General features: G+C 68.6%; 39 protein-coding genes. 12 read left to right on the top strand and 27 right to left on the bottom strand.

Annotated features, from left to right (window positions below; translation table 11 throughout):
* Nucleotides 1–437: 437 nt before the first annotated feature.
* Entirely contained in the window at nucleotides 438–1,025 is a 588-nt protein-coding gene (locus ABZU74_RS30645; RefSeq protein WP_355431169.1) for a TetR/AcrR family transcriptional regulator, read from the bottom strand.
* Nucleotides 1,026–1,119: 94 nt separating this feature from the next.
* On the opposite strand from ABZU74_RS30645, the gene ABZU74_RS30640 reads away from it, so the two are divergent.
* Together ABZU74_RS30640 and ABZU74_RS30635 are read left to right on the top strand one after the other, a co-directional pair.
* Nucleotides 1,120–2,511, top strand: a complete 1,392-nt coding sequence (locus ABZU74_RS30640) for an MFS transporter (protein ID WP_355431166.1) — start codon at nucleotides 1,120–1,122, stop codon at nucleotides 2,509–2,511.
* 331 nt (nucleotides 2,512–2,842) lie between these two features.
* On the top strand, nucleotides 2,843–3,052 hold the full coding sequence (locus tag ABZU74_RS30635) for a heavy metal-associated domain-containing protein (protein WP_355431163.1): 210 nt from the start codon (nucleotides 2,843–2,845) through the stop codon (nucleotides 3,050–3,052).
* A 617-nt stretch (nucleotides 3,053–3,669) separates the two neighbouring features.
* On the opposite strand, the gene ABZU74_RS30630 is transcribed toward ABZU74_RS30635, so the two are convergent.
* Nucleotides 3,670–4,233: a TetR/AcrR family transcriptional regulator gene (locus tag ABZU74_RS30630; protein WP_355431161.1), complete on the bottom strand. Its 564-nt coding sequence runs from the start codon at nucleotides 4,231–4,233 to the stop codon at nucleotides 3,670–3,672.
* A 442-nt stretch (nucleotides 4,234–4,675) separates the two neighbouring features.
* Between ABZU74_RS30630 and ABZU74_RS30625 the strand changes: the two genes are divergently transcribed.
* The 3 genes from ABZU74_RS30625 (at nucleotide 4,676) to ABZU74_RS30615 (ending at nucleotide 7,578) form a co-directional block, all read left to right on the top strand.
* Nucleotides 4,676–5,104 carry a DUF2269 domain-containing protein gene (locus tag ABZU74_RS30625; RefSeq protein WP_355431159.1) on the top strand — a complete coding sequence of 143 codons (429 nt, stop codon included), beginning with the start codon at nucleotides 4,676–4,678 and terminating at the stop codon, nucleotides 5,102–5,104.
* Between the two features lie 597 nt (nucleotides 5,105–5,701).
* Nucleotides 5,702–6,670, top strand: a complete 969-nt coding sequence (locus ABZU74_RS30620) for an NlpC/P60 family protein (RefSeq protein ID WP_355431156.1) — start codon at nucleotides 5,702–5,704, stop codon at nucleotides 6,668–6,670.
* A 341-nt stretch (nucleotides 6,671–7,011) separates the two neighbouring features.
* Nucleotides 7,012–7,578 carry a DUF305 domain-containing protein gene (locus tag ABZU74_RS30615; protein ID WP_355431154.1) on the top strand — a complete coding sequence of 189 codons (567 nt, stop codon included), beginning with the start codon at nucleotides 7,012–7,014 and terminating at the stop codon, nucleotides 7,576–7,578.
* Between the two features lie 293 nt (nucleotides 7,579–7,871).
* Here the strand turns inward: ABZU74_RS30615 and ABZU74_RS30610 are convergent, their stop codons facing one another.
* The 3 genes from ABZU74_RS30610 to ABZU74_RS30600 are packed head-to-tail and all read right to left on the bottom strand — an operon-like array spanning nucleotide 7,872 to nucleotide 11,359.
* Nucleotides 7,872–10,124 carry a heavy metal translocating P-type ATPase gene (locus tag ABZU74_RS30610; protein WP_355431151.1) on the bottom strand — a complete coding sequence of 751 codons (2,253 nt, stop codon included), beginning with the start codon at nucleotides 10,122–10,124 and terminating at the stop codon, nucleotides 7,872–7,874.
* 13 nt (nucleotides 10,125–10,137) lie between these two features.
* A complete protein-coding gene (locus ABZU74_RS30605) occupies nucleotides 10,138–11,109 on the bottom strand; it encodes a hypothetical protein (RefSeq protein WP_355431148.1) in 972 nt (323 codons plus the stop codon).
* Between the two features lie 40 nt (nucleotides 11,110–11,149).
* A complete protein-coding gene (locus tag ABZU74_RS30600) occupies nucleotides 11,150–11,359 on the bottom strand; it encodes a cation transporter (protein WP_355431145.1) in 210 nt (69 codons plus the stop codon).
* 149 nt (nucleotides 11,360–11,508) lie between these two features.
* Between ABZU74_RS30600 and ABZU74_RS30595 the strand changes: the two genes are divergently transcribed.
* Nucleotides 11,509–11,811: a metal-sensitive transcriptional regulator gene (locus ABZU74_RS30595; RefSeq protein WP_269683478.1), complete on the top strand. Its 303-nt coding sequence runs from the start codon at nucleotides 11,509–11,511 to the stop codon at nucleotides 11,809–11,811.
* 397 nt (nucleotides 11,812–12,208) lie between these two features.
* Here ABZU74_RS30595 and ABZU74_RS30590 read toward each other — a convergent pair whose 3' ends face one another.
* The 8 genes from ABZU74_RS30590 to ABZU74_RS30555 all read right to left on the bottom strand — a co-directional run bounded on the left by ABZU74_RS30590 (nucleotide 12,209) and on the right by ABZU74_RS30555 (nucleotide 20,426).
* The gene (locus ABZU74_RS30590) at nucleotides 12,209–13,636 is read right to left on the bottom strand and encodes an MFS transporter (RefSeq protein ID WP_355431142.1); all 1,428 of its coding nucleotides are present in this window, start codon (nucleotides 13,634–13,636) and stop codon (nucleotides 12,209–12,211) included.
* Nucleotides 13,637–14,317: 681 nt separating this feature from the next.
* Nucleotides 14,318–15,691, bottom strand: a complete 1,374-nt coding sequence (locus tag ABZU74_RS30585) for a C40 family peptidase (protein ID WP_355431139.1) — start codon at nucleotides 15,689–15,691, stop codon at nucleotides 14,318–14,320.
* Nucleotides 15,692–16,350: 659 nt separating this feature from the next.
* The gene (locus tag ABZU74_RS30580; protein WP_355431136.1) at nucleotides 16,351–17,271 is read right to left on the bottom strand and encodes a M56 family metallopeptidase; all 921 of its coding nucleotides are present in this window, start codon (nucleotides 17,269–17,271) and stop codon (nucleotides 16,351–16,353) included.
* Entirely contained in the window at nucleotides 17,268–17,627 is a 360-nt protein-coding gene (locus ABZU74_RS30575) for a BlaI/MecI/CopY family transcriptional regulator (RefSeq protein ID WP_355431177.1), read from the bottom strand. Before ABZU74_RS30575 ends, ABZU74_RS30580 begins: the two co-directional genes overlap by 4 nt.
* A gap of 146 nt (nucleotides 17,628–17,773) precedes the next feature.
* Entirely contained in the window at nucleotides 17,774–18,451 is a 678-nt protein-coding gene (locus tag ABZU74_RS30570; RefSeq protein WP_355431134.1) for a C39 family peptidase, read from the bottom strand.
* Between the two features lie 314 nt (nucleotides 18,452–18,765).
* A complete protein-coding gene (locus ABZU74_RS30565) occupies nucleotides 18,766–19,401 on the bottom strand; it encodes a DUF305 domain-containing protein (protein WP_355431131.1) in 636 nt (211 codons plus the stop codon).
* A gap of 75 nt (nucleotides 19,402–19,476) precedes the next feature.
* Entirely contained in the window at nucleotides 19,477–19,926 is a 450-nt protein-coding gene (locus tag ABZU74_RS30560; RefSeq protein ID WP_355431128.1) for a hypothetical protein, read from the bottom strand.
* Between the two features lie 104 nt (nucleotides 19,927–20,030).
* On the bottom strand, nucleotides 20,031–20,426 hold the full coding sequence (locus ABZU74_RS30555) for a DUF2752 domain-containing protein (protein ID WP_355431125.1): 396 nt from the start codon (nucleotides 20,424–20,426) through the stop codon (nucleotides 20,031–20,033).
* A gap of 263 nt (nucleotides 20,427–20,689) precedes the next feature.
* Between ABZU74_RS30555 and ABZU74_RS30550 the strand changes: the two genes are divergently transcribed.
* Nucleotides 20,690–21,538, top strand: a complete 849-nt coding sequence (locus ABZU74_RS30550; protein ID WP_355431122.1) for a F510_1955 family glycosylhydrolase — start codon at nucleotides 20,690–20,692, stop codon at nucleotides 21,536–21,538.
* 82 nt (nucleotides 21,539–21,620) lie between these two features.
* Here the strand turns inward: ABZU74_RS30550 and ABZU74_RS30545 are convergent, their stop codons facing one another.
* On the bottom strand, nucleotides 21,621–23,534 hold the full coding sequence (locus ABZU74_RS30545; protein WP_355431174.1) for a heavy metal translocating P-type ATPase: 1,914 nt from the start codon (nucleotides 23,532–23,534) through the stop codon (nucleotides 21,621–21,623).
* Nucleotides 23,535–24,301: 767 nt separating this feature from the next.
* Between ABZU74_RS30545 and ABZU74_RS30540 the strand changes: the two genes are divergently transcribed.
* Nucleotides 24,302–25,876, top strand: a complete 1,575-nt coding sequence (locus ABZU74_RS30540) for a multicopper oxidase family protein (protein ID WP_355431119.1) — start codon at nucleotides 24,302–24,304, stop codon at nucleotides 25,874–25,876.
* Between the two features lie 171 nt (nucleotides 25,877–26,047).
* On the opposite strand, the gene ABZU74_RS30535 is transcribed toward ABZU74_RS30540, so the two are convergent.
* The 8 genes from ABZU74_RS30535 to ABZU74_RS30500 are packed head-to-tail and all read right to left on the bottom strand — an operon-like array spanning nucleotide 26,048 to nucleotide 34,289.
* A complete protein-coding gene (locus ABZU74_RS30535; protein WP_355431115.1) occupies nucleotides 26,048–27,466 on the bottom strand; it encodes an NADH-quinone oxidoreductase subunit N in 1,419 nt (472 codons plus the stop codon).
* 3 nt (nucleotides 27,467–27,469) lie between these two features.
* Nucleotides 27,470–28,960, bottom strand: a complete 1,491-nt coding sequence (locus ABZU74_RS30530) for an NADH-quinone oxidoreductase subunit M (protein WP_355431112.1) — start codon at nucleotides 28,958–28,960, stop codon at nucleotides 27,470–27,472.
* A gap of 3 nt (nucleotides 28,961–28,963) precedes the next feature.
* Nucleotides 28,964–30,907, bottom strand: coding sequence for a proton-conducting transporter membrane subunit (locus ABZU74_RS30525; RefSeq protein ID WP_355431109.1), 1,944 nt, complete (start codon nucleotides 30,905–30,907; stop codon nucleotides 28,964–28,966).
* Entirely contained in the window at nucleotides 30,904–31,206 is a 303-nt protein-coding gene (locus tag ABZU74_RS30520) for an NADH-quinone oxidoreductase subunit K (RefSeq protein WP_355431106.1), read from the bottom strand. The genes ABZU74_RS30525 and ABZU74_RS30520 overlap by 4 nt, the downstream gene beginning before the upstream one ends.
* Nucleotides 31,203–31,766: an NADH-quinone oxidoreductase subunit J gene (locus tag ABZU74_RS30515; RefSeq protein WP_355431103.1), complete on the bottom strand. Its 564-nt coding sequence runs from the start codon at nucleotides 31,764–31,766 to the stop codon at nucleotides 31,203–31,205. Before ABZU74_RS30515 ends, ABZU74_RS30520 begins: the two co-directional genes overlap by 4 nt.
* Before the next feature lie 3 nt (nucleotides 31,767–31,769).
* Nucleotides 31,770–32,708: a complex I subunit 1 family protein gene (locus tag ABZU74_RS30510; RefSeq protein ID WP_355431100.1), complete on the bottom strand. Its 939-nt coding sequence runs from the start codon at nucleotides 32,706–32,708 to the stop codon at nucleotides 31,770–31,772.
* Nucleotides 32,701–33,975, bottom strand: coding sequence for a hypothetical protein (locus ABZU74_RS30505; RefSeq protein WP_355431098.1), 1,275 nt, complete (start codon nucleotides 33,973–33,975; stop codon nucleotides 32,701–32,703). The genes ABZU74_RS30510 and ABZU74_RS30505 overlap by 8 nt, the downstream gene beginning before the upstream one ends.
* The gene (locus ABZU74_RS30500; RefSeq protein WP_355431172.1) at nucleotides 33,966–34,289 is read right to left on the bottom strand and encodes an NADH-quinone oxidoreductase subunit A; all 324 of its coding nucleotides are present in this window, start codon (nucleotides 34,287–34,289) and stop codon (nucleotides 33,966–33,968) included. The genes ABZU74_RS30505 and ABZU74_RS30500 overlap by 10 nt, the downstream gene beginning before the upstream one ends.
* A 545-nt stretch (nucleotides 34,290–34,834) precedes the next feature.
* On the opposite strand from ABZU74_RS30500, the gene ABZU74_RS30495 reads away from it, so the two are divergent.
* The gene (locus ABZU74_RS30495) at nucleotides 34,835–36,217 is read left to right on the top strand and encodes a YibE/F family protein (RefSeq protein ID WP_355431095.1); all 1,383 of its coding nucleotides are present in this window, start codon (nucleotides 34,835–34,837) and stop codon (nucleotides 36,215–36,217) included.
* A gap of 62 nt (nucleotides 36,218–36,279) precedes the next feature.
* Nucleotides 36,280–37,299, top strand: coding sequence for a hypothetical protein (locus ABZU74_RS30490; protein WP_355431093.1), 1,020 nt, complete (start codon nucleotides 36,280–36,282; stop codon nucleotides 37,297–37,299).
* Nucleotides 37,300–37,926: 627 nt separating this feature from the next.
* On the opposite strand, the gene ABZU74_RS30485 is transcribed toward ABZU74_RS30490, so the two are convergent.
* Both ABZU74_RS30485 and ABZU74_RS30480 read right to left on the bottom strand, forming a co-directional pair.
* The gene (locus ABZU74_RS30485; protein ID WP_355431090.1) at nucleotides 37,927–38,811 is read right to left on the bottom strand and encodes a peptidase M23; all 885 of its coding nucleotides are present in this window, start codon (nucleotides 38,809–38,811) and stop codon (nucleotides 37,927–37,929) included.
* A 575-nt stretch (nucleotides 38,812–39,386) separates the two neighbouring features.
* A complete protein-coding gene (locus ABZU74_RS30480; protein ID WP_355431087.1) occupies nucleotides 39,387–39,779 on the bottom strand; it encodes a hypothetical protein in 393 nt (130 codons plus the stop codon).
* 111 nt (nucleotides 39,780–39,890) lie between these two features.
* Here ABZU74_RS30480 and ABZU74_RS30475 point away from each other — a divergent pair, with 111 nt between their 5' ends.
* Nucleotides 39,891–40,385: a hypothetical protein gene (locus ABZU74_RS30475; protein WP_355431084.1), complete on the top strand. Its 495-nt coding sequence runs from the start codon at nucleotides 39,891–39,893 to the stop codon at nucleotides 40,383–40,385.
* A 296-nt stretch (nucleotides 40,386–40,681) separates the two neighbouring features.
* On the opposite strand, the gene ABZU74_RS30470 is transcribed toward ABZU74_RS30475, so the two are convergent.
* Nucleotides 40,682–41,950, bottom strand: coding sequence for an Ig-like domain-containing protein (locus ABZU74_RS30470; protein WP_355431081.1), 1,269 nt, complete (start codon nucleotides 41,948–41,950; stop codon nucleotides 40,682–40,684).
* Between the two features lie 439 nt (nucleotides 41,951–42,389).
* Here ABZU74_RS30470 and ABZU74_RS30465 point away from each other — a divergent pair, with 439 nt between their 5' ends.
* Nucleotides 42,390–42,632: a hypothetical protein gene (locus ABZU74_RS30465; RefSeq protein ID WP_355431078.1), complete on the top strand. Its 243-nt coding sequence runs from the start codon at nucleotides 42,390–42,392 to the stop codon at nucleotides 42,630–42,632.
* A gap of 462 nt (nucleotides 42,633–43,094) precedes the next feature.
* Here ABZU74_RS30465 and ABZU74_RS30460 read toward each other — a convergent pair whose 3' ends face one another.
* Together ABZU74_RS30460 and ABZU74_RS30455 are read right to left on the bottom strand one after the other, a co-directional pair.
* Nucleotides 43,095–43,421 (bottom strand): AbrB/MazE/SpoVT family DNA-binding domain-containing protein, encoded by a 327-nt coding sequence (locus tag ABZU74_RS30460; RefSeq protein WP_355431076.1) that lies wholly within the window; start codon nucleotides 43,419–43,421, stop codon nucleotides 43,095–43,097.
* A 535-nt stretch (nucleotides 43,422–43,956) separates the two neighbouring features.
* Nucleotides 43,957–44,580, bottom strand: a complete 624-nt coding sequence (locus tag ABZU74_RS30455; protein WP_355431073.1) for a hypothetical protein — start codon at nucleotides 44,578–44,580, stop codon at nucleotides 43,957–43,959.
* Nucleotides 44,581–44,673: the final 93 nt, after the last annotated feature.

The following is a 44,673-nucleotide window of genomic DNA, read 5'->3' as shown; positions in this document are numbered from 1 at the left end:
GCATGCTCCGCCGCCTCGCCCGAGGCGAACCCGCCACCCGCCAACAACGCCTCACCTTCAACACACCCGACTGACAGGAATGTGAAACACGCTCTCAGTACCCCAGATGTTGTGAGACGGCTGATGTCCGACGTCTGCAGGTCGTTGTTCATCTTTGGGTTGTAGCAGGCGCAACAGGTGCCCATGACCACGATCTCGGGCCCGCGATCGAGCTTCAAAACGGTTGAACTCGTGGGTCACGACAGCGTGCTTCTGGGACTCGTTGTACGTGTCCATGTAGTGCTCTTCAGCTTGATGTCGCCACCGCCGGCGCTGCGTTCGAACGAACCAACCCGAACGGCTGTCGCTAGGACGTGTCCTCGAGAACAACCATTTCAGCGTACGTCGTCTTGGAGAAATGTGAGGGAAGCAAGGGCACCCCTGCTGGCGTAACCGCGCTATGTATCGGCGCGCGTGTAAGCGGCCAGGACGGTCTCGGAGATGAGGCGTGGCGCGTCTGCCTGCTCAAGAAGCCCGTTGGTCACGTCCAACGCCGCTCCCTTCAGCAGGTGGTGCAGGACGCTGGTCAGCCAGGTCGCCGGGAGGTCGTCTCGAAAGGCTCCTTCGGTTTGACCGCGACGGATCAACTCGTCGACGCGTTGAGCGGGTTCGGCGTGCAGTTGGTGTATCCGTCCGGGAGGAAGTGCCGTCTGCGCCGCTACAAGCACGGCGCTCGCCCGGGCGATCAGTAGCCAACTCGACTCGATCAGGACGCGCAATGCCCGCCGAGGGTCGCCTGCGAGATCCAGACTCGCCAGTACCGCCTCCCCCTCGGAGATGACTCGTACCAGCGCAGCCTCGATAAGGGCGTCCCGAGTCGGGAAGTGCCCGTAGAGCGTTACTCGACCCACTCCCGCGGCCTGGGCGATCTCGCTCACGCTCGCGTCGGCGTTTCGACTGAGGCAGGCGATCGCGGCGTCCAGGATCTTCTGCACGTTCTGCCGGGCGTCGGCTCTGCGGGCCTGGCTGGTTCCCGAGTGGGACATGCAACTCCTTCAACTCGAACAGTGCTGTATGAGTTATGGTAGCCGCCACAACTCAAACACCACTGTTCAACTTACATGAAGGAGGCGGATAGTCATGGCCGAAACCATGGCCCCGACGAGTCCGACCCGCGGTCCCAACCCGCACCGCTGGAAGATCCTGGGACTCGTCGGCGTCGCCCAATTGATGTTGATCCTGGATGTCACAGTCGTCGCGATCGCCCTTCCCCACGTTGGTGCGGACCTCAACCTCGAGCGGGAGACCCTCACCTGGGTGGTGAGCGGATACACCCTCGCCTTCGGTGGCCTCCTGCTCCTCGGGGGCCGCGCCGCCGACCTGTTCGGAGCCCGACGCCTTGTCATCGTGGGGCTCCTGCTGTTCACCGCCGCGTCCCTGCTCGCAGGACTGGCAACCACCGGCCCCATGCTGCTGGGCGGCCGCATCGCCCAAGGCGTTGCTGCGGCAATCCTGTCCCCCGCCGCGCTCTCTCTGGTCGTCACGATCTTCGAGGGCGACGAACGCAACAAGGCCCTCGGGATCTGGTCCGCGCTGGGCGGCAGCGGGGCCGCCCTGGGAGTCCTCCTCGGCGGCCTATTGACCGCCGGACCAGGCTGGCCGTGGGTATTCTTCATCAACGTCCCGGTGGGACTCGTCCTGCTGCTCATCCTGCGAGTACAACTCCCGCCGCAGCCGAGCACCGGCGCGCCAGGTCGGCTTGACATAGCGGGAGCGGCGCTGGTGACCGCTGCCACCGGAACCCTGATCTACGCCCTGATTAGGGCCGGAGACCAAGGCTGGGGCACTCCAACGACCGCGGCACTGCTCACAACGGCGGTGGTTCTCTACGGTGGTTTCGTCGTTCGTCAGCGCCTCGCGGCGAGCCCACTCATGGATCTGCGACTGCTGTTGCGCCGACCGGTGGCGACCGGGACTCTGCTGATCCTGGTGGCCACCGCCCTGATGATCACCGTCTTCTTCCTCGGGTCGTTCTACCTTCAGAACCATCGCGGGTACGGTGCCCTCCAGACCGGGTTGCTCTTTCTCCCGGTAGCGCTCGCGACCATGCTCGGGGCCAACGCAGCGGGCCGCGTCATTGGCCGTACAGGGCCGCGCACCCTCGCCGTGCTGGGACTTCTCCTCGCCGCGGTGGGCTTCGTAATCCCCGCGCTGTGGGGCGGGACCGCGGCGATGGTTTCCGGCGTCAGCCTTGCCGCCGCCGGCACCGGAGCTGTCTTCGCCGTCGCATCCGCCACTGCTCTAGCGCAGATCGATCCACGAGAGGCCGGGCTGGCGTCTGGAATTGTCAGCACGTTCCACGAGTTCGGGGCATCGCTCGGCGCCGCTGTCGTGTCGAGCATGGCAGCGGCGAGTATCGCCGGTACCAGCACTGATGGGTTCCCCCGTGGTTTCACTACCGGCGCCATCGTCGCCGCAGCCGCCGCTGGCCTGGCCTTCATCATCACGCCCAGGCCACGCTCCAGTAACTGACCCTTTGAGCGATCGCCGGTGGGGTGGGGCTCCACCGGCGACACATTCGGCAAGGGCGCGGGCGTCGGATGGCGCCGGCCGAGAGAGCAGCCTCCGCCGGACAAGGGAGATCGTCGCTTCATCCGACGCCTCCTGCGACAGGCCACCGTTGTGTGGGCCTGGAGGCTCTGAGGCACTCGAGCCAGGACCTGGCTGGGGTGCGTGGGCCGACGACGTATGCCGTGAAGGCGCGAATACCCCTAGGGGGTGGGGGTTGTTCGGTCCCACCCCCGTGACGTAGGGTCCGAGGAAGCCAATACCCTGTAGGGGTATCGAAGAAAGGGGGATGGTCGTGGGTGCCAAGACCTACAAGGTCAACGGAATGACCTGTAACGGCTGCGCGAACAAGGTGAAGGCAGGAGTCGGTGCGGTAGACGGCATCGCCAGCGTCGAGGCGGACTCTGCCACCGGTCAGGTGACGGTGACGTCAGACGGGAATATCGACGACGCCATCATCGTGAGGGCGATCCAGGGAGCCGGCTACGAGGCGGCCCCCGCCTGACGAAAGCGCGGTAGTCCAGGCCGGGCTCTCTGCGCCCCGCTGCCCCACCTCGGCAGCTCGGCCCGGCCTGGACTGGGGCCTCAACCTGTGGTCGCTACGCCGTTCGACAAGCCGGTCGTGCGCTACAAGGCCCCCCACCTCGCCGCTATCAACGAATAGCGGCAGCCGACTCCGGCAGAGACCCTAGCCGCAGCGCGGGCAATCGAGATCGGCTTCGCCGCGATCCTCCGGGTAGACGACCGTCGCACCGGTCTCCTCCGACAGTCGCCGGGTCAGCTTCCGGCCCTGGTCGATCCACTCCCGGTACTGCTTGTCGTGACCACTCGCCAACCGTCGTACTCGCCGTGCAGGTTCTTTCAGTCCGAACACGCCCGCAGCCCGGTGGCCAGGTCTGCCGGGAGGCCCAGCCCTTCGGGGAGTGCCATGCTCGCGACTCCGCGGCAGGAGCGGCCATGGCGAGCGGGGGATCGTGCCCCAAGCCCAGAAGGGAGACGCATCGGCGTCGACCTGACGTCCGAGCGTCGCACGCCAGGCGGGCGACCTCGCGGGCAGCGCTGGGCATGCCGCGAGACTCCCCATCCGCCAACGCCTCGGCTTCAGCCAACGTCGACACAGACCTAGGGGCGTAGCCCTGCAACGGTGACGGCGACAAGCCGGTTGACAGCGGCGCCCGTCGATAGCTCGGTCGCGGCGTCTAGGGCATGCAGGCAGTAGGCCGCTAGTTCGCTCGGGGCGATGTCGTCGCGGACGTGTCCGTCTGCCGCGGCCTCGAAGAGCATTTCGGCGAAGAAGTCGCGCAGGTGGCGACGTGCCTGGAGCAGGTGAGAGCCTCGATGCAGCAGCGACGCGAGCGGATGGCCGCGGTGCTCGTGCTGGATGGTCGCGTAGGCACTCAGCACGGCGTAGAGCCGTTGCTCCGGGCCGCCACCCTTCGATCCGATGGCGGCGAGCTGGTCGAGATGATGCCCGATTTGCCGTTCATGCCACGTGATCATGATGGCTTCGACGTCAGGGAAGTACTTGTAGAGCGTCGCCCGCCCGATCCCGGTGGCTTTCGCGATCTGCGACATCGTCACCGACGTCAGTCCGTGCCGCGCCACGAGGTCGGCGGTCGCCTCGAGGACGGCGGCCTGCACGGTCCGGCGGTGTTCCTCGATCGTGGTCGTCCAGAGCCTGGGCACGAAGAAATCATACGGGGTGGCCCCCTGGCGTCACCATGACTCAAGGTGCGACACTCTGTCTCGAAAAAACGATGCCGTTGAGAGGCGGATTCCCCGTGGATGATCAAACGGTGAACAGTGAGGGGCAGAGTCCGGCCACCCGTCCGGCGAAGGCCTCGGCCGATGCTCGCGCGACGGCGACTGGTCGGGCCCCGCGCTGGTTCAAGGTGTTAGCGGTGGTCGGGGCAGCGCTAGTGTTGCTGGTAATCGCGATGCTGCTCGCCGGTCACGGGCCGGGCCGGCACATGCACGGTGGGGCCGCTGCTGTCGGCGCCTCTCCGGTTGTGGCCTTGGGCGTGGACAGCGGGCGCGGGGCGTACCGGTCGTGCGCTTGAGTCCGCGTGGTCGCAAGGTCGCGTTGGTGATGCACATCGGGTGTTCAGTCGGCTGGCTAGGCGCGGTTGTGACGTCTCTGGTCCTCGCCATGGCGGGTTGGCTCGCTGGTGACGCTGCGATGACGCGTGCGGCCTACCTTGTTCTGGAGGTCGTCGGCTGGTACGCCCTCATCCCGTTGAGCCTCGCGTCCCTACTTACTGGCCTCGTCCAGTCCCTAGGCAGCAGGTGGGGGTTGTTCCGGCACTATTGGATCCTCACAAAGCTGGCGATGAACCTTGTCGCGGTCGGCGTGCTCGTGCTGTACATGCAGACACTGGGGTATCTGGCGACGCTGGCCCGCAACGCGACCAGCCCAGCAGATCTCAATCTCCTGCGCAGCCCCTCCCCCGTCCTGCATGCCGGCGCAGCGGTAGCGCTCCTGCTCACCGCGTTGGTCCTGTCCGTGGTCAAGCCCCGAGGGCTCACCAGCTACGGAAACCGCAAGGCGCATCCATGACCACCCTTGCGTCGGCGTCGCAGTGTCGCTTCAGCCTGCCGATCATCGTGTCGGCGGCGTACCGGTGGGCACTGCTTCCCACTCGCCGGCCATCCCATGGCAGGCGCCGTCCTTCCTGCGCGACTGGTGGCCGGCTGGTCACGACGACGATGTCGGTCGCGCCGCCATCCCCGCAGGAATCGACAACGCGAATGATGGCTGACGGCGTGCTGCATGCCTGGGTTGCACTCCGGACGATCAGAGGATGAGTGGCCGGCCTCGCGCGTGTCGTGTTGGCGCGCGGTCGGTGCGCGCCTCATTCAACGGGTAGCTGATCCGGGATCGAACTTGGGTGAGTTGGCCGCCGGTGTTCGACGGTCGATCACTGCCTCCCCGCTTTCGCGTCTCCGCTGACCCTCCGTGCGTGCCCGCTCCCGCCGACTACTAACAGCCGGTAGTAGACGGGTCGACGGTGCCTGTGTAACCTCCGGGGTGATCGGCCCTGCGCCGCACATGGGGCGTGGAGATGCCGCCGTGTGGGGATGGCCGCTCAACGTGCCAGACGACGTGTCAGACGAATCCGCTCGGCCGAGAGGGTGTGCAGTGGTGAGGTCACGCATGAACCGCCTGCTGGTCGGTGCGGTCATGGTCGCGTTGATCAGCGTCGCCGGCGGGGTGAGCGTCGCGGTGCCAGCGAGAGCCGAGCCGTCGGCTGCGGAGATCGAGCGGCAGCTCGATGCGGCGTGGGAAAAACTCGAACCGGTCATCGAGCAGTACAACAGGATCCACGCGGAGCTGCAGTCCAACAAGGCGAAGTCCGCGGCACTGCAGAAGAAGATCGCGCCCCTGCAACTACAAGTTGACCTGTCTCAAGGACAGGTGAGCGGGTTGGCGGCGCGGCAGTATCGGCTGGGCCCTGCCTCGTACATCAACGCCGTCCTGGCGACGGGCGATCCGCAGTCGATGTCGGATCGGTTGGCGATGCTCGACTACGTCGCGCGGTCCAACAACCGGGCAATCGCCGGGGTGGTGGCAGCGCGCGACGACCTGGTGCGTCAGCGCGCGAGCGTCGAAGCGCTGGTTGCGAAGCAGAAGCGGCTGGACGCCGAACTCGCGGGACGCCGCAAGGTGATCCAGGCCGAAGTCGACCGGCTTGAGAATTTGCGGACTCGGAGCGGCGGCGGATCAAGCGCGTCGACGGCATCGCTGCGGATTGGCTCCTGCCCAGCGGTCAACCCCGGCGGCGCCGCCGGGACAGCGGTGAAGGTGGCGTGCGCGCAGATCGGCAAGCCGTATGTGTGGGGTTCGGATGGGCCGGACTCCTTTGATTGCTCGGGGCTTACGCAGTACGCGTGGAAGGCGGCGGGAGTGTCGCTGACCCACTTCACCGGTGCCCAGTGGCGCGAGGGAACCCCTGTCTCCCGGGCCGACCTGCGCTCCGGCGACCTGGTTTTCTTCTACAGCGACCTGCATCACGTCGGCATGTATGTGGGCAATGGTCTTATCGTTCACGCTTCTCGTGCCGGGGTGCCGGTGAAGATGGCGCGTCTGGACACCATGCCGTACATGGGTGCGCGTCGACCCTGAGCGAAGGCGGGCATCGCAAGCCGGTCCACGCGGCGCCAACGGCGCGGTACGCGGGTGTGCATCAGGACGTCTGCTGGACGGCTCATGGTCACAGGTGTGGCGAGCACGGCGTCGCGAGCGCTTGATGCGTTTCCGGCGAGCGTCGCCAGGGCTTGTTCAGCTCCGGTGGAGACCCGCGGCCTAGGTTGCCCCCTGTTCCCCGCTGGCCGGCGGAGAGGTCGGAGTTAGTGCAGCGGCTGCAAGGGTATGCGCTGCCGCCCAGATTCCTCCGATGTGCGCGGCCACCGCTCGCGCTTTCGGATCCTCATCAAGGCCCTTCGGGGTCAGTGTGGAGGCACGACATGAGCAGACGACGTTTCCGGGTCATCGGGGCAGGCGCGTTGATCGCACTGGCCGTCGCCGTCGGCGGAAGTGGCAACGCGGCAGCCTTCGCGGCGCCGAGTCCGGCTAGCCCGTCGCCCTCAGGATCAACCCACGGGTCGGCCATGTTCGCCGCCATGATGATGTCCCACCACGAAGAAGGCATCGAACTCGCGCAGCTGGCGATAGATAAGGCATCCACTCCGGGAGTGAAGGCGGTCGCCGAACGCTCCCAGCGGAATCAGCAGGCCGAACTGCCCCAGCTTCGGCAGGTCGCCCAGGGTGCCAACATGAGCGCGCAGCCGCCGGAGCCGCCGCTGTCACGGTTCAATGAGCAGGAGATGAGCCAACTGCAGTCACTGTCCGGCCGCGAGTTCGACCTCGCGTGGCTGGACATGTTCAGCAGCCACCACATGTCGGCGATCATGATGGCGGACATGGAGTCGGCCACCGGTACCGGCGAGGCGGCGGAGCTGGCAAAGAAGATCCATGATGAGCAGCTGCAGGACGTCTCCGAGATGAACAATCTGCGCGATCAACTCCGGTAGAGGCCGCCGGAGCCCTGATCGGATGAGCTGAACAAAGATCGTCCTTCTCTGGCGCACACGGCGGGAAGGCCCGCTTCGAGTGGCGACCCACGGACATACCCAGGTACGGATACGGCCGATGTGGCGTGTTGCCACATCGGCCGTATGCGTGTTCCGGTCACCATTGGAGCGGGTTTGGGTCGTGGCTCCTGGGACGCCAGGATCGGTGGGGTCGACGCCGCCGTGGTCCTGGGGCAGCTCGACCTGCTGATCTCTGGGCACAGCGCCGGCAGCTGCGCATCGTGTGCGATGCGCTAGCTGACGGGTTGGAAGCGGCGCAGCCGGAGGCTATTGGCCACCACGAACACCGACGAGAAAGCCATTGCCGCGCCAGCGATCATCGGGTTGAGCAGACCGGCCGCGGCCAGCGGCAGAGCGGCCACGTTGTAGGCGAAGGCCCAGAATAGGTTGCTCTTGATGATGCGCAGGGTTCGGCGGGAGAGCCGGATGGCGTCCACGGCGGCCGTTAGGTCACCGCGGACCAGGGTCAGATCCGATGCCTCGATCGCCACGTCGGTGCCGGTGCCCATGGCCAGGCCCAGATCGGCCTGGGCCAGCGCGGCGGCGTCATTGACTCCGTCACCGACCATCGCCACAACCTTGCCGTCGGCTTGCAGCCGCTTGACCACGTCGACCTTGTCAGCCGGCATGACTTCAGCGATCACCTCATCGATGCCGACCTCCGTCGCGACGGTCCGGGCGACGGCGGTGTTGTCGCCGGTGAGCAGCACCGGGGTCAGCCCCAGTGACCGGAGCTGGCCGATTGCGGCTCGACTGGTCGGCCGGACCACATCGGCGACCACCAGCACCCCTCGGGCCCGGCCAGCCCAGCCTGCCAGAACCGCTGTGTGACCTGCCGTCTGCGCGTCGGCCGCGGCCTGCTCGACCTCGGGCGGTACGTCCAGGCCGCGCTCTCGTAGCAGCCCAAGCCGACCGACCAGTACCTTGCGGCCGTCAACGGTGCCGCTCACGCCAAGTCCTTCGGCGTTGGCGAAGCCAGCCACCGGCGCCAGCGCGCCGGCCTTGGCGGCGCCAGCGGCGACCGCCTGGGCGATCGGGTGCTCGCTGGCGGCCTCCAGTGCGCCAGCGAGGCGCAGCAGTTCGTCAGCGTCCTGCCCGTCGGCGGGGACCACGTCGACCAGGGTCATCTTCCCGGTGGTGACCGTGCCGGTCTTGTCCAGTACCACGGTGTTCACCCGCCGGGTCGATTCCAGCATCTCTGGTCCCTTGATAAGGATGCCGAGTTGGGCGCCGCGGCCCGTGCCGACGAGCAGCGCGGTCGGCGTGGCCAGGCCCAACGCACAAGGGCAGGCGATGATCAGTACCGCCACGGCGGCGGTGAACGCGGCGGTGACGCCACCGTCGTTGCCGATCCAGAAGCCGAGGGTGCCGACGGCGAGCGTGATGACGATCGGCACGAACACGCCGGAGATCCGGTCGGCGAGGCGCTGCACGGCTGCCTTGCCGGTTTGGGCCTGCTCGACGAGCTTGGCCATCTGGGCGAGCTGGGTGTCGCCGCCGATCCGGGTGGCGGTGACGACGAGTCGGCCGCCGGCGTTGACGGTGGCGCCCACCACGGTGTCGCCGGGGCCTACTTCGACCGGCACCGACTCGCCGGTGAGCATGCTGGCGTCGACGGCGGAGGTGCCCTCGTCGATCGTCCCGTCGGTGGCGATCTTCTCGCCGGGGCGGACCACGAACCGGTCGCCGACGGCGAGCTGGTCCACCGGGATGCGGGTTTCCACCCCGTCGCGGAGTACCGCCACGTCCTTGGCGCCGAGTTCGAGCAGGGCGCGCAGGGCGGCGCCGGCGGTGCGCTTGGATCGGGCCTCGAAGTAGCGACCGGCGAGGATGAACACGGTGACCCCGGCGGCCGCCTCCAGGTAGATGTTGCCGGCGCCGTCGGTGCGGGTGATGTCGAAGCGGAACGGGTGTGTCATCCCGGGCATGCCGGCGTCACCGAGGAAGAGCGCCCAGAGCGACCAGCCGAACGCGGCGAGGGTGCCGAGCGAGATCAGGGTGTCCATGGTGGCCGTGCCGTGTCGCAGGTTGGTCCAGGCGGCCCGGTGGAACGGCAGCGCGCCCCAGATCACCACGGGGGCGGCCAGGGTCAATGACAGCCACTGCCAGTAGTTGAACTGCCAGGCGGGGACCATGGCCAGCAGGATCACCGGCACGCTGAGCGCCACCGACACCCAGAGGCGGGTCCGCAGGCTGTGCAGCTCGTCTACTGGCTCGGCGGCGTCGGACGCCTTGGCGGAGGGCGGTGGGGGTAGGACTGCGGTGTAGCCGGTCTTTTCGACCGTCGCGATCAGGTCCTGCGGTGTGAGGGTGTCGTCGTAGCGGACGGTGGCCTTCTCCGTGGCGTAGTTGACGGTGGCGCTCACGCCCTCCAGGCGGTTGAGTTTTTTCTCGATGCGGGCGGCGCAGGAGGCGCAGGTCATCCCGCCGATAGCCAGTTCGATCTGGTTCGGCGCAACGCTCAGCGGCTTGGCGGGTGAGGTCATGACAAGCTCCGCTTCAGTTGTGGCCATGGCCGGGTTCGCCGTGCCCGGCGCTCTCTGACGGGGTTGGCGTGGCGGGCGCCGCGGGTGCGGCGGGTCCGGCCGCACCGGCGGCGTCGCCAGCGGTGAGGGTGAACGCCGCGGTATGGACGGTGCCCTGGTGCTGGAAGTCGAGGAACAGCCGGTATGTGCCGGCCGATGGGACCTCGGCGAAGAAGGTGACCTGCGGGCCCGGGGTGGTCCGCCCGTCGCCGGGCTCGCCGTCCGGGTGTACGTGCAGGTACGCCAGGTCGCCTTGACGCAGCGCGACGAGGTGCCCGTATGCCCCTAGGTAGGGCTGAAGGTCGGTCACGGCAGCGCCGTCGCGGTTGACGGTCAGGGTCAGTTTGGCGGTGCGGCCGGGCTGGAGGGCGCCGTCGATGGTGACGGTGTAGCCGTCGACGGTGCTGCTGGTCGCGGGGGCGGGCAGCGGGCGTGGGGTGAACGGGCCGGGGACGGGCACGTCCACACCGAGGGTCAACGGCTGGGCACCGCTGGGCGTGAAGTCGGCGAAGGCGCGCCACGTACCCGGCTCCCCGAGCGGCGAAGCGACCCGCCACGTGCCGTCCGGGGCCATCTCGGGGTGTACGTGCCGGAAGCCGGAGAGGTCACGCCGGGCGACGATCAGGTGCATCCGTTTGTCGTGCGCCTCGTCGAAGGCCGTGACGGCCCGCCCATCGGGGCCGGTGATCTGGAAGGCGAACTCGTTCGCCGGGGCGGTGATGGGGGCCAGGGTGTAGCCCCGGTCGGAGACCAGCAGCCCGCCGGGGATCTGCCTGGCGGCCTCGGAGCCGGTGTCGTCGTGGCTGGCGTCGTCGTGCCCGACGTTGTCGTGGCGGCTCTCGGCAGTCGGCGCGACGGGGTCGGCTACCTGGCCGACCCCGTACGCCGCGCCGAACACCACCGCGAGGCCGAGGGTGAAACCACTCAACTTTGTCGCCGTGTTCATGTGATTGGCACCTCGGTTCTGCGGGGGTGGGTGGGAGTTGTCAGGCGTTGACGAGGTCGTAGCCGGCCTCGTCGATGGCGGCCCGTACGGCCGCCGGGTCCAGGGGCGCCTCGCTGGTCACGGTGACCTGCCCACTGGCGAGGTCCACCGTGACGTCGCTGACGCCGGTGATGGCGCCGATCTCCGTGCTGACCGAATTGACGCAGTGCCCGCAGGTCATCCCCTGCACCTGGTACGCGGTGGTGATCATGCAATTCCCCTCTCGCACACGCTCACAATACCCCCGGGGGGTAGCTTCAGAAACGGACACTCCCCACCCTTGACGTTCTACATACCGGGAGGGGGTATCCGTCCCGACGACCGTAGCATACCCCCAAGGGGTACGCTATTCTTAACTGCATGACCACACCCACGCCGACCCCGACCCGGGGATATACCGCCAGCAAGGACCAGTTGCTCGCGCGGCTGCGCCGCGTCGAGGGCCAGGTCCGGGGCATTGAGAAAATGGTCGATGACGACCGTTACTGCATCGACGTGCTCACCCAGATCTCCGCGATCCAGGCCGCGCTGGACAAGGTGGCGCTGGGGCTGCTCGACGGGCACGCCCGGCACTGCATGCACGAGGGGGCGGCTGAGGGCCGCGCCGACGAGATGGCCAGTGAGATGATGGCCGCGGTCGGCCGGCTAATGAAGCGCGGCTGATCGAGCCGACCTCTAGCGTCACCTGCCGTGAACACTGACCGACCGCTGCGGCACCGACCGGGCGGCCTTGGTTGTGCAGGGAGGCGGACCAGCTCGGTGATCGACGCGAGTCTCGGTACGCGCCAGGAGATGCCCGGTGCGGGGCCGTCCAACGGGAGCTGTGACTTCGGTGCGCATATTGGGGCGCCGGCCGTAACGGCCGGCGCCCCAGCTGTGATCAGACGGCGGGGCGAGGGCGCCGCCGCCTTCCGGTCTCGTCACTCACGGCGAGGGTGCCGTTGACGGTTCCGGCGTTCATCGAGTGGTCGTAGGCGATCTGAATCTGGCCGAAGGTTGCACATGGCGGTCTCCTTCTTCGGGCTGGGTCGACGCGATGGGTGCCACAGTCGGGCGACTGTCAGTGGACCCGGGTGGTTTCGGCGGCGGCGGTGTTCTGCGGACGGGTCGCGGCGGTGCGTAGGGTGATCGCGGCGATGGCAGCACCGGCGGCGGCGATGGCGGCGGCGCCGAGGAAGGCGGCGGAGTAGCCGTCGGTCAGTGCCGTCAGATCGTCGAGCCGGTCGGCCCCGGAAGAGGCAGCGACCGCGGTCATGGCGGCCAGGCCGAGGGCGGAGCCGACCTGGTAGCTGGTGTTGACGATGCCGGAGGCCAGTCCGCCTTCTTCAGGGCGGGCGCTGGAGATCGCGGTGCCGAGGGATGGGATGAAGGCGAGCGACATGCCCAGCGCCGCGACAAGCGAGGCGGGCAGGACGTCGGCGAGGAACGTGCCGTCGGGACGGATCAGGGCGAGCCATCCGAGGCCGGCGGCGAGGACCGCGAGGCCGGTCACCACCAGGGGCTTGGGGCCGAACCGGTTGATGGCGCGTGGAGCCAGGCCGATCATTCCGACCATGATGAGGATGGTCATCGGCAGCAGCGCGGCGCCGCTGGGGAAGGCGCTGTAGCCGAGGACCTGCTGCAGGTACAGGTTGAGGTAGAACCACATCGGAATCCACGCCGCGCCGAGCAGCAACTGGGCGACGTTGGCGGCGGCGAGGTTCGGAGCGCGGAAGATGGATAGCCGCATCAGCGGCTCACGACGGGTCGCCTGGATGGCGAGGAACGCCGCCAGCGCGACGACGGCGCCGCCGAGGACCATCCACGTCTGGGCGGAGGCCCAGCTGACCTCCGGAGCGCGGACGATGGCGTAGACGGCGGCGCCGAGACCGGCGGTGACGGTGAGCGCCCCGGCGACGTCAAGGGAGCCTCGGCGGGCGCCGCCGGCCGGCATCAGCGCCGGGGTGGCGAGGACGGCGAGCAGGGCGATCGGGATGTTGATGTAGAACACCCAGGGCCAGCTCACATATTCGGTGATGACGCCGCCGAGGAAGACGCCGGCAGTGCCACCGGCGGGTGCGGCGGCCCCGTAGAGGGCCAGCGCTTTGGTGAGTTCACGCGGCTCGGCGCCGAAGAGCATCATCAGCAGGGTCAGCGCTGAGGGTGCGATGAGGGCCGCGCCGGCGCCCTGAATAGCGCGGGCGGTCAGCTCCACAGCGACGCTGTCAGCCAGGCCTGCCGCGACCGAGCCGACCAGGAGGATCACCCAGCCGGCGGTGAACACGCGACGGGCGCCGAACAGGTCGGACAGCCGGCCACCGAGCAGCAGAAGCCCGCCGAAGGCGACGACGTAGGCGTTGAATACCCAGGACAGGTTCTCCGGCGAGAAGCCGAGATCGGCCTGCATCTGAGGTAGTGCGACGCCGATGATCGAGGTGTCCATGATGACCATGAACTGGGCGAGCGCGATGAGGCCGAGCGCCCACCACCGCTTGGATCCGTATGACATCACAACCACTCCTTATTACCCCTAGGGGGTATGGGTAAGTGGTAGATGTATACCCCCCACGGGTATGTGATGTCAATGATCGACGTCTACGGCACCCGAACAGGCGCCTCCTCGCGGTGCATTCACCCCGGGATGCGGCCTTCGCCCATTGGGCAAGGCGGCCTGTGACGGGCACCGGCACTGGGCGGATCGGGCTGGAGACCACCGCAGCTCCGGCGGATCGAGGGACAGGTTCGCGGGTGGTTGAGGCTCGTCCGGCGGCTGCGCCGCGGCCGCCGACGAAGCCCAGGCTGCTGTGGCCCGAGGGTTAACCCCACCGATGAGGACCTGCGGAGTCACCTCACCCGGCGAGTCGCAGCTTCATTCAGCGACCGCGTCCATCGGCTGGCAGGAAATGCCTGATACGGCGGAAGTGGACGTCGGCGTCGTCGCGGCCGGGCCGGCCCCGTTTCGCGGAGTCTAGATCGCGATCCCTTTACGCCAATGGCTCAATTCGGCCCGCAATTGCAGACGTGGCCATCCCGGGCCCGGGATGAGCAGGACGGCGGCGCATCGCACTCGGCAGGCATGGGCCGTCAGAGCCCTTCAGTCACTGCTCCCGATGCTGGCGCAAGCTATGCCGTCGGGACGGTCAGAGGTGAGGACTCGCTGCAGGCCAGCCGAAGCTTCGACGAGCATGAATCACGTTGGGGACGGAGTCGCCGTGATGGAACCCCTGGTCTGCGTGGGGCTCGGCGTGCTGGTGGTGGTCGCACTCGGGGAGGTCGTGGGGCTGGGCGTCACCGTTGGACCGGGCTTGGTGTTCGTGGGAGTGGGAGTGGGAGTGGGCTTCGGCGTCATGCTCGAGGTCGGGCGTGGGGTGGGGGTGGGGGTGGGCCCTGGGGTTGGTGGCTTGGATTGCGTGGGCTTGGGAGTGGGCTTGACGGGGGGTGTGTTGGGGGCCGGCACCTCCTCGATGACCCTGGTTGCAGCGAAGAACCGTGACCACCAAACGGTAGAGACCTTGACGACGTCACCGGTGGTCGGCGCCTGAACCATCTTGCCGTTGCCGATGTACATGCCCATGTGGTGGATACTGCTCCAACTGGTACCGGAGGCGAAGAAGACCAGGTCACCGGGGAGCAGGGAGTTACGGTCGACGGTGCGGCTGCGAGTGGCGTTGTACTGGTCGCGTGACACCCGGGGCAGCTGGTCGTAGTCGGCGCCCTTGGAGCGGTAGGCGGCCCAGATCAGTCCGGAGCAGTCGTAACGATCCGGGCCTTCTGCGGCCCACTCGTAGGGCTTGCCAAGCTGGGCGAGGGCGAACCGCACGGCGGCCAGGGCCCGCGGGTGCGCCGCCTTCCCCGCGATGCTGCCACTTACGGTGACATCAGCGCCGAGGCGCTGCTCGGCGGCTTCGCGTTGCCGCTCGATCCCGGCCAGCTGATCAGCGTTGCGTCGTTTCAGCGCGAGCAACGCCGCTTCACGTTGCTTGTAGGTCGTCTCTAAGGAGGCGTATCGGCCGCGGGCCGCCTCCTCAGCCGCGGCTGCCACACCGTGACGGGCGTAGGCCACCTGTTCGACGGCCTGCGCTTGGCGTAGCTCGCGGGCGGCGTCGTCGATATCGCCGTCGTCCTGCTGTCCGCGGTAGGCGCGGGCCAGCTCGCCCAGCTCATGCAGGTCGGCGCCGACCGTGCCGGATGGCACCGCGGCGGCCCGCTTGAGGGCAGCGGCGGCAGCGGGCACAACGGTCTGCTGTGCCTGCTGGAGACCGTCGCGCGCCTCGCGTAGCTGCCGTTCGGAATCCTGCAGGGAGAGGCTCGCACGTGTCTGGTCCTGCCGCAGCAGAAGCAGTTGCTCGCCGAGGGCCGCTACCTCGGTTTCCAGGGCGAGGATCTGCCCTGCGAGAGGATTCGCTGGCGGCGAGGTGATCGGACCGCCGGGGGCCGGCGCTGTCGGCGCTTGGCCGCCGGGCAGTTGTAAGGACCCAGCGGATGATGGTCGCGTCCCTGTGTCGGGGATGACATTGGGCAGTGGCGGATCGGCGTGCACCGGGTTGGCGAACGCCACCGTCACCGCGGCGGCCAGTAGAGCGGACCATGCGACCGGACGTAGGACTGCCAAGCTCTCCTCATACCGCCTGGAGCGCCTAAATCCGTTACTCATCGATTTCGCTCCTCGCCCGGAGTACGCGCCGCATCAACTACCGCGGCGACATGTGTCCGGGACCCGTCGTCAAGCAGTAACGGAACGACAATAGCGGGTACCTACGATGCGGCGATAGTAGAAGAGGTCGGGCTGGAGCTTGTGGGCGCCGATCAGTGGGAGCATGTGTCCGCATCGGAGCGACGAGCGCTAGACCGGTCAGCAGGGCGCGGCGGGGATGAACATCGCCGCAACCGCTGGCTCATACGGTGACAGCCACCGCCGGGTGGCGACCGTCACCGGCTTAAGGATTCGTGGGAGATGGCCGGCAGGTGCCGCAGGCGAAGGGTCGTCCCGGTCGTCACGATGGCCAACGCGGGCGGTGGGGCCACCTCTCTAGGTCGGTCATCAGCGCCCGGCGCCCGGCGCCCGGGACACACTTGTCTGCACGGCACGTTTGGACGATCGGCGGCTCTGGGGCGCACCTGTCGCTCCGTCGTCGAGGGACGATCGCGTGGCGCCAGGGACGGCATCGGCGATGGACACCCTGCTCCTCTTTGACCACCGACGCGCTGGCCGCCTCGCCGGAGTCAGGCGCAGAAGACGACAGCGGTGACGGCGCCGATCAGTGCCGGCGCGATTGCCGCGACCACCGGAAGTACGACACGGGCCGCGATCCGCTGGTGCGGTGTGGCGGTCTGCAGGCGGTGCAACCGCGTCGGCACGTCGGCTCCGGCCATGGGCAGGGCGTGCGCGGGGTGCGCGGCACCGCTCAGGGCGATCAGCGCTCCGCGGACCGCAGGCACGCCGCACGTGCGGACGGCAGCCGCGTCGGCGCACAGCTCGACCAGTAGCCGCATGGCGCGCGGCGCGCGGCGGGTCAGTGGTACCCACGGTGCGGCCGCGGCGAGGACCTCCGCGATGGCGACGATCAGATGGTGCCGGCCGCGTAGGTGCGCCCGCTCGTGACACAGCACGGCCGCGCGTTGCGCCGGCGGTAGTCGCAGGACGCCAGCACTGACGACGAGCACTCCTCGGCGGCCACCGACGCTGTAGGCCAGCGGTGCGGGATGCGGAACCCGCAGTACCGGTTCCTGTTCTGGTGTAACGGTTTCGCCGAGCAGCGTCACTAGGTCATGGTGCGCTTGGCGAGACTCGCGCTGGGCACGCCAATGCCGAACCGCCGCGACCACTGATCGTGTGGCCAGCGCGCAGACCGCCATCGCGCCGGCCACGCCGAGGACTTCATCCTGGGCGGGCAGCTGGCCATGCCGGACCGCGAACCAACAGTGGTGCGCCACATGCTCCGCCCAGTCCCCCAGACGGTTGACCGGTGCGAGCAGCAAGGTGACGCCGGCGGCGAAGGTCAGCAGCACGGCGGCCAGAGTGCCCCACCAGGCGAGCAGCACCGCGATCGGATCACGGACCGGGCCGACGGCCCGTTCTAGCAGCGCTGGTGCGAGCCAGGCCACGGCGAGCGCCCCGACGATGAGGGCGAGGGCGGGGCTCACCGGGAGTCGGTCCGTTCGTCAAGTACCTGCCGCAGCACCGCCAGTTCCCGATCGGAGGCGGAGCGGGCAAAGTGCAGCAGCACCACATCCGGTTGGAGGCTTGTCTCCAGCATGCGCCGCAGGGTCCGGGCGACGAGTTCCTCCCGGCTGCCGGCGGGCCGGTAGTGATAGGCCTTGCCGGCCTTGTCACGCAGCACCCACTGTTTGCGGTGCAGGTTGTCCAGCACCGTCATGACGGTCGTGTAGGCCAGGGTGCGTCCAGTCAGTCGATCCAGCACCTCACGTACGCGCAGGGGCTCGTCCGCCTGCCACAGCACATCCATGACGGCGGCCTCCAGCTCACCCAGACCGTTCACCGACACAGCGCCTCCCACATTTCCGCCAGCCTACGCTGGCCCCGCGTCGCCGTGACGCAGTCTGCGGGTAGCGCGGCGTCAGGACGAACGCGGCGGTCCCTGATTTGGTGCTCCAGGGACCACCGCGTGTTGCTCTATTGCCGATGTCAGGCGGAGTAGCCGCGGGAAGCAGCCCACTCGGCCAGCTCGCCGACGGACATCCAGTAGGTGCCGTCGCCCACCGGCTGCCACGGGTCGGCAATCTTTACCTGGTCGCCGTCGTAGGCCACGACGGTCACGTAGTGCCCGACCGGGAAGTCGCGCGACAGCCCGTCGACGTCGGTGCCGGATCCGATGACGTTGACCACGGCAACGCGGTCGTTGTCAATCGCGGTGCTCAGGTCAGCCTTGAGGCGCTGCACCTCGTCCGCGGTGGCTGCGTCGTTGGGGATCTCGCCGGTCTTGTAGACGTCCTTGCCGAGTTCCTGGTTGAGGACCCGGGTGATGTCGAACGCCGAGGCCGTCCCGGCGACGGTGGTGCCTAGCTTGGCCGCCAGTTCGTCCTGACTTTGAATCTTGCCTTGGGCGCTGAGCGCGATGCGGGTTGACGCCGGGCCGCAGAAGTAGATGTTCGGCTGCTCCTGGAAGCGGTAGTCGACGCGCTTGTCTGACTGCTTTTCTAACATTTGCACCGCGGCGACGGAAGGTACCTGCGTCGGCGCGGCGAGCGCACTGGTCGCCGGTGCGGCGAGGCCGGCGGCGACGAGGGCCACTCCGGCCACTGCGCGAGCGCTCCTGCGCGCGACTGCGGTGCGAGCCTCGGTCCATTGCGTGGGCGTGTTCATCGTTGTCACCTTTCCTCGGGGTGACCAGACCGATGTCGGGCTGGCATCACGGGGATGCGCCATCTGGCCTCTAAGGGCCGGATATGGCGAGCGCCGGGGCGTGCTGCTCCGGCGTACACCGGCGCAACCGGCGACGGCACGCCCGCATTCCGCGTTGATGGCGGGGGGCGGCTGCGGCGACGTCCAGGGGCCGTACGGGATTGGGCAGTCGTCGCAGGCTGGCCAATACGGCCGGGTCGTTCCCGGCACCAGGTGTGGTGGGCCACACGGCGGCGGCCGGACCCTATGTGGGTCCGGCCGCCGTCCTTTCGTGGTTACAGGCGGTCGAGGATCTTCTGCAGGGTCTGCACCTCTGCGGCCTGGTCCGCTTCGATCTGCGTGGCGAGGGCCTTGGCCTCCGGATTGCTGCCGTTGGCCTGCTCGGTCTTGGCCATCTCGATGGCGCCGTTGTGGTGGGCGATCATCATCTGGGCGAACATCTTGTCGAACTCGCTGCCCTTGGCGGCCTTGAGTTCGTTCATCTGCCCGTCGTTGGCCATGCCCGCCATTGCGGACGTGCCGGACGAGCTCGTGCCGTGCATGTCGTGCCCCTCGGGCGCGGCGGTGGGCTTGCCCCACGCGGTCAGCCAGCCCGTCATCGTCATGATCTCCGGGTCCTGCGCGGCCTTGATCTTCGCCGCGAGGTCCTTCACCTCAGGATCGTTGGCGCGGGTCGGCGCCAGATCGGCCATTTCGACGGCCTGACGGTGGTGCGGGATCATCATCTGGGCGAACATGACGTCGGCGTCGTTGGCGGTGGCCTGCGCCGACGCTGAAGCGGTGACTGTTGGGCTGTTGCCGCTGCCGTGGTTCATGCCGCTCATATCGTCGCCACATGCCGCGGTGGTGGCGAGGAGAGCGGACAGGGTGACGCCGGTCAGCAGGGCGCGACGCATCACGATGGTGCGCATCATGGTGAAGGAATGCCTTTCAGGTTGTTGGTGTGCGAATAAGGGATCGACGGTCGGTGTGACCGCCGGTGTTTGCTATATCCGCAGCACCGACACCGCGGCGACGCGCAGGCCGAGCAACAGTGCGGGTGGGCTGCGCCCGCCGCCGTGAACTGCGAGATGCGTCCGCGCATCACAGCGTTCACGGTGGGATCGCACACGCAGTAGTGCCAGTCCGACGGCCAGTCCGAACGCGCCGAGCACAGCCAGGCAGACCGAGAAGAGGCCCAGATCGGGGCTGCCGCTAGGGCGCGGCTCGCGGATCTGGGCAATCAAACCCTGGTGGCCGGAGTCGTCCTGATCAGGACCGGTGAACGTGTCGTGCGGCATGAGCGCCGCTGTGGCGTCGTGGCCGCTCGTGGTGTGCCCGCCGTTGCCGTGGCCGAAGGTGTGCATTCCGGCGACGCCGAGGGCCAGGAGGACGAGCAGCAGCACCCGCGGCAGGCTGACGAGCCTGCCGGGGCGCTGGCGTGCGGTCCTGTTCATACGAATCCAGGATAGTAGGTGACATAAGGGGCGACCAGTCGTGCTGGAGGAAGGCGGGTGGCGTGATGGCGACTTGTTTGGTCGGGGGGTCCGAGGGGCGGGTCTTACGGCGTGAGGTTGGGGATGTTGAACCAGGAGAACGGCGCCCACGGCAGGTTGCGCAGCACGGTGGTGTAGAGCAGGAAGCCGGCGATGTAGGCCCCGTAGGCCCAGGTGGGCAGGCGCAGCGCGGGCAGTTCACGTCCAAGCCAGGCCGAGGCGACGAAGCGGACGCCGAGGTAGGCCACGAAGGGCACCGCTACCAGCGCGGCCAGGTGGTGGCGGGCGGCCTGAGTGAGATCCCCGTGCAAGAGGTAATAGACCATGCGGGTGCCGCCGCAGCCCGGGCCATTGATGCCGGTCAGGGAGTGCCACAGGCACGGTCCGGTCGGGTCGGCGAACCGGTCGGTGGGATCGAAACGCAGCACGAACCCCGCCGCCGCGACCAGTACCGCAGCCATCGCCACTGAGGCTGCGCGCCGCATCGTCCGGTCAGGTGCTGCCGTGGCCTGATGCACCGGTAGTCTCCTCGCCGCGCCATCCGAAAGGCGCCCACCCGAGCGTCGCTGCCACGTCTGCACCGTGACGCTCCCGACGCTACTACTATCGGGCAATAGTAGATGGCTTACGATCGGGGCACAGCTGCGGGATCGGCCTGCGTTGCCGCTGCGGATCATCGGATCGAGGCAAGGGAGCGGGTGTGGCCCTCAAGGGGCAGAATCGGATGGCGTGGATTGGCGTCGTCGTCGGCGTCCTCCTGCTCGTCACAGCCGCGGCTACTGCTGCCGGTTGGCGTGACGACCCCGCCCCGTCGACCGCCTCGACGGCGTCGGACAACGGCCGGCTCAGCCATGTGCACGGACTTGGCGTGAACCCCGCCGATGGGCGGCTGTATGTGGCCACCCACCACGGAGTATTCCGGCTCTCCGGGGTGGCGGCGGAGCGGGTCGGGGACGGCCGGCAGGACACCATGGGCTTCGCGGTGACCGGCCCTAACGAGTTCCTCGCCTCCGGTCACCCGGCCCCCGACGAGGACGGGCCGGCGCACCTGGGGCTGATCCACAGCAACGATGCCGGCCACTCCTGGCAAGGTCTGTCTCTGGGCGGGCAGGCCGATTTTCACCTGCTGCGCTTCTCCGGCGGCGTGGTGTACGGCCTCGATTCGAGCAGCGGCGCCCTGATGGCCAGCAGTGACCGGATGACCTGGGAGACCCGCTCTACGCTCGAGGCCTCCGACCTGGCGGTCGACCCCCTCCGCCCGGGAACCCTGCTGGCCAGCACCGACCAGGGCCTGCGCCGCTCGACCGACGGCGGCCGCACCTGGACGCCGGCCGGCGGCCCGCCCGCGGTGTTGCTGCACTGGTCCTCGCGGGAGCTGGTGGCGATCACGGCGGACGGCACGCTGGTGCACTCCGTCGACGCAGCAGCGACCTGGTCGTCCGCCCCTAGCCGGGCGCCAGGCACCCCGGCCGCTCTGACCGTGCACGAGAACGTGATCTACCTGGCCACCCGGGACGGCCGGGTGCTGCGCAGCCCCGACGCGGGCGTGACGTGGCAGTCGATGCTGCCCTAAGCCGGGGCCTAGATGGCTCGCACCCGCCTCTGTGCCGGCGGCCCGGTCGGGTAACTCCGATCGGGCCGCCGTTTCTGCTGAGTCAGTGCTGCCCGGGACTGAGCTTGACCCGGCGCAGCAGCTGCGCGTTCAGCGCCACCACGATGGTGGAGACGGACATCAGCACCGCTCCCACCGCCGGGCTGAGTGTGACCCCCGCCCAGGCCAGCGCACCAGCCGCGAGGGGAATGGCCACGACGTTGTACCCGGCGGCCCAGGCCAGATTCTGGGTCATCTTGCGGTACGACGCCCGGGACAGCCGGATCACGCCGGTGACACCCCGTGGGTCAGAGGATGCCAGGATCACCCCGGCGGACTCGATCGCGACGTCCGTGCCGGCCCCGATGGCCAGGCCCACGTCGGCGCGGGCCAGGGCGGGAGCGTCGTTGACGCCGTCGCCGACCATCGCCACGGTCAGACCTCGGGCCTGCAGGTCGGCGACCGCCTGGTCCTTGCCGGCCGGCAGCACCTCGGCGAACACCTCGTCCACCCCGGGCCGGAAGCCCAGGTCGGCGGCGACCGCCTCGGCGACCGAGCGTGCATCTCCGGTGATCATGACAATCTTCTTGACGCCCTGTTCGCGTAGCTCGGCGATGGCCTCGCGGGCCTCGGGACGGACCTCGTCCTCGAGGGCGAACGCGCCCACCGCGGTCGCCTGACCGGCCTGCGGCAGGCGGATCAGGTGCAGCACCGCCGCGCCGCGCGCCGACCAACCTTGCGCTGCGCTGGCCAGCTCGTCGGGGACCGCGGCGCCAAGCTCCCGTAGTAGAGCGGGGCCGCCCACCGCCCAGGTGGCGTTGTCGACGACGGCTTGGACTCCTCTACCGGTCAGGGATCGGAAGTCGCTGGCGCTCGTCCGCAGCCCGCGGTCCTGCGCGACCTTGACCAGAGCCTTGGCGAGGGGGTGTTCGCTGTCTGCCTCGACCGCGCCGGCGATGCGCAACACGTCGTTCTCGTTGACGCCGCTAGCTGCGGCGGTCGCGGTGACGGTGTGCGCGCCCTTTGTCAGGGTGCCGGTCTTGTCGAACAGCACCGCGTCGACGGTGCGCATCCGCTCCAAGGCAAGGCGGTCCTTGATCAGGATGCCGGCCTTCGCCGACACCGCGGTGGACAGTGCGATCACCAGCGGGATGGCCAGCCCGAGGGCGTGGGGGCAGGCGATGACCAGGACCGTCACCGTCCGCACCACGGACTGGTCGAGATCACCCAGCGCCCACCAAGAAGCGAAGGTGACCAGCGCGGCGGCGGTGGCGACGTAGAAGAGCATCGCGGCGAACCGGTCAGCCAGCACCTGCGCCCGGCCGCTGGAGGCCTGCGCCTGCGCCACGAGCCGACCGATGCTGGCCAAAGCGGTGTCTTCCCCTACCGCGTCGACCCGGACCCGTAGCGCGGAGTCGGTCGCCACCGTGCCGGCCACGACCCTGTCTCCGACGCCCCGCGGAACCGGCCGGGACTCCCCCGTGATCATCGACTCGTCCAATTCCGCGGCCCCGTCGACGATCCGGCCGTCGGCCGGCACCCGGGCACCAGAGCGAACCAGTACCACGTCGGCGACCCTCAGCTCGGACACCGGTACCCGATGCACGGTGCTGTCGTCATCGATGCGTTCGGCGTCGTCAGGCAGCAGTGCTGCCAGCGCGGCGAGGGCGCCCTGTGCTTGGCCGATCGCCTTCATTTCCTGCCAGTGGCCCAGCAGCATGATGGTGACCAGCGCGGCCAGCTCCCACCAGAAGTCCAGATCGAACGCGCCGAGGCTGGTGGCCAGCGACGCGATGTAGGCCACCGTGATCGCCATCGATATCAGCAGCATCATTCCGGGAGCCCGGTCACGGACCTCGCGGACGCCGCCGACCAGGAAGGGCCAGCCTCCGTAGAAGAAGACGACCGACCCCAGAACCGGGCCAACCCAGCTCATGCCGGGGAAGTCGAGCGTGTAGCCGAACCAGTCCATCACCATGTGGCTGGTGGCCACGATCGGAACCGTCAGCGCAAGGCTCAGCCAAAACTTGCGCCGAAACTGCTCCGGGTCGTGCCCCACGTGCTTGTCATGACCCGCGTGCCCCCCAGAGGGTCCGTGCCCCGCATGGTCGTGGTGCCCACCCTTGTGGCTATCCGCGGGTCGGGCACCGCCGGCATGCCCGCCGTGCGATCCACCGGTGGGTTGCTCGCCAACCTGCACCTGATGTCCATCGTGTCGCGCCTCAGCGGGGAAAACCGTCGGTTCAGTGTGGGTCGTGTGTTCGTGTCTCATGCCGTCCACCTCCAACCGGCACCATATACCCCCCGGGGGTATATGGCAACCAGTCCGTGGCGAAGGGCCGCTACCTGCGGCGAAGCAGCTCTCGTAGAGGCGGTGGGTGCGAGCACCTACCGCTACCCCGGGAGGGGTATGCGCTGCTGCCCCGCCCGGCGGACTCCTCGCGCGTCGACGAATCAACGGTGCAGCGGGGTGACTTGGTCGGCCGAACGGGACGGCAGGGACAGGCCCTGCACCTACGCATCTCCGCCCATTTGGTTGGCGTCGTGGTCATCAGGCATTAGGCGTTCAGCGCGGCTGGAAACGCTTCAGATAGCGACTTGGGCACCGAGACGCCAAACAGCCACTCAAACAGGGCAACGCTCGTGAAACCCCCCCATGTTCCGGGCCGTCACGGCGAGACTTGTACATGACATCACCGACTAGGCCGACGCCGCTCGGCCGCCGTTTCGGACCGAGGAGTTGTCATGACACCCGCCATCAGCCGCCGTCGGTTGCTCGTCGGTTTGGCGGGCGCGGTGGGGGTGGCAGCAGGCACCGACACCGCCGCCTGGGCCGACGGCGTTGTCGGCCCTCCGGTCGTGACTCCGCACGATGACCTGGTGCCTCGCGTCGGTGTGGGCCGTCGCTGGCCCGGCGCGGGCACGGTGACAGCAACACTGCGTCCACGACCGGTCACCGTCGACCTGGGCGGACCGCAGGTGCGAACCTGGGGATACGCGGAAGACCTGCCTGGCCCCCTGATTAGAGCTCGCGCCGGTGACCTGATCCGGGTCGATCTGCTCAACGGACTGCCCGCCGACACCAGCGTTCACTGGCACGGCATCGCGCTGCGCAACGACATGGATGGCGTCCCCGGTCTCACCCAGGCGCCGATCCCCAGCGGCGCTCAGCACCGCTACGAGTTCATCGCCCCCGACCCTGGCACCTACTTCTACCACCCGCATTCCGGGCTGCAGCTCGACCGGGCGCTGTACGGAGTTCTCATCGTTGACGACCCGCACGACACCGGCGGCTATGACCACGAGTGGATCGTGGTGCTCGACGACTGGGTCGACGGCACCGGCCGCACTCCGGAACAGGTGCTTGCCGCGCTAAGGGCGATGTCCGGCCACGGCGACACTCCGGAGATGGATCATGGCGGCGGGGGCGGCATGCCCGGCGTGGGCGACGGCGCCATGGACGACACGGGCCCGGGCGACATGGGCGGGCACGGGAATATGGCCGGGATGGAGACGATGACCTCGCCGCTGCTGGGCGGCGCCGGGGACGTCGCTTACCCCCATTACCTGATCAACGGCCGGGTTCCCGCCGCACCGGTCACCTTCCGCGCCAGGCCTGGGCAGCGGGTGCGGATCCGGGTGGTCAACGCCGGCTCCGACACGGCGTTCCGAGTGGCGCTGGGTGGGCATCGGATGACGGTGACGCACACTGACGGTTTCCCGGTCGTCCCGACGACGACCGACGCGCTCGTGCTCGGGATGGGCGAGCGGGTCGATGTCGCAGCGGAACTCGCTGACGGAGTGTTCCCGCTGGTCGCCGCCGCCGAGGGAAAGCGTGGGCGAGGGCTCGCCCTGGTGCGCACCCGCGCCGGGGACCCGCCCTCGGCTATGGACCGGCCGGTCGAACTGGACCGGCGTGTGCTCCTTACTCACACGCTGCGTGCCGCGGACAGCGTGGCCCTGACTCGGCAGCGACCGGACCGGGTGCACCGGCTCGTGCTGGGTGGGTCGATGACGCCCTACCGGTGGACGATCAACGGTGTGACCTTTAACCACGCTGACCCGCTTCTGGTCGAGCGAGGTGAGCGGGTGCGGCTCGAATTCGTCAACCGCACCACGATGTTCCACCCCATGCATCTGCACGGGCACACCTTCGCTGTAACCGGCGGTGGCGCCCGCAAGGACACTGTCATCGTCACCCCGCACCGGACGGTCGCTGTGGACTTCGACGCCACGAACCCCGGTCAGTGGATGACCCACTGCCACAACGTGTACCACGGGCAGGCGGGCATGATGGCGAATCTGGCGTACCGGCGATGACAGCCCGTCCCGCCCAGCGATGGACGCGCAGCACCGGCCTTTGCTCGTGGCGAGGCCAATGAGGAACCGCCTGGCCCCCGGCCTTCCCGCCCCGCGCCAACCATCGCCCCAGTCGTGGAGATTCTCGTCCGAGACGCGGGCGGCCGCATGTGGATCCGCGCCGGCTTGCCCCTATGGGCCGCTAACCGCGGTCCACACCACTCCCCCGGCCAGACCGGCGGCAAGGCTGAGGGCGGCGGCCGTGACCGCGGTGATCGGAGACCACTGCCGTCGAGAGCGGGTTTCTCCTCGCGCGGGAGCGTCTCGTTGCGGCTGACGGTAGGTGGGGACAATCCAGCGCAAGTAGTAGAACAGGCTGAGCAGGGTGTTGAGGAAGACGACGACGGCGAGCCACCCGTGGCCACCGTCCCAGGCGGCGGTGGCGGTGGTCAGCTTGCCGACGAACACGCCGGTGGGTGGGGTGCCAACCAGTCCGAGAAGCGCCACGACCAGGGCGGCGGCGAGCCATGGGCGCTGGGTCGCCAGGCCTTGGTAGTCGCCGAGGTCCCGGCGGTCGGGCAGGGCGGCGGTGACGGCGAAGGCGGCGATGTTCGTCACCGTGTAAGCGGTGAGGTAGACCAGCAGCGACGGCAGCGCCAGGTCGCTGTTGCCAGCCACCACCACGGGCACAAGCACGAACCCGACCTGACTGACCGTCGACCATCCGAGTAGCCGCCGCGGGTCGGATTGCCAGAACGCCGCCAGGTTTCCAAGTGTCATGCTCGCCACCGCGACGGTCGCGATCAACGCCGGCCAGGGCACCGCGTCGGGCAGGATGCCGACCAGGCGGTACACCGCGACCACCGCTCCGATCTTGGGAACCGTGGTCAGGAACGTCGCCGCTGTGGCACTGGCACCCTGCGCCGCGTCGGGCACCCAGAAGTGGCCAGGAACCGCGCCGGCCTTGAACATCAGCCCGGCCACGAGCGCGACGACCGCCCCGGTCACCGCCGCCGGTGGCACGTCAGCCAGAGCGGTGGTGAGTTCGGCGTAACCGGTGCTACCGGCGAGTCCGGACAGGATTGCCACGCCAAGTAGGAGCAGGATGCCGAACAGCGCCCCCATGAGATACGTCTTCATCGCTGCCTCGGCGCCCTGGGCGGTGAACGCCAGTCCGATGAGCCCGTAGAGCGGGATCGTGGCGAGGAGGAAACCGGCGGCGAGGACGAGCAGATCGTCAGCACCAGCGAGCAGCACGGTTCCCGCGGCGCCGAAGAGCAGCAGCGCGCAGGACTCGCTCTCCCGTGCCGTTCCGGCGATCTCGTCGGCGGCCAGCATGAGCACCAGCAGCGTCGCGGCCGAGGTGAGGATCCGGGCCACACCGGTGGCGGTGTCGACGGTGTAACTGTCGTCGAAGGCGGCCCGTGCAGGCCCGGCCATCCCTATCGCGGCGGTGACGATGACCGCGAGGAGGACGCCGACGGTGAGGACCCGAATCTTCCACTGCTGGTCTCGGGGGACGAACGAACCGCCGAGCAGGGCGGTGAGCGCTCCGACGACGAGCAGCATCTCGGGCAGCAGCAACAGCGGCCGCATCATCTCCGTTTCCACCGGCTACCTCCCGACCAGGTCGACGACGCTGGCGGCGGCGGGTTCGATGACGTCGAGCAGCGGACGCGGCAGAACGCCGAACAGCAGGGAGAGCAGCAGCAGCGGGCCGACCGACCACACCTCGGCGGGGTGCAGGTCGCTGAAGCCGACCGAATGGCCCCGGGTGTCGCCGGTGAAGACGCGTTGCAGCGCGCGCAGGAACAACGCGGCGGTGATCAGGATGCCGAGGATCGCCACGGCGGTGGCTGGGGCGGCGGCGACGCTGCCGGTGAAAATCTGGAACTCGGCGATGAAGCCGGTGAACGCCGGCAGGCCCAGGGAGGCGAACGCGCCGACGGCGAACAGCGCCGCGAAGCTGGGTGCGGTGGCGGCGAGTCCGCCGTACTCCCGCATGTCGTAGCTGGCGGCGCGGTCTCGTAGGACGCCGGTGAGCAGGAACAGCGCGGCGGTGATCAGGCCGTGGCTGACCATCTGGGTGACCGCGCCGGTCACCGCGATTGTCCGGGCCTGCGCGGTGTCGGTGGCCACCAGGCCCGCGACGCCGACGGCGAGGACGATGTAGCCCATGTGGTTGACCGACGTGTAGGCGATCATGCGTTTGAGGTTGGTCTGGGCCAGGGCGACGAGCGCACCGTAGAGCACCGACACCACGCCCACGACGATGATCACCCAGGCCCAGGCGCGCCACGACTGGGGCAGCATCGGCATGGCGATGCGCACGAAGCCGTAGGTGCCCATCTTCAGCAGCACACCGGCCAGCACCGCCGAGCCGACGGCGGGGGCGTCGGTGTGTGCCGGCGGTAACCACGTGTGGAAGGGAACGGTGGGGGTCTTCACCGCCAGGCCGATCAGGATCGCGGCGAGCACCAGCCCGCCGGCGAGGGGCCGGTCGGCCAACGGTGTGGCCGCGGCCAGCGCCGGCATGTCGAAGGTGTGCGGATCGGCGGCGACGTACAGGCCGATGAACCCGACGAGCAGCGCCAGCGAGCCGAGGAAGGTGTAGAGGAAGAATTTCATCGCTGAGCGCCCAGGGTCGCCGTGGCCCCATGCGGCGATCACGAAGTACATGCCGACGATGGACAGGTCGAAGAAGACGAAGAAGAGGATCAGGTCGGCGGCGATGAACAGACCGAGGCTGACGCTCTGCAGGAACAGGAACAGGGCGGCTTGCCCGCGCGGGCGGTGACGGTTGCGCAGCGCGTACACCGCGCAGGCCAGGAAGATCACCGCGGTCATCGCGACCAGCGGTAGGGACAGACCGTCGACGCCGAGGTGGTAGCTGCTGTTCACGCCGGGGATCCATGCCGCCTGCTCCTCGAACGCCAGGCCTCCGGGGGCCGGGGTGTCGTAGCGCAGCCAGAGCCCGACGATCAGCGCGAGGTCGACGGCGGTGACCGCCACCCACGCCCAGCGGGCGATCCGGTCGCTCAGCCGCGGGAGGACGGCCAGGATCAGACCGGCGACGAGGGGCAAGAAAATGATCACGCTGAGCACGGCTCACCCCAACGTCACGAGGAGGACGACGCCGACGAGGAGGACCACGACGGCTTGCAGGTAGTACTGGTGCAGTTGGCCGGTCTGCGGCCGGCGGGCCAGCCGGCCCAGCCGACGCACCCTGGCGGCCAGGTGTTCCACCGCCTCGTCGAGCCACCGGTCATCGGCCCGGGCCGCGCGCGCCGCGACCCGCATCGACAGTTCGGAGGTTGATGTCACGGCACGGTCGACAACCCGGTCGTCGAAGCGGGCGGCGCGACGGCTGAGGGACACCACGGCCCGAGCGGCGCCGGTGATTGTGCGGTCCAGGACCCGGTCGTCGAACCGGGCCAGGGCGTTCGCGCAGCGCAGCGTGGGGCGCGTCACGAGCGCTGACGCGGCCGCCTGCAGCCCCATCCAGCGCAGCGCCCAGCGTGGCTCCGGCAACCGTCGGCGGGCGAGGACCACCAGCAGGACCCCGAGGGTGACTGCCGCCGACACGACCAACTCCCGGGCGGAGGCGTGAGAGCCGCCGGCCTGGCCGACGGCCCGGGCGACGGTGCTGGCGAGCGGCGGGAGCGCCAGCAGACCGGCGTACGCGGCGCCCACCGCCAGCAGCACCAGAGGTCCTCGCTGCCGCAGTGTCACGCGCCGGTTGCCGCGCTCCTCCTCGTCGAAGTGGGTCTCCACCTCGGCCCGGCGGTCGGCGGGTACCCGCGGCCAGATGACGACGAGGATCTTCGCGGCGTAGGCGGCGGACAGTGCCGACGCGGCGAGGCCGATGGCGTACAGCCAGGGCGACTGCTCGCCGGCGGCGGTGAGGACGGCGTCCTTGGTCGCCCACAGCGACAGCGGTGCGATCCCCGCGAGAGCGAGCGCACCGACCGTGGCCGACCAGCCGACCAGCCGCCACCGCCCGACAACCCCGCGCAGGCCGGCGAGCCGCTTGGTGCCCAACGCGGTCAGCCACACCCCGGCGGCCAGGAACAGCAGCGCCTTGGTCGCGGCGTGCGCGACGAGGTGCGCGGCGCCGCCGGCGACCGTTCCGGCGCCAGCTGCCATCACCACGAAGCCGAGTTGGGCGGCGGTGGAGGCGGCGAGCAGCTGCTTGAGGTCGCGCTGCGCCACCGCCACCGCTGCGAGCAGCAGCGCGGTCGCGGCACCGAACCCGGTGGTCACCGGGCCCGCCCACCCGGTGGCGGCGAGCAGCGGCTGGACTCGCAGCAGCAGGTAGCCGCCCATCGCCACCATGGCCGCCGAGTGCAGCAGGGCGCTCACCGCGCTCGGGCCGGCCATCGCCCGGGACAGCCAGAACGAGAACGGCAGCTGCGCGGCCTTGCCTAACGCGGCGACCAGGATGCCGGCGGCGATCACGTGGCGCCATCCCGGGCTGCTCTGCGACAGGTCCGCCAGGGCCAGGCCCGCGCCGCCGGCGAGCGCTGCCCCGGCGGCGGCGTAGAGGCCCAGGTCGGCGGCGCGGGTGGTGAGGAATGCGGTGAGGCCGGCTGACATCCGGTCCTCGTCGCGCCACCGGAAACCGATCAACGCGTACGACGCGGCGCCCATGATCTCCCACGCCAGCAGCAGCGCCGGCAGTGTCGCCGCCGCCGCGGTGAACGCGACCGCGGCGGCGAAGATCAGCATCAGCCCGTGGAACCGGGCGGTCGACGCGCGAATTTCCCCGGTCGAGGCGAGCAGCACCAGCAGGGTCACCACGGTGAGCGTGGGCAGGATCAGGGCGGCGAGCCCGTCGACGGCCAGCGCGAGGTCGGCGCCGGCCAGGAAGGGCACCGACACCGCGGGGCGGGCGGCGGCCACCACCGCCGACAGGCCCACCATCGTGGTGGCGGTTGTCAAGGAGATCGGGATGGCGATTCGGTTCGCCCGTCGGGCGGCGGCGAGCAGAGCGCCGACGCCTGCCGGCAGGACCACCAGCAGCCACAGGCACACCTGCGCGAGGTCCCTCATCCGGACAGGTCCGCGGCCATGTCGGTCATATCGACCCGGTGTAACCGGTGTAACAGGGTGGCCACCGCGAAGCCCATCGCCATCTCCACGGTCATCGCCGCGATGATCACCAACAGCAATACCTGCCCGGATGGGTCCGGGGCGAGGAACCACCAGAAACCGGCGGCGGCCAGGATGAGACCGTTGAGCATCAGCTCGAGGCCCATCATCACCATCACCACGACCTGCTGGGACAGCGCGCCGTACAGGCCCACGCTGAACAGGGCCGCCGCCATCAGCAGCACGGTCTGCAGGGTCATCGGCCGACCCCACCCGGTTGTGGGTCGTGTGCGGGACGGCGGCGCAGGTCGTCACCGAAGCGGTCGTAGCGGGTGCGGTGCGCTGCCAGCACCACGCCAGCCACGATGGTGACCGCCATGACCACCCCGACGATGATCATCGTTAGCATCTTCGGGCCCATCAGCTCCTCACCGAGCGCGGCCGTCACGTCCTCGGCAGGGGCGCCGCGGCGGGCCGGCCACGGAACGAGCAGCACCCCGGCGGTCAGGGCGACAAACACACCGACGGAGGCAGCCAGGGCGTGTCGCTTGTCGTGGACCATGCTCATCGGCATCAGCGCCGGGTTCATGCCCATGAACATCACCATGTAGACGGCCATCACGGCCATCTCCATCACCATCATCAGGATCGTCACCACACCGATGTAGTTCTGCTGCAGCAGCAGCACCTGCACCCCGACCGCGATGAACGACAGCGCGAGGGAGTAGCTGGCTCGGGCCATTGAGTTGACCCAGAAGACGGCGGCCCCGCTGAGCAGGGCGACGACGGCGAGCGCCCAGAACGAGATGGCGGTGATCATCGTTCAGGTTCTCCAGACTGCGATGACGGCGACGAGGAGGTCCTGGACAAGCACGGCGGGTAGGAGCACTACCCACCCGACCTCCATGAACAGGTCCGGCCGCAGAGCGGGAAGCCGGCGTCGCAGCCACACAAAGACAGCGAGCAGGGCGCTCGTCTTTACCAGCACCCAGGCCCAGCCGGGCAGCAGCGGACCGTTGCCACCTCCGAGGAACATCGGTACGGCGAACGCGGCTCCCGCGGCCAGTAGGGCATAGCGTCCGCCCTGGAACACCAGTCGGTCGACGCCGGACAACTCCGTGGTGACGCCGCCGGCGATGTCGGAGCCGAGCGCTGGCGTGAACGGTCCCCAGACCGCGATCGCGACGACCCCGGTGCAGTAGACCAGGAACGCGGCGGGCATCCACACCACGAACCACAGGTCCGTCTGCGCTGCCGCAACCGTCCCGACGTTGAGGCTCGATGCGGCTACCGCTGGCGCCACGAGCGCGAACATCAGCGGGAGTTCATAGGCCAGTCCGTGCGCCAGGAAGCGGTAGCCCCCGATCAACGAGTACGTGGAGTTGGCGCCCCACCCGGTCAGCCACACGAACGCCCACGCCAGGACGTCCATCGCGTTGAGCCACACCACCCCCACGTCGAGGTCGAACAGCGTCCACTGCCCCAGAGGCACGACCGTCACGATCATCAACGCCATGAACAGCAGACCGGAACTGCCGATCCGCCACAGCAAGGTGTCGGCCGCGACAGTCGTTCTGCGCCGCTGCCGTACGAGCCGGGCCGCCTCCCCCAGCGGTCGGGTCACACCCGACGGCCCGGCGCCCGCTGTCCGCGCCGAGAGAAGCCCGTCAACGACCGCGGCGAAGGCCACGAGGAGACCCAAGATCGCGGCCGCGGCGAGTGCCCACCCGGCGGGAACCGCCGTGACGGTCGAGTCAGGCATGCGCCACCACGCTCGCCGCCGACAGCGGGTCGAGGTCAAGGCTGGCGACGACCAACCGCGCAGTGGCGATGTCCAGCCCCTGCACCACATCACCGATCTTGACGATCGACACGTACTCGCCAGCGTCGCCCTTGCCGCCGGCGGAGCCGGCGATGTCACCGGCCGCTCGCTGGATCATGGAAAGCAGGCGGTCGTGGGTGTCTCCGCGCAGATGGCCGGGCAAATCCAGCCGCGCGAGGTCAGCCGCAGAAAGGCACCCGACTCCGCGCAGCGACCACCGCAGCAGCCACGAACGCTTGACGCGGCGACGCAGCCGGTCGAGGTCCCGGGCCGCCGTCCGCCGGTCCCCGTCGCTCAGCAGCCAGTCACGCAGACGCCGGGCACGGCCGGCCGCGTCCTCCCAACCCGCGAGGGCGAGCAGTCCTGCCGCGTTGTCGCAGCGACGCGCCGCACGATGGTGAGCGCGATTCACGCCACCGTCGTAACGCGTGTCGTGGGCGTCGACCAGGGTGGGCTCTGCGTGGACGATGAGGTCACCCTGCAATGAGCAGCGTAGGACTAGGCCCGTCGGCCAATACGGCAGCACCGGACCCAGACGAAGGCGCAGGACGTCGAGCTCCAGGCCGTCGCGGTCCTCGCCTCCGCGAGCCAACGGGATCCCGGCCGGCGCCATGTCCATGCCGCCGTGACTCATCCCGCTGTGACCCATGCCGGCGTGGCCCATGTCCATGCCGTCGCCCATGCCACCGTGATCGCCACTGTCGCCATGGCCGCCGGACGTCCCATGGTCCACGGCGCTGTGTTCAGCGTGACCGCCGTCGTCCATCTCGCCCTTGCCGGCATGGGTGCCGTGGCCGCCGTGGTCGTGGCCGCCGTCGCGGCCCTCCGATTCGTTGTCACGGCGCTGCTCGCCATCGGGCCTAGTCGATCGGCCCTGGCTGTCGTCGCGCTGCAGGCTCAGATCGAGGAGCTTGGTGGCGGCGCTCTCCAACGCCGCCGCCGCGAGGTGCGGTGCATTGATCTGGACCCGGGCGCGTGGCCCGGGCAACTGCTCCCACAGCCTTGCGGCAATCGCTGTCATCTCTGGGCCCGGGATGCCGCAGAGTGCCAGCACGTCCGCGTCCGCGGGCGACGAGGCGAACAGCCAGCCCCGGGCAAGGAGGTGCTGCTCGGCCGCGGCGCGCGTCAGCCAGTGCCCCGGCATCTCCACGAGGAGGACGTGGGCGTGGTTAACCGCGTACCTGGCCAGGGCGTTGCTCAAACCCACCGCAGAGCCCCCTCCCTCCAGGCCCACACCACCGCGACGAAGACCGCACCGAGGAAGAGGAACATCTCGACGATCGCCGTGGCGCCCATCTCGGCAACGACGACCGCCCAGGGGTACATGAAGAGCATTTCCACGTCGAATGCGAGAAACAGCAGGGTCGAGAGGTACCACCTGACGTGGTACCGGGACAGCGCGTGTTCCTCGGGCCTCCATCCGGACTGGAACGGCAGCATCACGAGTGGGTCGGGCGCGAGGGCGAGCAGGCGGTGCAGGCCGTACAACCCGGCGACGAAGACAGCCGCCACCAGTGCCATCGCGGCGGCTCCTGCATACATGTCGCCTCCTCCTGATCATTACGAGCATGCCCGTCCGGGAGGGTCGATGGGCGCATATGCGCCCGAAGGTGAGGTGTGCGGCAGAGACATCAGCCGGCCACCGAGCTGCTAGAGGCAGGCGTAGCGCGGCGACAGCCGTAAGCACGGTTAAGAACAGAGGACGGCGCTCGCCCGGTGACGCCCTCTCTGTCGGCAACGATGAGGTGCCACCCCCGCCGCGGATCGACCCTCCCGCCGCCTACTATCTACTGATAGTAGGCGGTGCGGTAGACGGGGGATGAGGTGCATTCGAGGACGGCGTGTCGCGGCCGACCGGTGCCACGAGTCCGTCGGCGAACGGCCTACACCGACACACCTTGGCGCTCTTGCTTGACGACGCAGGAGTAGCGCGTTTCCCAGTCGCCGTGCGTGGTGGCGCCTAAAGTCGCGCCACAGGTGATGCCCAGCGCGTCGAGGTGGGCACCTCCAACCAGTAATCAGGCCAGTCGCCGACACCGGCCGCCTCGACCGTTGGGAGACTCACAGTGGGTGCTGACCACAGCCGTCCCGCACCGTCCACCCCGCGGGTGCGGCGGATCCTCGTCGCGACGGTGGTCCCCCTCTTTGTCATCACCGTGATCGCCACCCTGGTGCTCTGGCCGCGTGACACCCCTGCCGGGGAGCAGAGTGACCCCGTTCCCCGCTACCACGGCACGGTCACGAAGGTGGTGACGGAACCCTGCCCGCCAGCGTCAGAGGTACCGGAGGGCAGCCCGGCCGCGCAGGACGGGCCGTGCGGAACGGTCACCGTCCAGATCGAGCAGGGCCCGGACACCGGAGAACAGGCGCAGATGCCGGTGCCGTCTGGCCCGGGCGCTCCCCAAGTCGCGGTCGGGGATGCGATCGTTCTTGTCCAGTTGATGGATCCGGCCGACCCGACGGTGAGCACCTACAACATCGCCGAGCACCAGCGCGGCAAGCCGCTGATCTGGCTGGTGGCGCTCTTTGCGGCCGCGATCGTGGCGTTCGGACGGCTGCGGGGGCTCGCGGCGCTAGCCGGGCTCGGGGCGACCTTCGCGATCCTGCTCGCCTTCGTCGTGCCCAGCATCTCCGCTGGCGGCTCGCCGTTGCTGATCGCGGTCACCGGCTCGGCCCTGATCATGTTCGTGGTGCTGTACCTAACTCACGGCGTCACCGCGCAGACGTCGGTGGCGGTGCTCGGCACGCTGGGCAGCCTGGTGCTGACCGGCCTGCTCGCCACCCTGGCCACCGCTGCCGCCCACCTGACCGGTTATGGCAGTGAGGAGGCCACCACGCTGTCGATGTTCCAGGCCGACGTCGACCTGCACGGCCTGCTACTGGCCGGGATCATCATCGGCTCCCTCGGGGTCCTCGACGACGTCACGGTCACCCAGGCGGCCACGGTCACCGAGCTTGCGCACGCCAATCCGGCACTGTCCCGGCTCCAGCTCTATCGCGCGGCGACCCGGGTCGGCCGGGCTCACATCGCTTCCACCGTCAACACCATCGTGCTGGCGTACGCGGGCGCCTCGCTGCCGCTGCTGCTCCTGCTCACCGCCGACTCTCGGCCGGTGAGCCAGATCCTCACCAGCGAGTTCCTGGCCCAGGAGATCGTCCGCAGCGCGGTCGCCACACTCGGACTGATCGCCGCCGTACCGCTGACCACCGCACTGGCGGCGCTGGTCACCACGGCTGGGCGCGACCCCGCAGTCGACACCGCCGATGGTGGACACGTCCCACAATCTCGTATCCCCAAGGAGCGGCCTGCAAACCAGTGGCCGTCGAGGCGGAACGTCGCGCTCGAGGCCCTGAGCGGGGGTGATCCCACCGGTGGGCGAGCCGGTCCAGGCAGCGACCCAACGCCGAGTGGGCTCGACCCGCAAGGACGCCGGATTACTGAGTGGTGATTACCGCCATCATCCGTGACGCACCTAATCATGGGAACGCTGATCAGTCGGAAGGAGGACCTGTGACGGCACGCTTGCGCCGCTGGATGACACCGGTGGTGGCCACGCTGGGTGTTTTCGCCATCGTCATCGGTCCCGACCCGGCGACGGCTGCACCTTCGACGCCGACGCCGTCGGGTCACGAGGATGACAGCGAGCCGCGGCTGCTCAACGACGTCATCGAGAGGGCGAACCGCGCCTACGCCCGGGCCAAGGCGAAGCTGGAGAAGTCCAAGAAGCGCCAGCTCGAGCTCGCGCTGCAGGTCGACCGCGCCCAGGCGGAGCTGGACGCCTTGAGGCCGCAGGTGAGTCATATCGCCATGCAGTCCTACCGAACTGGTCGGCTCGGTGTGGCCGCCATGCTGCTGGACAGCAACGCCCCTGATTCGTTCGCCCAGCGTGCTGTCGCGCTGGACGAGTTGAACATGGTCAATGCCAAGAAGCTCGCCGAGGTTAGCGTTGTCAAGACGCGCGCCGAGCAGGCGAAGCTGGCGCTCGACGCCGAGGTGCGTGAGCAGCAGAAGCTCACCAATGACATGGCCCGGGACAAGCGTGAGGCGGAGAAGGCGCTCGCGCTCGTGGGCGGGCAGGGCTTCACCGGTGGCCTGGTGTCGGCCACCTCGCCGGTTGCCCGGATCGCCCCTGGCCGCACCTCAGACGGCGACTGGAAGTCCGAGGGCTGCAGCGAGAAGGACCCCACCACCGCTGGCTGCGTCACGCCGCGCACGCTGCACATGTACAAGGAGGTTAAGCGGGCCGGCTTCAACCGGTTCGTCGGCTGCTACCGGCCGGGCGGTCCGTGGGAACACCCCAGGGGCCTCGCCTGCGACTGGTCGCTGCAGAACAGCGGCTTCAGCCCTTGGCGCAGTAAGGACACCCGGATGTACGGGAACAACCTCGCCGCGTTCCTGATCCGCAACGCCGACCGGCTCGGCGTGTACTACGTGATCTGGAACCGGCAGATCTGGTTCCCGGCAACCGGCTGGAAGTCCTACAGCGGACCGTCAAACCACACCGACCACGTGCATGTGTCATTGCTCTAGCCACAACCGCGGCGAGCACGGGACGGCCCCTCGGTTGTCCTTGTCGCATACGGCCCCGGTCAGCCCCCGGTGATCAACGGGACGGGCGCGCTGTCGACTTGGCGGCCACGGCGCCCAGGTGCGGCCCCTGCGCCCGGGCTGCCTGGAGCCCGGCGGGTACGCGGCAGGTACGCGGCAGGGCCGCGAACCCAGCGGCTCTAACTCGCTCTCGTGACCCTCGCCCATCCGCTGACCCTCGACACCCAACCCGGCCGCGTCACGTCCTTATCGAGGCCGCGGGATCAAGCCGACCCGCCGCAGCAGCCGAGCGTTGAGCGCCACCACGATCGTGGCGACCGACATCGTGTTTCACCCATGCACCTGCACGGACACACGCTCGCCGTCGTCGGCGGCGGTGTCCGCAAGGACACCGTGATCGTCGTGCCCGACCAGACGGTGACCCGTTGACTTCGACGCTGACCACCCAATCCATTGGTTCGCCCCAGCAACAACGCTTACCGCGCTGAGATTGGGATCGCCACGCTCGCCTACCGGACTTGACCGCCCGCAACCGCCGAAATCGATAGCGACGACCCGTTCCCCAACACCGCGTTCCCCGTGCGTTGAGAAGCCCGGCGCCAGCCACGGTCAGGCGAGGATGGCGTTCACCACCTGGTTGGCACGCCACTCGTGCTGGGCGTACAGCCACCCGAACGCCGATACCTGCACGGACTGGGCCGCGACGGTCAGCGGGAGGTCCTGCCAACCCGGAATCGTCAGCAATGCACTGAGGAACTGCCGGGTCGCATACTCCGGCTTCATCAGATCCCGCACCGCACCCCAGCCGGTGCTGGGCCTCTGCTGGAAGAGCCCGACGGAGTCGTGGTCCCAGCCGATGGCCTGGTGTGGGTAGTTCTGCGACTCGGGCAGCACTCCGCTGGCGTAGTTGTAAAGGTTGCTCTCCTGCATCGCCGTGGCCACCGCGATCACCAACGCTCGGCGCGGCACATCCATCTCCTCGCCGGCACGCACGATCATCTTCGCGTTGTTCATCTGGGCCTGGTCCAGCCCCGCGACCGGAACGACTCGCTCCGGCTTCGGCTTCGGCTTCGACTTGGGGGTGGACTTGGCCGTCGGCAAAGCGGAGCTTGCGCGGCTTTCCGCGGTCGGGCTTCCGGTGACCGGGGCGGCGGACTCTCGGCCCCGCCCACGGGAGGCGGCGTCCGCTTCCGCCCGCTGAGCGATCTCCGCACGCTGGTCCGGGGTGAAGGATTCGCCGGCCGGGCCTGCACCAATGACAGCGACACCGGCCAGGCCGAGGCAGCACACAGCACCGGTGGCCGCCGCCATCCGAGTCCGACCGCGTCGGGCGACAAAGGGGTTGCTGAAGCGGCTAAGGCGGGTACGTAGGAACCCGGCGGGGCGCCAGCCCTGGGAGACACCGGCTGGCTGATCGGTTGAGGGATTATCGTCCGAACGGACAGCCGGGCCGCCGAGGCCGCGCGGGTCGTCGAGGTTGCCGTCGTTACGCATTTGACGAGGCTAGACAGGCGCACGTGCCGTTACCCACGGTGATCGAGTGGCCGTGCTCACACTTTGCCATGCCACAACGGGAGTCTTAGGGCCGCTCCGGGGGACCCGGGAAGAAGCCACGCCAGACCGGCAAATCACCCCTCGGTCCTACAGGGGCAGGAGCCAGCACGAAACGGGGCAGGATGCCGAGGACGCCAGGTTGATCCACTAACTCAGCCTTTCGGGCGATATGGGGCTGGCCTTTAGGGGCCAGACATTGCCGGTTCCCCTGCCGTTGAGCTAATGGCCCTCAATTCCAAGGCCACCGCCATTCAAATCAAGCCGTTGGCGACAGCCACTACGAGGTTTAGGGCGGCAGCGGGCACGCCGGAGTCCCGATCCGATTCCACCTCCCCAGATGCTCCGATGGGCACTGCCGGTGACTCCAACCCGAACGACGCTCCGACTCGCGTCGGGCGCACTGACGAGACCGGTGCCGGTGCGCGTAGCGACGGCGCGGTGCCCGGCAGCGTCGCCGACCTAGCACCGACGGCTGCCCGCCAAGACCGGCCGGGCCACCGACATCGCGGCGGGGGTCAGTGGCCGTCGAAGCCGGGATAGTCCGACAGGCACCGGCGCGAGTCGACGTTGAGCCACCGCAGTCTGTGCATGTATGCGGCGACGTCCCGGTCGTCCTCGTCCTGCTGCGCGACGTCGGCGGTCGGCACTAGTCGCGCCACCGGGCCTGCGTCTGTTTCCCCGCGATGAAACGACCAGGAAGGCCCGACGGTCACTGTGAACTGCGAGGATTCGGCCGCCGGCGGGCGGGCAGCGCGGTTCACGCGCTCTCGCACCACGCGGGTCCAGAAAAACACCCCGAAGGCAGCGAACAGCGGCCACTGCGCCGCGTAACCGTAACTGGCGCCGTTGCCCAGCTGCGCGTGCTGCCACTGCCACCAGCCCAGACGCAGGCACGCCACCGCGACCACAGCGACGAGTATGTGGCCGAGCAGCCACTGCGGTCTGAGCCAAGCCGGCATATCGCCACAATAGCGTCGCAATCGGCCGACCGTTGGCAGGTAATGACATACCGTATCGGGGTGAAGGTGTTCCCCGTTGCTGTGGGCTCGGGCCAGACCGCCAGCCTGCGCCTGATCGACAGGACAGTCGTTATCACCTTGACCGCGTCGCGGTGGCGACGTCTGCTGCACTGGTGCGCCGGGTCGGTGTTGGTCGGGATGGGCCTTGCGACGGTCGCCAACGGCGTTACTCGCGCCGTCGATGTACGGGTTGGCCTGTGGCTGATTGGCGCCACCGTGACTGTCGTCGTTGCCGGCGCTATTGGTACCGCGGTAGCAGGAGCTCTCATCTGGCGCGCCGAGCGTCGATCGGCGGGAAGCCTGAGTGCCGCTCAGGTCACCTTCGCCCGCAGTGACGCCATCGACGGTCGAGTCACCGTGACCGTCGAATGCACCGACGGCACCACCCGCCAGTTCAGCGCGAGCGGCATGGCCGGCCCCCGTATGGCCCAATTGTTCGCACGGATGCTCGCTGCCTCGGCCTCGACCGACAAGACCCCTACCCCAATCCCCTAGAGCTGCCCTTCCTGGGCATCCGCCATCATCGCCGACCTTCCGGGACTCTCTGCCCGTGAGTGCGACAGGGTGCGTCGCGGCTCTCGCGCGGCAGGCCCCCTGTACCGGCAGACTTGGTTCCCTGCTGCGGGCTGAAAGCCCTACAGCGGCCCGTCCGACCACACGGACCACGTCCGCATGCCCATGCAGTAACGGCCCCCGTCACAGCTCTTATGGAGTGGGCGTCCACGCATGACGAGAGACAAGGGGGCCGGCTCGCCGCCGACGATCCGGCCCCCGTGTGGGACAGGATCGGATCACTCGCCAGTGACGGACGGGGCCGGGGCTGGCGATCCACCGGCCACGGCGCCCGGGTGCGGCACCTGCGCCGGGGCCGGCTGGAGCCCGGCGGGTACGGGCAGTGCGCTGCCCTTGACGAATTCGTCCCAGCTGACGTTCCAGGCCGTCCAGCCGTTGCCCGGCTGCAACTGCACCTCGGTGCCCTTAAAGGTGACCAGGTCTCCGACCTGGGTGACGCCCATCAGCCAGTCGGCTGCGGCGGCGGAGACGTTGGTGCAGCCATGCGACACGTTGGTTTTCCCCTGGTCCCCCTCGGACCACGGCGCCCCGTGGATGAACTCACCGCCCCAGGTGAGCCGCTGGGCGTCCTCAACGTCGACCACGTAGCCTCCGTTCGGTTCTCCCCGGGTGTCGAACGTCGCGTACTGGTGCTTCTCCATGATCACCATCTTGCCGCTGGACGTCGGCGTGCTCGGCTTGCCGAGGCTGACCGGGATCTTGCGAATCAGCTTGCCGTCCCGCATGACCGACATTTGCTTGGTGGCGTTGTCGACTTCCAGGGACACCTGCCGGCCGATCCTGGAGGTGGCGCTTCGGTCCGCGTCGCCGACCCGGTCTTCACCGATGGGCAAGCCCTCCAGGCCGGTCCGGACGTTGATCGTGGTGCCTGGTCGCCAGAAATCGGGGGCCCGGTAATAGACCTGACTGCCATCGTCCACCCAGGACCAGGTTCCCGGCTGAGGGGGATTCGTCTTCACGAACAGGCGGCGCTGCACATCCGCTCGGGCTGGCTTGGGGATGGGCGGGTCGAACGCGACGGTTACCGGAATCGCCGTGCCGTAGGTCCGATTTCCAGTGAAGTAGAGCGTGCTGGTGATCGTGGGTTTGGTGGGTTTCGGCATCGTCGTGAAGGTCGTCTTCCGGGTGGTGATCTGCCCGGAGCCGCCGGTCGCGGTGACCTCGGCGGTGTAGGTACGCCGGGGCTGCAACGCCCTGCTCGGAACCCAAGCCGACCCGTCCTCCCGAGGCTCGGCCTTGACCTGCGTCCCCTTATCGTCGCTGATCCGTACAGCGCTGATCCGCCCGCCCTTCACGGCCGTCCCCACCTCGGTGCTGATCGGCACTTCTCGCGTGCCGTCGGAAGGTGTAACGGTCAGCTCCGGCGGCGCTGACCGCCCCTGGGCCGACCCGGCACCCGACTTACGCTCGGTGGTGCACCCGCCGAGGACCAACGGTGTGGCTGCGATGGTTACCGCAAACAGCGTCAGTCGCTGCCTCAACTCCATGATGCGTCCCCCCAGTTGTGTCTTCCCTTCGCCATATTCTCTCTACGAACCGGCGATAGTAGGCCAATTTTCGGAAGATTCAGGCGTCTGGCAATGGGCTGAGTTTTCCCGATTTGGCTCCTTGGGTGGAAATTAACCAGCCGTCCCCCTCTGTGCCTGCCTCGGTTTTGTAGGCGAAGGATGGCAACGATTGTCGCCCAGGCCGGCCACCCACCCCTTCACGCTCGAGCCCCGTGCGGCTCGTGCCACCTCCAGGCCTGCCTTGCTCCTGGCGGCGAGGCGCAAGTAGCGCAGTTGGCGCTGCTACGGCATTGGTTGCACGGAACCGCCGCGACCACAATAGGATGTCGGTGTTTGCGGGTCGGGAAGGTGGCGCAACCACAGCGGACGGCCTGGAACAGGACTAGCCGGCAGAGATGACCCACAGCAAGGTTGGCCAATGGTCGGGCATGAGTTGGGCCATATCGTTTCTCCGGCGGCGATTGCCGCAATTTCCACCGTCGACGGGATCGCTTCCGCCAACTTGCTAGCAGCCACCCTGATGACGATTACCGTTCATTCACGTGACTACCTCACGAGTTGCAGTGATGACATTGAGTGCAGCTTTGGTCGTGCCCGCCGTGGCGGCCATGCCATCGATGCCGGCGGCGGCTGCAGCGCCCGTCGCATGCCCGTCCGTTGAACCGCCGGTTCCGCCGCCAGCCGCACCGTCTCCACCACCTGTTGACGCCGCCGAGCGGCCTTTAGAGCAGGGTTGTCAGACTCTGCGATGAAACCATCAGCTACCGCCCTCTTGTAGAGACATCGCAAGGCGGCAATCAGATGTTCCGCCGCACTTCGGCCTCCGCGGGCATTCCGCCGAGCCACAACGTGCGTCTTGACGTACTCCGCCAACTTCTCAATCTCCGACGGCGTGGGCTCGTCCAGCCTGCGTTGTCCCCAGTGTTCCACCACACGGTTCCAGTAGGAGCCATAGGCACGTTGCGTACCTTCCGAGACCGCAGCCGCCACCACGGGAACGTATTCGGCGAAGGTCGGCGACGAAGGCCGAGCCACGGCGGCCTCCAGAAGGTCGGCAGGCGAGATGCCCATCCGAGCAAGAAGGAGCCGAGCCGCTGCCACCTCAGCTTGACTCGCCGATGCGTCACTCATGCTCGCCCCCGAAGACCGCATCGTGAGCCTGCCCGATCATCTCGTCGAGCTTTGCCGGCGGATGAACCACCAGGCGGTTGCTGGCTGGTTCAGCCACGATGAGTACGCGGTCACCGGCGGCGAGGCCGCACCATTGACGGACCACTGCCGGCAGTCGGACGTGGCCTTCCTTCGTTACCTTGAAGACGCCTTGCTTGTCAGCTGATACGACGATCAGCCCTCGACGCTCCCGAATGCTCAGTCGCAATCCGGGGGTCCACTGGAGTTCCTTCATCGCGCACCGGTCGGCGATCCGACCACGCGAGTCGAGCGTCGCCACACCATAGACAGCTGCGCTGCTTCGGGTGGCGGCAAGACTCGGAAGTGGTAGCGGAGGACGCCTCATGGCCGCAGAAGGGGAGCCAGGAGCAACGCGCACGCCACGTGCCAGACCGGGCATAGCAACGGCGGGAATCACTGACGAGCCGCCGCGCGTCATCGCGGAACTCGTCCGGCGCTGGTCACTGAGAGTAGTGCCAGACGCGGTGTCTGATGGATTTCGGCGGTGGTCAAGCATCCTTGACCACCGCTACGTCTACGTCGCACATATGAGACGTACTGGTGTCCGAGGGGCGACACGGACCGATGCCCCACCGCAGATGACCATCGGCAAGACGTTCAGGCTCACGCAAGTCTAGTCGCATCGGTGACCTCTTCGGATCCGCCGAAGAGGTCACCGAGTAGCAAGCCCCGCTCAGAGGTTTGGCGGTGGAATTCAAGTCTCGATTTTCGGGATCCTTACCGACGCCACCACGACGGCACCCAGAGTCGCACATCAATGCAGTAAGGCGCATTCATGTGATTGCCGAGACGCGCTACAGCGAGTCGCGGTCGGCCGCCAACCGCTTGAGCATCCCCGCAGTCGCGGTGATCAGCATCGCGCCGTCCTCCCGGGTGTACTCGAACTCCTTTGTCATGTCGTCGTTGTGGCTCGCACCACTCATGGTCGAGAACAAGTCCTCGACCATGCACGCCCACCGCTCGGCGAGGCTGCGCTGCCGCGGGCTCTTCTTCACCGCTCCAACGAACACCTTCTGCGTGCCGTACGCCTCCCGGACCTGCTCCAGGGCCTTGCGCGCCTGTCCGATCGCAGAGGGGACGTTGCCCTCCCGCAGTAGGCCACGCGCATCGCGCAGCAGTTCCACCGCGTCGATGTAGTCCGCGCCTCCGGCCAGAGGCACGAGGAGCTCGACGTAGGTCCCGGCCTCGACTTCCTCAAGGTTGTCGGCCCACTCACCGGCACCGATGTCGAAGGCCAACTCCCCCGTCCGCTGGGCGAACCGGGCAGGTTTGCCCTCGTCTTGGAGCACCTGGAGGGCTTGCATAACCAGGATCAGCCAGATTCGCTTGTCTGCCCGCAGCTCCTCGATTACGCGCAGCTGGTGGTCGCTAATGAACCCGCGCATCTGGAAGCCGCCCTGCGGGAGGACAGCGATCACTAAGCGATGTCTCGTAACCCGGCGGCGGTCCGGTTTAGACGGTGGGTGATCATCGATGGGTGCAGGTGTTCTCGGCCGCCCGGCAGGAGTTGA

Origin of the sequence: Micromonospora sp. NPDC005171, from assembly GCF_040608575.1 — a bacterium.
In the GTDB taxonomy this organism is placed as follows: domain Bacteria; phylum Actinomycetota; class Actinomycetes; order Mycobacteriales; family Micromonosporaceae; genus Micromonospora.
Note: the sequence above shows the minus strand (reverse complement) of the source record. Positions and strands in the feature narration are given on the sequence as shown.

Excerpts from the sequence above, each read along its gene's own strand:
- ABZU74_RS30645 (WP_355431169.1), bottom strand. The coding sequence starts at position 1,025 with ATGTCCCACTCGGGAACCAGCCAGGCCCGCAGAGCCGACGCCCGGCAG.
- ABZU74_RS30640 (WP_355431166.1), top strand. The coding sequence starts at position 1,120 with ATGGCCGAAACCATGGCCCCGACGAGTCCGACCCGCGGTCCCAACCCG.
- ABZU74_RS30620 (WP_355431156.1), top strand. The coding sequence starts at position 5,702 with ATGAACCGCCTGCTGGTCGGTGCGGTCATGGTCGCGTTGATCAGCGTC.
- ABZU74_RS30615 (WP_355431154.1), top strand. The coding sequence starts at position 7,012 with ATGAGCAGACGACGTTTCCGGGTCATCGGGGCAGGCGCGTTGATCGCA.
- ABZU74_RS30610 (WP_355431151.1), bottom strand. The coding sequence starts at position 10,124 with ATGACCTCACCCGCCAAGCCGCTGAGCGTTGCGCCGAACCAGATCGAA.
- ABZU74_RS30605 (WP_355431148.1), bottom strand. The coding sequence starts at position 11,109 with ATGAACACGGCGACAAAGTTGAGTGGTTTCACCCTCGGCCTCGCGGTG.
- ABZU74_RS30600 (WP_355431145.1), bottom strand. The coding sequence starts at position 11,359 with ATGATCACCACCGCGTACCAGGTGCAGGGGATGACCTGCGGGCACTGC.
- ABZU74_RS30595 (WP_269683478.1), top strand. The coding sequence starts at position 11,509 with ATGACCACACCCACGCCGACCCCGACCCGGGGATATACCGCCAGCAAG.
- ABZU74_RS30590 (WP_355431142.1), bottom strand. The coding sequence starts at position 13,636 with ATGTCATACGGATCCAAGCGGTGGTGGGCGCTCGGCCTCATCGCGCTC.
- ABZU74_RS30570 (WP_355431134.1), bottom strand. The coding sequence starts at position 18,451 with ATGAACACGCCCACGCAATGGACCGAGGCTCGCACCGCAGTCGCGCGC.
- ABZU74_RS30565 (WP_355431131.1), bottom strand. The coding sequence starts at position 19,401 with ATGCGCACCATCGTGATGCGTCGCGCCCTGCTGACCGGCGTCACCCTG.
- ABZU74_RS30560 (WP_355431128.1), bottom strand. The coding sequence starts at position 19,926 with ATGAACAGGACCGCACGCCAGCGCCCCGGCAGGCTCGTCAGCCTGCCG.
- ABZU74_RS30555 (WP_355431125.1), bottom strand. The coding sequence starts at position 20,426 with ATGGCTGCGGTACTGGTCGCGGCGGCGGGGTTCGTGCTGCGTTTCGAT.
- ABZU74_RS30550 (WP_355431122.1), top strand. The coding sequence starts at position 20,690 with ATGGCGTGGATTGGCGTCGTCGTCGGCGTCCTCCTGCTCGTCACAGCC.
- ABZU74_RS30545 (WP_355431174.1), bottom strand. The coding sequence starts at position 23,534 with ATGGTGATGGACTGGTTCGGCTACACGCTCGACTTCCCCGGCATGAGC.
- ABZU74_RS30540 (WP_355431119.1), top strand. The coding sequence starts at position 24,302 with ATGACACCCGCCATCAGCCGCCGTCGGTTGCTCGTCGGTTTGGCGGGC.
- ABZU74_RS30525 (WP_355431109.1), bottom strand. The coding sequence starts at position 30,907 with ATGAGGGACCTCGCGCAGGTGTGCCTGTGGCTGCTGGTGGTCCTGCCG.
- ABZU74_RS30520 (WP_355431106.1), bottom strand. The coding sequence starts at position 31,206 with ATGACCCTGCAGACCGTGCTGCTGATGGCGGCGGCCCTGTTCAGCGTG.
- ABZU74_RS30515 (WP_355431103.1), bottom strand. The coding sequence starts at position 31,766 with ATGATCACCGCCATCTCGTTCTGGGCGCTCGCCGTCGTCGCCCTGCTC.
- ABZU74_RS30510 (WP_355431100.1), bottom strand. The coding sequence starts at position 32,708 with ATGCCTGACTCGACCGTCACGGCGGTTCCCGCCGGGTGGGCACTCGCC.
- ABZU74_RS30500 (WP_355431172.1), bottom strand. The coding sequence starts at position 34,289 with ATGGCACTGGTGGCGGCTGTCTTCGTCGCCGGGTTGTACGGCCTGCAC.
- ABZU74_RS30485 (WP_355431090.1), bottom strand. The coding sequence starts at position 38,811 with ATGCGTAACGACGGCAACCTCGACGACCCGCGCGGCCTCGGCGGCCCG.
- ABZU74_RS30470 (WP_355431081.1), bottom strand. The coding sequence starts at position 41,950 with ATGGAGTTGAGGCAGCGACTGACGCTGTTTGCGGTAACCATCGCAGCC.
- ABZU74_RS30465 (WP_355431078.1), top strand. The coding sequence starts at position 42,390 with ATGGTCGGGCATGAGTTGGGCCATATCGTTTCTCCGGCGGCGATTGCC.